We start from the raw sequence: 56,405 nt of genomic DNA on the forward strand, positions 1-56,405 counted from the left end.
TGCAAAGCCCGCTGGGTCCGAGCGAAGCGAGTGGGAGCTGGGCGGGTTCCGGACGTGGAGTCGGCAATCCGGTGAAGTTCCGGATTGTAGGCGAAACAAACGGCAGTCCGTATGACACGGCCTCGGGTTGAATGGCTTACAAAGCCGTTCAACCCGAGGCCGTGTTACTACAGCGTTACTTCAGTTTGGCGAGGGCTGCCTTGGCTGCCTCGATGTTGCGCTTCTCCCAGAAGGTCTCGGCGCGCATGGTGATGGCCTTCTGGAACTGCGCGGCGGCCTCGGCCTTCTTGCCCATGGTGAGCAGGGCGTTGCCGTACTCGAAGCGGTGCACGGCCTCCTCGGGTTCCAGCGCGATGGCCTTCTCGAAGTTCGCGACGACGTTCCCGCGGGTGGCGCCGGTCGCCTGCACGGCGATGGCACCCTTGATGCCGCCGGCGTCCAGGTTGGCGTTCCACAGGCCCAGCGCGACGTACGCGCCGGCGAGTTTCGGGTCGAGCTTGATGGCCGCGTCGAGGTTTTTCTTCATGTCCTGCGCGAGGCCCAGGCTCTGGAAGATGCCGCTGAACTGCGCGAGGCGGCCCTGCGCGCGGGCCAGTTCGAAGTACGCCTCGGCGTTGTTCTTGTCCTTGGCGATGGCCTGCTTGGCGTAGCCCTGCGCCTTCTCGAACAGCGCTTTCTTCTGGTTGTCGGGGACCAGGGCGGCGCCGGCGGTGGTCGCCTCGGCGGCCAGGGACAGGCCTTCGCTGGTGTTCAGGGCGGCGGCGGCGGTGGCGGCGGCCTGCCAGTTGCCCTGGTCGAACTGACTCTGGGCAGCCTGCAGGGACTGGGCGGACGCGCCCCCGAGGGCGCTGACGGTCAGGGCAAGGGCGGCAGTGACAAAGATACGCATAGGGGTCCTCCGGTGGGGTGGTGCACGGTGAATTGAACGCTGTGCCGGAGTATACACACCTGCCGGCGCGGATTGCTGACGAGTTCGTCAGGAACGGCAAGCCTGGACTTTCATGAACCCGGTCCAGTCGGGGGCGGCGGAATGCTAAGCTCGCGGCAGACGTGGACTGGAAGGCGGTGCTCTCGGACCTTCGCGCGCACCTGCCCCCCGGTGGGGGCGGCGTGGTGCGCGGCAGTCTGCGCTGGCTGGAAGCCGAGATGCGCGCCAGCGGAGCCAATCCCTCGAGCGTGCGCAACATCATCTACCGCGACGTGGGCACCCCGGCCGACAAGGCGGCGCTGCGGGCCGTGCTGGCCGGCCTGGCCCGCGAGGTCGGCCGCCCCCTGCCGGACACGTCCCTGCCCGGGGCGCCGGCCGTCCCGGATGAACTGGACCTGCTGGGCCGCAGCAAGAAACGCGCCTATCGGCAGTTCCTGGCGGGCGTGCGGGCCGGGCGGGCGCCGCGCCTGATCGTGTGCGGGCGGACCGGGGCGGGGAAGACCGTGCTGCTGTCGCACGTGGCGCGCGCCCTGGCGGCGCAGGGCGTGCCGGTCCGGCAGCTGTTCCTGTCGGGCGAGGCGGCCGGGACGCTGCAGGCGCCCGCACCGGCCGGATCGTCGTTCGCGGCGCTGGCGCAGGCGCAGCTGGACGGGGCGCGGCAGGTGCTCCCGGCGACCGGGGCGCTGCTGCTGCGCGTCACAGGCGACCTGACCCTGCACGGCGGCCCGCCGCGCCTGCCCGGCGGGGAACCGACCGACCCGGCGACCTGGGCGGTCCGTTCTCTGCTGGAACGGGCGCCGTCCGGCGTGGCGGTCCTGCTGGCCGTCGAGGGGGACGCGCCCTCCGCGGCGCCGTGCGAGGTGATTGAACTGCGGCCCCCCACGGCGGCCGAGGCGCGCGCGTACCTGATGGCCCGCCTGAACGTCCCGCGTGCCGAGGCGGACCGGCTGGTTCAGGAGACGGGCCGGCACCTGGACCGCCTGACGCTGCTCGCCAGTCTCAGTGGCGGGGACGTGCGCCCGGCCGACCTGCTGAGCGACCCGGATTCCCGCCAGCTGACGGAACGCACCGCCGCCCTGAACGCCACCCTGGGCCCCGGTCCGGACCGTGCGCCCTGGCCGGACGCGCTGCTGCTCGCCCTGCTGGGCCGCTCGCCCGCCACGCTGCCGCCGCACGCGCGGGCGCTGCTGCGCGGGAGTCCGGACGCCGGCTGGCGGCCCGCGCCGGTCCTGTGTGCCGCGTGGGCTGCCGTGGCCCGCGCCGCGCAGACGGACGCCCTGCGGACCCTGGCCCGACTGGAGGACCCGGCGTTCGGCGCGTACCGGCTGGGTGCGCTGGCCGCCCTGCAAGACTGGACGGCGCTGGCCGCGCACGTCACGGCGCACCTGGACGACATCCGGCACCTGCCGGGCCTGTGGCCGGTCCTGCGGGCCGCGCCGCCCGGCCCGGACCGCGAGACGCTGGCCCGCGCGGTCGTCACGCACCACGCCGGCCGCGGCGAGTACAACGAACCCCGCGCCCGCGACGCGCTGTTCACCCTGATGGAAAGTCCACGTGACGCCGTGCGCGCCTGGGCCCGCGTGAAACTGGCCGAGAGCAGCCTGGAGGGCGGGAACATGGACGCCGCCCGCACGCAGCTGACCCACCCGGACGTGACGGGCATGGACCTGGTCGGCGCGGACGGAGCGGCCGCGCGGGATCCCTGGACGGTCGCGGCCCAGGCAGACGCGCTGCTGGTCCGCGCCGCCCTGGCCCGCTGGCAGGGGGACCTGACCGAGGCGACGCGCGCCGCCGTGGACCCGCGCGCGCAGCAGGGTGGTCCGCGCGCCCTGCTGTGGCGCGGCCTGATCGCCAAGGACGCCGGCCGCTGGGACGAGGCGCTCGGGGCGCTGCGGGCCGTGCCGGCGTCCAGTCCGCTGCTCTCGGCGCGCGCACGTTACCAGCAGGGGGACCTGCTCCTGCGGCTGGGTCAGCCCGGCGAGGCGCTGGCAGCGCTGCTGGACGCCTCGGCGCGGCTGGACGCGGCCGGCGGCGGCCCCGAGGAGGTCGCGCGGGTCCTGGCGCGCACCGCGACCGCGCAGCGCCGCCTGGGCCGCCCCGCCGAGGCGCTGGAGCGGCTGGACGCGGCGCTGCGTCTCGTGCCGGCCGACGACCGCCGCCACGCGGACGGCGTGCCACGGGCCCGGCTGCTCTCGGAGGGCGTGCCGATCCTGCTGGCCCTGGCCCGCCCGGACGACGCGCTGGCACAGGCCGCGCAGGCGCTGGAACTGTTGTCGCGCAGCGAGGTCCGCCCCGCCGAGACCCGTTACCGCGAGCGGCGCACGCTGTACCGCGTGGCGCTGGCCTACCTGTCGCGCGGCCTGGGCCGACCGTACCTGCAGCCCCTGCTGGGGCCGGCGCCCGGCGCGGACCACCCGGACCTCGCGCAGGCCCGCGCGATCCTGGACGGCCTGCTGGAGCAGGCGCAGCCGCGCGGGGACCGCGAGGAGATGCTGCGCTTCGACATGCTGCTCAGCCGCGCCCTGTGCGAACCGGAGTCCCGGCGGGCGCTGGCGTTCACGGACCGGGCGCTGGGCATGGCCGGGCACGCCTACGAGGAGGCGCAGGCGCGGACCATGCGCGCCGACGTGCTGCTGCGCGCCGGTCCGACCGACGCGGCGCTGGGGGACCTGAACCGCGCGCACGCCCTGCTGCGCCGCCTGGAGGTCAGTCCCGGTGCGGGGCCGCGCGGCGCGGCCCCCGATCCGGGATTGCAGGCGCAGCTGCTGGCCCTGGAGGCCCGCGCGACCATCCGGGAGGGCGCGGCGGCCCTGCGCTGGCTGCGCGGCGCCCTGCACGGCGGTCCCGGTGTGGACGGCGGGGAGCTGGCGCCTTTCCGGGTCAGCGTGTGGCGCGAGGCGGCCCTGGCGCTCGAGCAGTTCCACCCGGATCCGGCGGGCACGCTGCTTGACCTGGGCGTGCCCTTCGATCCGCGGGTGCTGCGGGCCTCGGACGCCCTGCGCCTGCACGGCCTGCACGGCTGAGCGTGCGGGGTGCGGGGCGCGGCGCGGCTGAAAGCCGGTATGCTGTGCGGCGTGAGTACCAGTGAACCGCAGGCCGGGGGCCGCGCTGCTGTCCGCCTGCTACAGGGGTATGTGTGGCATCCGCAGGGCGCCGACATCGAACTTGAGCATTTCCTGCCGCACGAACTGGACCTGACGGGCGGGGACAGTGAGGGCGCGCACGTCCTGTGGGACGGCGTGAACCCTCCGTTCGCGTTCTTCGAGAACGGCGAACCCACCGCCTCGCAGGCCTTCTACCAGTTCACGGTGCTGCGCGTGTACGACGAGCGGCCCAGCAACGAGGCGCTGCACGAGGACGCCACGCTCGCCAGCGGCCTGCTCGACCCGCTGCTGGAGGCCACCCCGGAGGGCTTCGGCTGGCAGCTCTGGGAGGACCTGAGGGACCTGTGAGCATGACCCTGGAGTGGTTTGACCTGCGCGTGGAGGGAGACCCGCACCCCCGCCGCTTCGATTCGGCCGCGTCGGCCCGCACGTACCTGCTGCGCGTGGAGCGGCTGAGCGAGGCGGCGGCCGACGAACTGCTGATCGCGGGCGAGGTGCACCCGCCCCTGTCGCGCCGCTCGCTGGAACTGCGGCCCCTGCACAGCGAATGACCCCGGACGCCGTGGAGACCGCCGGCGCAGCGCCGACCGAGCCGGGGCCGGTCGTGGCGATTCCGGTGTACGCCGGGGTCAGCGAACTGGAACTGGGCGTCATGATGACCGTGTGCCGCCTGTGCGGCGGCGAGGGCGCGGCCCTGACCGTCAACCGCTCGCGGGCGAGTATCGTCACGGCGGGCGGGCTGGTCAGCACGCCGCACGTGCTGTACGCGGCGCTGCCGGAACCGGCGGGCCTGCTGCTGCCCGGCGGTCCCGGCGCGGCGCGGGCCAGCCGTGACCCGCTGCTGCGCGCGTTCCTGGCAGGGCACGCGGCCCTGCCGACCGGCGCTTCGGGCAGCGGGGCGCTGCTGTGCGGCGAGGCCGGCACCCTGACCGGGCGCGTGGTGGGCGGCCCCGCCGACCTGAGTGACACGCTGTGGGGCTTCGGCGTGGCGGGCGTGCAGGCCGGGCAGGTCGTGACCGACGGGCCGCTGATGACCACGCCGTCCGGGCTGCCGGCCCTGCAGGCGGCGCTGCACGTGGCGGCGCACGTGTGGGGCAAGGAGGCCGCCGCGCAGGCCGCCGACCAGATCGGCTACCGGCCGGCCTGATACGGACTGCCGTTTGTTTCGCCGACAATCCGGAACTTCACCGGATTGCCGACTCCACGTCCGGAACCCGCCCAGCTCCCACTCGCTTCGCTCGGACCCAGCGGGCTTTGCAGCCCATTCAACCGGAGTCCGTATGAGTGGGGACCGCCTGCTGGGACAATCCCGGCCCGCGTTCGTGTGTGGGGCGAACCGGGGCCGGGTGATACGCTGAGGGCATGGATCAGGCTGCGTTTGACCGTTACCTTGCGCTGCGGGCCGAGGTCGCCCGCCACAACCGCGCGTACCACGAACTGGACACCCCGGAAATCCCCGACAGCGAGTACGACGCCCTGGCCCGTGAACTGCGCGCCCTCGAAACCGCGAACCCCGACTGGGCCGCCCGCGCTGCCGACACCGACGGCCGCGACCTGAGCCCCGCGCAGGCGGTGGGCGGCGCGCCCGCCGGGACCTTCGTGCCGGTGAATCACCCCACCCCCATGACCAGCCTCGACAACGCCTTCAGTGACGAGGAACTGGACGACTGGCGCGAGAAACTCGCCCGCGCCCTGAACCTCCCGGCCGACCACGACGACTTCACCTTCACGGGCGAACTGAAGATCGACGGCCTGAGCGTCAACCTGTACTACCTGAACGGCGAACTCCAGTGGGCCGCCACGCGCGGCAACGGCGTGACCGGCGAGATCGTGACCGCGCAGGTCGCCACCGTGCCCGGCATTCCCACGCACCTGCCCGGCCTGAGCGGCGAACTGGAGGTGCGCGGCGAGGTGTACATGAGCCGAGCGGACTTCGCGGCCTTCAACGAGCAGGCCGAGGAACTGGGGACGCCGCTGCTGAAGAACCCCCGCAACGGCGCGGCGGGCGCGCTGCGGCAGAAGGACCCGGAAGTGACCCGCACCCGCAACCTCCGCGCGATCTTCTACGCGCTGGGCCGCCGCGACGGCGTGCCCGCCACCACCCAGGGCGAGGTGCTGGCGTGGCTGGCCGCACAGGGCTTCCCGGTCAGCGCATACAGCGAGACCCTGCGCGGCCTGCGCGCCGCCGCCGACTACCACGCCCGCATGACCGCCCGGCGGCAGACCTTCGAGTTCGACGCGGACGGCACGGTCCTGAAACTGGATCCGCTGCGCCTGCAGGAGGAGGCGGGCTTCACCAGCCGCGCGCCGAGGTGGGCGATCGCGTACAAGTTCCCGGTCGAGGAGGTCGAGACGACCCTGGAGGCCATCACCGTGAACGTGGGCCGCACCGGGAAACTCGCGCCGCTCGCGCACCTCGCGCCGCGCCTGATCGAGGGCAGCACCGTCAGCCGCGCCACGCTGCACAACGAGGACTTCATCCGCGACCTCGACCTGCACATCGGGGATACGGTGGTGGTCCGCAAGTCCGGCGGGGTGATCCCGCAGATCATGCGCGTCCTGCACGACAGACGGCCCGAGGGCGCCCAGCCGTTCGCGTTCCCCACCCACTGCCCCGAGTGCGGCCATGAGGTCACCCGCGCCGACGGCGACGCGAACACCTACTGCCCGAATCCCGCCTGCCCCGCCCAGGCCTTCGAGCGCATCCGGTACTTCGTGTCGCGCGGCGCGATGGACGTGCGCGGCATCGGCGAGAAACTCGTCGCGCAACTCATCGAATCCGGACTGGTGCGGGACGTCTCGGACCTGTACACCCTGAACGCCGAACAGCTGGCCGGACTGGAACGTGGCGGCGAGAAGAAAGCGCAGAACATCCTCGCGCAGCTGGACGCCAGCCGCACCAGGCCGCTGTGGCGACTCGTGAACGCGCTCGGCATGAACCACGTGGGCGAACGCAACGCGCAGGCGCTCGCCCGCGCCTTCGGCACGCTGGACGCCCTGCTGGCCGCCACGCCCGAACAGATCGAGAACGTGCCCGGCATGGGCGGCGTGATCGCCCAGAGCGTCACGGCGGCCCTGGCCGATCCCAGCATGCGCGGCGTGCTGGAGCGGCTGCGCGCCCACGGCGTGAACCCCGCCGAGGAGGTCACCCGGCGCGGCGAGCAACTGCAGGGCCTGAACTTCGTGATCACCGGCACCCTGACCCGCCCGCGCGACGCCATCAAGGCGCAGCTGGAGGCCGCCGGGGGCCGCGTGACCGGCAGCGTGACCGGCAAGACCAGCTACCTGATCGCCGGGGAAGAGGCGGGCAGCAAACTCGCCCGCGCGCAGGAACTCGGCGTGAACGTCCTGACCGAAGCCCAGCTGGCCGACCTGCTGCGGGAACGGGGCGTGACGGACCCCGCCAGCTGAACGCACGCCGGAAATGGCCGGAAGGACCGCCGTTGCGTATAAACTGAGAACTATTGGCGCGGCCCGAGCATCAGCGGGGCCCGCGCGTGGAGGCAAGACGAGCATGGCAACCAACCCCGAAGTCGAGATCAGCAAGAGTGTCCTGATGGACATCGCCGCCACCACCCTGGACGGCATTGAAGGAACCGAGATCGCCGCCGCCCCCCTGAAGGTCGGCGAGGTGCTGCGCAACCAGAACCCCGGCCGCAAGGCCCGCGCGCTGCGCGTCACCCGCGAAGGCAACGACGTGACCGTCGACCTGGGCCTGAACATCGAGTTCGGCCGCAGCCTGATCGCCCTGAGCGAACAGGCCCAGCGCGCCGTGCGCGAGAACATCGAACTCATGACCGGCCTGAAGGTCCGCGCCGTGAACGTCAGTGTGCACAACGTCTGCCTGCCCAAAGGCAGCGCCGCATGACCCGCCGCCGCGAGAAGGCCGCCGCGCCCGTCGGCACCCGCCGCGCCGCCCGCGAGTTCGCGTTCCGGGTGCTGTTCGAAGCTGACCGGGGCGACCTGCCCATGCAGAGCGTGTTCACCCGCGCCGAGGGCGCCATGCGCAGTGGCGACGACACCTTCCCTGCCCTCAGCGAGGACGCCCTGACCTTCGCGCAGGAACTCGTGCGCGGCATCAGCGCCGCCCGCCCCGACATCGACGCGACCCTGCGCCGCACCATCCGCGGCTGGAGCTTCGACCAGATGGCCCAGACCGACCTGAACATCCTGCGCCTGGCGACCTTCGAGATGATGCACACCAGCGAGCCGCACCCGCCCGTCATCGAGAGCGCCGTGCGTATCGCCCGCAAGTTCGGCGGGGACGACTCCGGCCGCTTCGTGAACGGCGTGCTCGCCGGCCTGAGCCGCGCCCTGAACAGCCGGGGACAGCCCGCCCCGGCCGCGCAGCCCGAGGCGGAAGCGCCCCTCCCGGACGGAGAGCCCGAGTGACCAGCGGCCGGGCCGAGGCCCGGACCCTGGCCGGCCCGCCCGCCGCCGCCGAACTGCTCGCCCGCGCCGCCGCCCTGGCCGCCACGCTGCCCGTCACGCCCAGCATCGCATTCATCCGGGTGGGCGACGACCCCGCCAGTGAAAGCTACGTGCGCGGCAAGGCGAAGAAAGCCGTGGAACTCGGCCTGCACAGCCACGTGTACGCCCTGCCGGACGACACCACCCAGGCGGACCTGCACGCCCTGATCGGCACCCTGAACGCCGACAACGGCGTACACGGCGTGCTGCTGCAACTGCCCCTCCCGGCCCACCTGAACGCCGACGCGGCCCTGGCCTGCCTCGACCCGCGCAAGGACGTGGACGGCCTGCACCCGGTCAGCGCCGGGCTGCTGTGGCAGGGGCAGCCCGGCCTGCGCCCCTGCACGCCCGCCGGGGTGATGGCCCTGCTGGACCACTACCGCCTTCCGGTGGCCGGGCAGCACGCCGTGATCGTGGGCCGCAGCGCCCTGGTCGGGCGACCCCTGGCGGGCCTGCTGCTGAACGCCGACGCGACCGTCACCGTCGCCCACCGCGCCACCCCGGACCTGGGCACCGTAACCCGCCGCGCCGACCTGCTGATCGTCGCGGCCGGGCACGCGCACCTGATCACGCCGGACATGGTGCGCCCCGGCGCGACCGTTATTGACGTGGGCATCAACCGCGTGCCCACCGAGGGCGGCAAGGCCCGCCTGACCGGTGACGTGCACCCGGACGTGGCGGGCGTGGCCGGGGCGCTGACACCCGTGCCGGGCGGCGTGGGCCCCATGACGGTCGCGCAACTGATGATGAACACCGTCCAGGCCGCCCAGAACCAGACAGCGCAGGTGCAGGCCACGCAGAACCAGACAGGGCAGAACCAGGTGGGGCAGCCGAACGGAGCGAACGGTGAACTCCTTCGCTGACCTGATCGGCAACCGCTGGCTGTGGGTCGCCGTGCTCAGCAGCACGGGCGCGCAGGTCATGAAGGTGCTGCTGATCCTGCTGCTCGAACGCCGCTGGCACCCCGGCGCGTTCATGGAGACCGGCGGCATGCCCAGCAGTCACAGCGCCATGGTTGCCGCCCTGACCACCGGCGTCGGTATCACCGAGGGCCTGGGCAGCCCGCTGTTCGCCGCGAGCGCCGTGTTCGCCCTGATCGTCATGTACGACGCGACCGGCGTGCGTCACAGCAGCGGCCAGCAGGCCCGCCTGCTGAACGAACTGGTCGATGAACTGCGCGCCGTGGTCCGCGAGGGGTTCGCGCCCAGCCCCCTGCGCGTCCTGATGGGCCACACCTACCTCGAGGTGCTGATCGGCACCCTGATCGGCGTGGCGGCCGGCTTCATCGCCTTCGGCAGCCAGCCGGCCTGAACGGGGAACAGGAAGGGGACGGGCCTGCGCAGGGGAGGACCCGTCCCTGCCGTTTTCTGGGGTTATACGGATTCCGTTTGTTTCGCCGACAATCCGGAACTTCACCGGATGGCCAGCTCCACGTCCGGAACCCGCCCAGCTCCTCCCCGCTTCGCTCGGATTGAACGGCTTTGTAAGCCATTCAATCGGAGTCCGTGTTACACGGCGTTGCTGCGCAGGGCGCCGTCCAGCAGGGCGTCCAGCCGCTCGCGCGTGAAGGGCCGCTTGCCTTCCAGCAGCGTTCCGCCGCTCCCGGCGTGCAGGTGCCAGTGCTTGCTGCCGCCCATCAGGCGCAGCGACACGCCACCCAGGTCCACGTGGCGCGGGCTGACCGCCGCGATCAGCAGCGGTTGCCCGCCCACGCCCACGCTGACGCTCATGACGGTGGTGGGCAGGTCGTAGGGGCGTTCCATGCGGTAGATGTAGTCCGGGAAGTCCGCAACCTTCTCGAACGACAGGCCGCGCGCCGCCGCGCTGTCCTCCAGCCAGCCCAGAAGCGTGACCCACTGCGTGTACAGCGCCGAATCATCTGCATGTGACATGTGACACGAGCATACCCCACGCCGCCAGACTCCGTCAGCCCACCGAACCGGCCTGTCCGTCGAGTCCGTCAGCCGAGCAGCAGGCGGCCCCCGCTGGCATCCAGCGTGACGTGCCCGCCGCGCAGCGCCTCGCCGGTCACGGCGTCGCGCCACTCGCCGTCCGGCAGGGACAGCGTGACCGCGTGCGCCTCGGCCCGGCGACTGACGATCACCGCGGCCCGCTCGGCGCGGCCGTCGGCGTGCGTGTACTCACGCAGGAACGCCACGGCGTCCTCCTCGGCGTGCAGGAAGCGCAGGTTACCCCGCTGCAACGCCAGGGTCCGGCGACGCACCGCGATCAGGTCCTTCATGCGGGCGCGCAGGGCCGTGTCCCACCGGGACTCGTCCCAGGGCATGGATTCGCGGCACCAGGGCATCGCGCCGTCACGGGACTGCGTCACGCCGACCTCACTGCCGTAGTACGTGCAGGGCACGCCCGCGTACCCCATCAGCAGCGTCACGCCCGCCAGGAACCGTGTGCGGTCGTTCCCCAGGCGGTACAGCGCCCGCGGAATGTCATGCGATTCGAGCACGTTGAACATGCTCAGCGCCACCTGGGCGGGCAGCGCATGGTACGCGTCCCACAGGATCTCCACGAGTTCCTCGCCGCCCAGCGCGCTCGGCTCGAAGGCCATGTTCGCGCGGGCCAGCCACTGCATGACCGGCAGGCCGAACCCGTGGTAGTTCATGCTGCCGTCCTCGCCCTGACCGTCCAGCGCGTGCTCCGGGTCGTAGAAGCGCTCCCCGAACACGTACGCGTCCGGGCGTTCCTCGCGCGCCGCGCGTTTCAGGGTGCGGTGTAGCGGCAGGTTGTCCTCGTCGGTGCCGCCCGTGCCGATCATGTGCGCCACGTCCAGCCGCCAGCCGGCCGCGCCGCGCCGCAGCCAGTGCCGAACGACGCTCTCCTCGCCGCTGAAGAACTCCTGCACGGCGAACTCGTTGCGGTAGTCGATCTTCGGCAGGGTGGGCACGTCGAAGAAGGCGTGGTACGGCAGTTTGCCGGGTTCGTCCCGCCAGGTGAACATGCCGCGTTCCGGGGCGTCCTCGGTCTCCTGCGCCGCGCGGAACAGGGCGTTCTCGTTCCCAACGTGGTTGAACACGCCGTCCAGCACGATCTTCACGCCGGCCCGGTCGGCCGCCTGCACCAGTTCGTCCCAGGCCCCGTCGCCGCCCAGGTGCGGGTCCACGTGCCGGTAATCGGTGATGTCGTAGCGGTGGTTGCTGGGCGACACGAAGATCGGCGTGAGCCACAGCCCGCTCACCCCCAGGTCCGTCAGGTACGGCAGGGCCTGCGTGATGCCGTTCAGGTCCCCGCCGTAATGCCCGTGAATGTCGCCCCAGCTGTCGATGGGCGTGTTCCACTCGACCTGCTCGACCACGCGGTCCCCGTATACGTACTCGCCGGTCTGGACGTCATTGCCGGGATCCCCGTTGCGGAAGCGGTCCGGGAAGATCTGGTAGAACACGCTCTGCCAAGCCCACTCGGGCGCGGCGTGCCCGGTCAGGTACGTGAACCACGACCGGAACCCGCGCCGCGAACGGTTCAGGCCCAGTCCGGTCAGGTGCAGGTGATCGTTCGTGAAGTTCAGCTGCCACGCGTACCGCACGCGGCCCTCATGGACCGGCAGGTCCGCCTCGAACCAGCGTCCCGGCGCGTCGCCCAGCGGCGTGACCTCGCGCGCCGGGACGGACTCGATCTCACCGACCCGCACGAACTTCAGGTGAACCTCCGTGACGCTCAGGGTCGTGCGGACACGCACCCGCACGGAACTGCCCATCGGCGCGCCGAGCGTCTCGGTGTAGGCGGGCGTGTGGTCGTGCTGGGTGGACAGAAGCGGAAAGACGGACATGAAAACCTCCGGAAGCGGAACCAGTCGAGAGAGAAGGGGGAATGCGGGGCTGCCCGCACGGGAGGGCAGCAGAAAGGACACCGGGCACGGTCTCAGCGCACCTCTGCGGTCAGCAGTGCGGCCAAGGTCGTGCCCGGCGGGCAAGCGTTGCCTTTGAACTTTGCGCCACAGTCTGAAGCCCGCCGCCCCCCGCGGTCAAGTGGCACCAGGGGCGGGGCACCGACAGCGGCCGTAACGCTCCTTCCTGACCATCCCGCATGACGCCGCGTACACTGGGCGGCATGAAGCGTCGCCAGACCGTCAGCGTCAACGTGGGAGGGGTCATGGTGGGCAGCGCCCACCCGGTCGTCGTGCAATCCATGACGAACACCGACACCGCCAACGCCGAAGCCACCGCCATCCAGATCGCGCAGCTCGTCCGGGCAGGCAGCGAGATCGTGCGCGTCACCGTCAACACCCGCGAGGCCGCCGCCGCCATCCCCGACATCGTCGCCCGCCTGAAAGAGGTCGGGATCGAGGTGCCCATCGTCGGGGACTTCCACTACAACGGCCACATCCTCCTGCGCGAATTCCCCGAAACGGCCCGATTGCTCGCCAAGTACCGCATCAACCCCGGCAACGTCGGCGCCGGACAGCACCACGACGCGAACTTCGCCACCATGATCGAGGTCGCCAGGGAGTTCGACAAACCCGTCCGGATCGGCGTGAACTGGGGCAGCCTCGACCAGCAGGTCCTCGCGCGCCTGATGGACGAGAACACCGCCAACGGCTCACCCAGGACCGGCACGGACGTCATGATCGACGCGATGGTCGTCTCCGCCCTGGAAAGCGCCGCCTACGCCGAGGAACTCGGCCTCGCGCACGACAAGATCCTCATCAGCGTGAAGGTCAGCTCCGCCCCGGAACTCTGGCAGGTGTACCGCCAGCTCGCCCCGCTGTGCGACTACCCCCTGCACCTCGGCCTGACCGAGGCGGGCATGGGCATGAAAGGCATCGTCGCCAGCAGCGCCGCCCTCGCCCCCCTGCTGATCGACGGCATCGGGGACACCATCCGCGTCAGCCTCACCCCGGAACCCGGCGCGAGCCGCAAACTGGAAGTCGAGGTCGCCCAGCAGATCCTCCAGAGCCTCGGCATCCGCCAGTTCCTCCCGCAGGTCACCTCCTGCCCCGGCTGCGGCCGCACCACCAGCACCTTCTTCCAGGAACTCGCCCAGAAGATTCAGGACTACATCCGCGACACCATGCCCGACTGGAAAGCCAAATACCCCGGCGTGGAGGACATGCAGGTCGCCGTCATGGGCTGCATCGTGAACGGCCCCGGCGAGAGCAAACACGCCAACATCGGCATCTCCCTGCCCGGCACCGGCGAGGACCCCCGCGCGCCCGTCTACCAGGACGGCAAACTCCTGACCACCCTGCGCGGCCCCCGCATCGCCGAGGACTTCCAGGAACTCATGGAAAAATACGTCGAGCAGCGCTACGGGCGCAGCGAGGCCCCCGCATGAGCGCCTGGGGCGTCGGCCCCTTCCAGAACGAGGCCGCCGCTGCGTACGCCGCCGAGATCGTGCAGGACGGCGCGTACGCCCTGGCGGAAGCCTTCGACGTGGCGGTGGACCCCGACAACGACTACCTCGAAGCCGAGGAAGGCCACCGCGCCGTCGCCGCCGCCGAGACGCTCGCCGCCGTCCTGACCGGCGACACCAGCGCCCTGACCGACGCCGCCCTGCGCGCCTGGGTGCAGAACGCGGACGCCGCCGAACTGACCCACCTGCGCCCGCACGCCATGGAAGCCCTGGAACGCGTCCTCGGCCCCGGCAGCGAACTCCCGGACCTCTGGGAGGACAGCGAGGACGCCGACGCGTGGCGCGAGGACATTCAGCGCCTCCGCGCCGCCCTGAGCTGAACGTGGAACCGGACGTGCTGCCCTGGCTGCGGGACGACCTGACCCGCGCGGACGCGCACGCGCCAGCGCGCCTGACCGCAGACCTGCACCGCTGCGGCCGCGAACTCGGGAGGACGCTGATCGGTGGACTCCACATTGACCCGCTGACGGGCGTGCAGGGTCATACGGACTCCGATTGAATGGGCTGCAAAGCCCATTCAATCGGAGTCCGTATCAGAGGACGGCCGGGCAGGTGAGTGCGATTGAGGTCAGAAGCGCAGTTCCAGGCCGACGCCCGCGCCGATCTGCCCGGCGCTGCTGGCCCGCACGAACGCGCGCCATCCGGCGGGGCCGAACACGGGGCCGCGCAGGCCGGTCTCGCCGTACAGCGCGAACCTGTTCTCGCCCCCCTGCGCGGTGGGGACGGTGAGTTGCCCGCCGACGGTGGCGAAGGCGTCCACCTTCGTCAGGGGGAGGTTCAGGTCGCGCAGGGTCACGCCGGCGGCGTAGCGGTTGGAGGTGGTGTCGGTCGCCTGCCAGGGGCGTTCGGCGCTGCCTTCCACGCCGACCGTGCCGATGAACGGGATGGGCAGCAGGGCGGTGCCGGCGTGCAGGCCGTACCCGCCTGTGGTGGCGTCCACGCCGGCCCACACGGCGGCGGCGCTGGCGGGGACGGTCAGGGTGGTGATGCTCAGGGCAGTCAGGGCGGTCAGGGGGCGGCGCATGCGTTCAGGCTACCGGACGCCGCATGAGGATGCCCGCAGGGTTGCCTGTGGCGGTCAGGCGTTCAGGCGCACGTCGGCCACGCTGGCCAGCATCCGGAACGTCTGGAACAGGTGGAAGGCGTTGCTGCTCTCCCAGCCGACCGTCACGGCGTCGATGCGGGTGATGCCGGGCACGCGCTCGCAGGCGTCCGCGCGGGCCTGATGATCGAAGCTCAGCTGCGCGGCCGCCGGGAAGCGCGTGCCGTACGGCCTGGGCGGCGAGTGCAGCGCCTGCTGCACGGCCCGGAACGCGCCGTCGCGGATGCGGCGCTGCGCCTCGCGCGGGTGCAGGTGCGTGGCCGCGAAACTGCTCAGGCCCTCCTTGACCGGGACCGTGACCACACCCTCGCCCAGTTCGGCGGTGATTTCTGCCATGGCCACGTCGTCGCCGCAGGCGAACAGCACGGGCACGCCGTAATGCCCGGCCAGCAGGGCGTTCAGGCCGTACTCGCCGGTGCTCGCGCCGTTCACGCGCACGTCCCGGATGAAGCCGTTCCAGGTGTGCGCCAGCGGCCCGCGCACGCTTCCGGCCCGCGCGTGGTAGCCCACGAACAGCAGGCCCAGCACCCCGGCCTCCTGCACGCCCTGCACCATGCTCAGCGGCTTGTCGTTCCCGCTGGTAAAGCGCACGCCGTCCGGGAGCAGTTCCGGGATCAGGTTCCGCATGGTGTCGTGGCTGTCGTTCACGAGCACGTCGGTCGCCCCGGCGTCCAGTGCGCCCTGCGCGGCGGCGGCGGCTTCCAGTGTCATGCGTTCGCGCGCCCGCTCGTATTCGCTGCCGCTCACCAGCCCACCGAACTCGGGTGGGCTGACCTGCACCCAGCTGGAAACGCCGGTCACGCCCTCCATGTCCACGCTGATCACGACGCTGCGCGCTCCTGTGCCGCTGTGCTGGTCACTCATGCGGTTCAGGGTACCGTGACGCGCGGTAGGGAAGGGCGCACCGGGCCGTGTTAGCCTCATGCGTTATGAGCCGCGTTTCCCTGAAATCCGCCCGAGAGATCGAAGCCATGCGCCGCGCCGGGGCGCTCGTCGCGGAGACGTTCCGTGTGCTGGAGCCGCACGTGAAACCCGGCGTCACCCTGAAAGAACTCGACACCCTGGCCGAGGAACACATCCGCCGCGCCGGAGCCACGCCCGCCTACCTGGGGTACGGCCCGAAGAACAACCCCTTCCCCGGCACCATCTGCGCCAGCGTGAACGAGGTCATCTGCCACGGCATCCCCGACGGCCGCGAACTGAAGGAAGGCGACGTGGTCGGCGTGGACATCGGCGTGCTGATGAACGGCGTGTACGGCGACGCCTGCTACACCTACACGGTCGGGCAGGTCAGCGCCGACGTGCAGGGCCTCGTGGACACCACCCGCGAGTGCCTGAAAGCGGGTCTGGACGTCATCCGCCCGAACGCCCGTACCGGCGACATCGGGCACGCCATCCAGACCCTCGCCGAGGCGCGCGGGTACAGCGTGGTCCGCGAGTACACCGGGCACGGCATCGGCAAGCGCCTGCACGAGGAACCCACCATCTACCACTGGGGCGCACGCTACACCGGCCTGAAACTCCAGCCCGGCATGGTGTTCACGGTGGAACCCATGATCAACCTGGGCCGCCCCGAAACGCGCCTGCAGGCCGACGGCTGGACCGTCACCACCGCCGACGGGCAACCCAGCGCGCAGTTCGAGCACACCCTGGTCGTCACGGCCAAGGGCTTCGAGATCCTGACCGTCTGATACGGACTCCGGTTGAATGGCTTACAAAGCCGTTCAATCCGAGCGGACTCGTAGAGCTGCGCAGCAGAGCGAGCAGGAGAGAAACGGCTTCCGGACGTGGAGTTGACAGATCGGTGGTGTTCCGATCTGTGAACGAAACGGACGGAAGCCGTATGAGACGGACTCCGTCCGTTTCGCCCTCCACCCGGAACACCACCGGGCTCCTAACGCCACGCCCGGCCGTCCCATCTGCTCCGATTTGCATCCCCTCGGACGGAACGGTTTGCGAACACCATTCAGTCGGAGTCCGTGTGGCACACCGGACGGTCCCGCCGGGTGACGTTCCCGGTGGGGTACTGTGACGGGCACCATGCCTCCAGTCCACGCTTCCTCTGTTCGTCCCGCACCCCCGAGGTTCCCGCGTGGCGGCGTCCGCGCGTCCGGCCCCGAACAGATCGAAGACGAGGCGACCCTGCGTGGCGTGCTGTTCGAGGGGGACTGGCCTGCCCTGGCCGCGCTGCACAGCGTGACCTTCGCCGGGTGCGTGTTCCGGCGCGTGAACCTGACCGGCAGCGTCTGGGAGCGCGTGCGCCTGCTGGACGTGCGCTTCGAGGACTGCGACCTCAGCGGCGCGCGCTGGACGGACGTGAGCCTGGAGCGTGCCGAGGTCACGGGCTCGCGCCTGCTGGGCCTCCAGGCGGCTGGCGTGCGGCTGCGACACGTGCGCCTGACCCGCGTCCACGCCCCCCTGAGTGTCTGGCAGCGGGCCGACGCTGGCCACCTGCACCTGAACGGCTGCGACCTCAGCGAGGCCAGTTTCATGGAAGCGAAGTTGCCCGGCGCGGTCCTGCGGGACTGCCGCCTGCACCGCACGGACCTGCGCGGCGCCCAGCTGGACGGCGCGGATCTGCGCGGCAGCGCCCTGGGTGGCCTGCGTGCCGGGGCCGCCGACCTTCAGGGCGTCACCGTGGAGGCCGCGCAGGTACTCGACCTCGCTCACCTGCTGGGTGTGCAGGTCGAGGAACTGCCCGGCGAGGCGTAGGCCACCGGGCGCTCTCGGCTGCCCCTCAGCTTTCCAGCGCCAGCCAAGTGTTCGGCCCGACGATTCCGTCCGCCGTCAGGGCTTTGCCCGTCTGGAAGGACTTCACCGCACTCTCGGTGGCGGGTCCGAACGCGCCGTCCACCGTGACCGCGTACCCGCGCGCCGCGAGCTGTCCCTGCGCGGCCTTCACCGCCGGGCCGCTGTCACCGCGCCGGACCGTGCGGATCAGGCGTTCCCAGGTGGCCGAGCCGATCAGACCGTCGGGCGTGAGGCCCACGCCCCCCTGGAAGGCGCTGACCGCGCTGGCGGTGCCGCTGCCGTAACTGCCGTCGTCGCTGACTGTCTGCCCGGCGGCGAGCAGGAGCCGCTGCGCGCTGCGCACCCTCTCGCCCGTCATGCCGGTCCGTGTGGTGGGCCAGATGCGCAGCTGCACGCCCAGCCGCGCGGCCACGTCCGAGCGCAGCTGTGGCAGCTTCGCGTACAGCACGTCGCCGGGGCAGTCCGTGGCGTTGAAGTCCCGGTGCCCGTACAGTTCCGTGGCGGGAATCCCGTACTGCTGGCACAGCCACGCGCACAGGCTGACCAGAGCGCCGTACTGCCCGGCGGGCGGCGAGACGGTCATGTACGTGCCCTCGTTCTCGATGCCGACCGCCACGTCGTTCTGCCCGTCGCAGTGCGCGCCCTGGACGTGCCCAGTCCCGCCCTGCGCGGCCTCCAGGCTGCGGTGCCGGCCTTCCAGGACGTACCCGCCCCGGCTGACCGTGAACTGCTGGCCCGTGTCGATCCACCCGCGTGAGAAGTGACTCTGCTGGATCGTGCGGGCCAGACTGAACGCCTGCGCCTGCGACAGGTCCGAGGTGTTCGCGCTGGCCGTGTGGTGCACCAGGATGCGGGTGGGCCGCGCCGCGAGCATCACGATGGGAGAGCTGGCGGGCTGCGCCAGCCACGCCGCGCAGGTCGAGATGCCCGGTGCGGCCACCGCCAGCGCATTCAGCTGCTCGGGCACGCGCGTCAGGGGAACGCCGCAACCCGCCAGGGCGGCACTGGCGCTCGCCAGCAGACCCAGGCGCAGCACGTCGCGTCGGTTGAAGCTGTTCATGGGGTTCTCCTGGGGGCAGCGGTGGGAAGCCGTGACCGCGACCAGCGGCCAGAAGGTGACGACCTGACGGGAACGCCGGGTCCGGACCTCGCCGGGCGGGTCGATGACTTCCGGCCCGTCCCTGGTTGCGCAGTGGACCTCGCGGCGCGCGAGCGGGACGGGCAGATCAGCGGCACCGGACCCGCCGGGTGCACCAGGGTCGGATCGGTGGGTCCGGTGTGTCCCGCTGGGGCTGAACCTGCCCGCGCGCGTGGGCGGAGGGCCGTCACGGTCAGTTCCACGCGCAGTGCACGTGGTTGCTGTGCCCGCCGGTCGGATCGTGGTACGCGTCGAAGGTCTGCCCCGGGTCGCTGCCGGCCGCGATGCAGGCGTTGCGCGCCGCCGTGTGCGAGCTGTTCGGGCTGCCGAGACTCACGCCGTTCCAGGTGCCGATGTCGAACGCCAGCCCCGCGTAGTGGTCCGAGTACGTGGAGTGCACGCCGCCCGCAATCGAGGTCACGTAGAAGCTGTTGCTGCGCGACAGGTCAGACATGCCCTGCAGCATGCTCTTTTTCAGGTACACGGTCAGGCCGCAGTTGGCGTTGCTGGCGCAGCCGCGCGTGGCGGCCCGCCCGGCGGCGGTGTCCTGCATGTTCTGCCGGGGACTGCCGCCGGTGGTGCTGCTGCCCGTGCCCAGCGTGACGCGGCTGGTGTTCAGCAGACCCTGCGCGAGGCTGGCCGTCGTGCTCGACCCGCCGGTGCTGGCCCCGGTCACCAGGGCGTGCCAGGTGTTCAGGCCCACCACGCCGTCGGCGCTCAGGCCGCGCTTGCCCTGGAAGTCCCGCACGGCCGTGTTCGTGCCGGACCCGAACGCGCCGTCCACGGTCACGGCCGTGTACCCGTACCCGCTGCGCAGCTGGTCCTGCACGGCCCGCACGGCGTTGCTGCTGTCCCCCTGGCGCACGGTGACGATCAGTTTCTCCCAGGTGTTGCCACCCACGATGCCGTCCACCGTCAGGCCGTTTGAACCCTGGAAGGCCCGCACGGCGCTGTCCGTCCCGGCGCCGAACGCCCCGTCCACGCTCAGGGTGTACCCGCGGTGGCGCAGCAGGTACTGCAGCGTGACCACGTCGCGGCCACTGTCGCCCTGACGCAGCGCCTGCCAGGTCAGCACGGACTGCACGCCCAGCGCGGGGGCGGAGGAGAGGGCCGTCGGCGGCGCTGGAGGCGCGGCGCAACTGGACAGCAGCAGGGTCAGCAGCAGCGGAACACGAACGCTCATGGAAGAACCTCCGGGGACACGTCCGGGGTAACCCCGGGGAGCCAGGGAGGGGTCGCCCGCAGGGTCTGAATTGACGCGTGGTCCCGAGCGTACCGCACCCCCATCCTTCCCGGCGGGCGCGGTGGTGCGCACCAGTCGGCGGGACCGGCCTCACGTCCGGCCGTCCCAGCTGCTCCGATTCGCTCTGCGGCGCGGCCCGGCGAGTCCGCCCGGGTTGGGTGGTCGGCCAAAGCCGCTCAACCCGGGCCGGTCCTAGCGGGAATTCTGCAGGGCCGCGCCCGTGGCGAAGCGGTCGCGCAGGTAGTGGCTCTGGGTCAGCAGCCGGTCGGCGGCCGCGTGGTCCTGCCGCAGCGCGTCGTCCACGCCGCGGTTCAGGTGCTCGAGCTGCTCGCGCAGCAGCCCTTCCGGATCGCGGCCCCCGGCCCGCAGCTGCTCACGCGCGGCGGACGTCAGGCTCAGGTAGGCGCGGAGGGTGTCCGGCAGGTACTCGCGGCGGATCTGACCCAGCAGCGCCCGCAACTGGGGGTCCTGCGCGGTGGAGGCGTCCTGCAGGCGGCACAGCAGGGCCAGCGCGTACAGCCGGTGCGGTTCCGGCAGGCGGAGGGCCAGTGCGGGCGCGTCCTCGGGCGGGCCGCCCGCCTGCCCTGCGGGTGGGAGCGGCTGGGCGCGCAGTAACTCCAGTCTGTGCCGGTGAATCATGGCGCGGCGCGCCAGCGGAAAACCGAACACCGCACCGAAAAAGAACAGGGGAACCAGAACGTCTTCCACGGGGAAACCTCGACTTGGGACAGGGCGTGGCGGCAGCGGAACACCATCAGCGTACGCCCGGCCCGGCGTGGCCCGCGTCACCCTTAAGGCGGAGTGGGGGTGGTGGCGTCCCACGGGCCGGTAAACTTCCTGGCATGAGTCAGATTCAGAGGTCCCGTCCATAACCGGCGTCGCGTTCAGGGGCAAGCGGGCGCGTGAACTGTCGGCCGACGCGGCCGTGAGCGTGCGCGGCGTGCGCAAGAGCTTCCGCTTGGCGGGCGGCGCGGAGACGCGCGTGCTGGACGACATCGACCTGGATATCCGCCGCGGCGAGTTCTTCAGCCTGCTGGGCCCCAGCGGGTGCGGGAAGACGACGCTGCTGCGCATCCTGGCGGGCTTCGAGAGTCCGGACGCGGGCGCGGTCCTGATCGGCGGGCAGGACATGACGGGCGTGCCGCCGCACCGGCGGGACGTGAACACGGTGTTCCAGAGCTACGCGCTGTTCCCGCACCTGACCGTGCAGGACAACGTGGCGTTCGGGTTGAAGATGAAGGGCGTGCCCGCCGCGCAGATCCGGGAGCGGGTCATGACGGCCCTGGAGCGGGTGCGCATCGCGGACTTCGCCGCGCGCCGCCCCGATCAGCTGTCCGGCGGGCAGCGGCAGCGGGTCGCGCTGGCCCGCGCCATCGTGAACGAACCGCAGGTACTGCTGCTGGACGAACCGCTCTCCGCGCTGGACCTGAAGCTCCGCAAGGAACTGCAGGTGGAACTCGCCAACCTTCAGGAGAGCCTGGGCATGACCTTCGTGTTCGTCACGCACGACCAGGAGGAGGCGCTGGTCATGAGTGACCGCATCGCCGTGATGAACCGGGGCCGCGTGGAACAGCTGGGCCGCGCCGAGGAACTGTACGAGCGGCCAAGGACGGCGTTCGTGGCGAACTTCCTGGGCAGCAGCAACCTCATTCCCGGCACCGTCCTGAGCGTGGACGGCCCCGAGGCGACCGTGCAGACCGAGCACGGCCCGCTGCGCACCACGCACGGCGCGGGCCTGCGCCCCGGCCAGAGCGTCACGCTGTCCGTCCGCCCCGAGAAACTGAGGATGGAACGCGATGACGAGACCGAAGGCAACGAGATCCGCGCCCGCGTGGACGACATCGTGTACACCGGCGCGGAGAACCAGTACCTCCTCCAGGCGGGCGGGCAGCAGCTCGTCGCGTTCCAGCTGAACGCCGACATCGGCGCGGACGAGGACTTCGACTACGACGAACAGGTCGCCCTGTACCTGCCGCCCGACAACCTCGTCGTGCTGGAAGAAGCGTGACGGGGGTTGAAAGTCGACAGTCGATGGTCGATGGAACACCCCTCTATCAACCATCAACCATCAACCATCACCGCACCGAAGGTGCACTGTGCTGACGGTCCGGCGTTTCTTCGCCACGCTGGGGCCGGGCGTGCTGTGGCTGGCCGCGTTCCTGATCGTGCCTGCGCTGGTGATGCTGGGGTACTCGTTCCTGACGCGCACGGATCTGGCGCAGGTGGGCACCCCGTGGACGCTGGAGAGCTGGGGGCGGGTGTTCGGCTACGACGCGCTGTTCCAGGAGTGGACCGGGGACAACGTGCGGGTGCTGTGGCGCAGCGTGTGGGTCGCCACCCTGAGTACGGCGCTGTGCGTGCTGATGGGCTACCCGCTGGCCTTCTACATCGCCCGGCAGGACGCGCGGCGCAAGAACCTGCTGCTGCTGCTGCTGATCATCCCGTTCTGGACGAACTTCCTGATCCGCGTGTACGCCTGGATCCTGATCCTGCGCCCGTTCGATCTGGTGCCCAGCCTGACCGCCACGCTGCTGGGCATGGTGTACGCGTTCGTGCCGTTCTTCGTGCTGCCCGTGTACTCCAGCGTCGAGAAGATCGACTGGCGCCTGCTGGAGGCCGCCGAGGACCTCGGCGCGACGCCCGCGCGGGCGTTCATGACGGCCGTGTTCCCGCAGACCCTGCCGGGCCTGGTGGCCGGCATCCTCCTGACGTTCATTCCCGCGCTGGGCACCTTCGTCGTCAGCGACATCCTGGGCGGCGCGAAAACGGCCCTGGTGGGGAACCTCATCCAGAACCAGTTCGGGCAGGCGGGCGACTGGCCCTACGGCAGCGCCCTGAGCTTCCTGCTGATGGGCGCCGTCCTCCTGGGCCTGTGGGCCTACGCCCGGGTGGCCGGCCAGAAGGGCCTGGAGGAACTCGTATGAGGCTGCGCCAGTTGAAAGTCGAGGGTAGATGGTCGATGGATCACCTATCAACCATCAGCCTTCGACCATCGACGGCCCGGAGGGCCCCGTGATCCGGCGGACGCATCCGGCCCTGAGCGCGTGGGCGTGGCTGGTGTACGCGTTCCTGTACCTGCCGATCATGGTGCTGGTGGTGTTCTCGTTCAACGATTCGCGCTTCGGGGCGACCTGGGCAGGCTTCACCACCAAGTGGTACGGGGTGCTGTTCGCCCGCGCGGACGTGCGCGAGGCGCTGGCGCACACGCTGGAGATCGCCCTGCTCAGCACGCTGGTCAGCACGGTGCTGGGCACGCTGGTGGGCCTGGGTCTGTGGCGGTACACGCTGCGGTTCCGCACGGCCCTGACCGGGCTGCTGGTCCTGCCCATCGTCGTGCCGGACGTGGTGATGGGCGTCAGTCTGCTGATGTTCTACTCGTTCGTCCGGCAGGGCCTGGAACGCCTGGGCTGGACGTTCGACAACGGCTTCTGGACGGTGCTGCTGGCGCACGTGACCTTCCAGATCAGTTACGTGGCGCTCACCGTCCGCTCGCGGCTGGCCGGGTACGGCCCGGAACTGGAGGAGGCCGCGCGGGACCTGGGCGCCACCGGCCTGCAGTCGTTCACTCAGGTGGTCCTGCCGCTGGCCCTGCCGGGCGTACTGGCGGGCGCGCTGCTGGCATTCACGCTGTCCCTGGACGACTTCGTGGTCACGTACTTCGCGAGCGGCTCCGGCTTCAGTACCCTGCCGGTCCTGATCTACACGAACGTCAAGCGCGGCGTGACGCCCGACATCAACGCCCTGAGTGCGCTGCTGGTGCTGGTCACGGTGGTCGCCATCGTCGCCGCGAACGCCCTGCTGCGCCCCCGGAGGGACACGTGAAGCGGGCCGCGCTGCTGGCCGGTGCGGGGCTGCTCCTCCTGACCGGCTGTTACCGCGTGCAGAAACCGGCGGTCTCCGCGCCCGACGCACCCATCACGCGCGGCGATGGAAAGACCCTGCGGGTGTTCATCTGGTCGGAGTACATCGACCCGGATCTGGTGAAGGCCTTCGAGAAGCAGAACGGCGTGCGGGTCGTGCTGGACACCTTCGAGAGCAACGAGGCGATGCTCGCCAAGCTGCAGGGGGGCGGGGCGCAGTACGACCTCGCGGTCCCCAGCAACTACGTCGTGCAGACCATGGTCCGCGCCGGACTGCTGCGACCCCTCGACAGGGCGCGGCTGAAGAACCTGAAGAACATCGCCCCCGGCTTCCTGAACGCCGACTACGACCCGGGCAACGTGTACTCCGTGCCGTACCAGTACGCCGCGACCGGACTGGCCTACAACCGGCAGCGGTACGTGCCGCAGGACACCTGGGCCGAGATCTTCGGCCCGGACGACCGCCGCTCGTTCGTGCTGCTCGACGATCCGCGCGAGGTGATCGGCGCGGCCCTGAAGTACCTGGGGTTCAGCGCGAACACCACCCGCGTCGAGGAACTGCGCGCCGCGCGGGACCTGCTGCGCCGCGCGGTCGCCAAGAAGGGATTCCAGGGCTTCGACGGCGGCCCCGGCACCCGCAACAAGCTGCTGGCCAGGACGGTGGATCTGGGGCAGATCTACGTCGGTGACCTCCTGATCGCCACCGAGGAAGACGAGAACGTGCAGGTCCTCCTGCCCCGCCAGGGCACCACCATCAGCATGGACACCCTGGTCGTCCTGAAACGCAGCCCCAACCCCGCACTGGCCCACCGCTTCATCGACTTCATCCTGGACGCAGAGAACGGCGCGCAGCTCAGCAACTACACCTACTACGCCACCCCGAACGCCGCCGCCCGCCCGTACCTGGACGACTTCCTGAAGGACATCCCGGCCCTGAACCCGCCCGCCGCGTGGCTCACGGACGGCCGCCTGGACTTCATCGGCGAACTGCCCTCGGGCCGCCCGCAGCGGCTGTACGACCGCATCTGGACGGAACTCAAGAGCCGCTGAGCCGCAGTCCGGAAACCCACAAGCAAGGCGCTCCCGCTGAACATGGGGGCGCCTTGCTCTTGGTCTGTGATACGGATTCCGTTTGTTTCGCCGACAACCCGGAACATCGCCGGGGTGCCTACTCCATGCCCGGAACCCGTTTCGCTCCTTGTCTGCGGGGCAGCTCTGCGAGTCAATCCGAGTCCGGATCAGTCCGGCTGGTTCACGGGGTGCAGGGCGTCCAGCCAGCCCCACTCGCGCAGGTACGCGCGGAACTCGCCGATCAGCTCGCGGGCCTCGTCGCGTTCGGATTCGTGCAGGGCGCGCAGCCACGCCTCGCCGGTCGCGCGGGTAAAGGCCCGCAGCGGCGCGGGGCGGCCCAGGAAGCTGTCCAGGGCCTCCAGCAGTTCCTCGGTGCGGGCGCGCGTCCAGGGGCGCTGACGGGTCACCTCGTTCAGGAACTCGTTTGCGGCGTGCTCCAGCAGCGGCGTGCGGCCCACGATCCACGGGGCTTTCAGTGGCGGCAGGCTCATGGCGCTCACGCTTTCCATCCGGGGAAGCCCTCGATGGCGACCAGCGTGGGGCGCGGCACGCGGCTGCCGGGTTTCGCCGCGAAGTTCGAGCGCAGCTTGTCCAGGCTCTCGCTGTCCTCGCCGGGGTGCTGGATGGACAGGAACAGCGTCCTGCCGTCGGGGCTCCAGACGGGGCCGGTCATCTCGGCGTCCACCGGGCCGATCGCGAAGCGCTGCGCCTTCCCGGCATTCGGGCCTTCGGTCGCGAAGAAGAACATGGCGTTGTTCCCGTGGAATTCCTTGATGGGGTTGGTGCTCAGGTCGCTGTTGTCCGTGACCATCCACAGGTTCCCGTACGGGTCGAACACCAGGTTGTCGGGGCTGGCGAACCCGCTCTGCGGGCCGCCCACCGCGAACACCTCCCACAGGAACGTCGTGGCGGTCCAGTCGTCCTTCGCCTCACGGAACTTGATGATCTGCCCGAAGTAGTTGCCGTGCTTGGAGTTGTTCGTCAGGGAGACGTACACCTCGCCGGTGCGGGGGTGAATCTCGATGTCCTCCGGGCGGTCCACGGGCGTCCCGCCGACCGCCAGGGCGCTGGCGCGGGCGTCGGCCAGCACGTCCGCCTGACTGGCGAACAGCGTCTTGCCGTCCGCGCCCTTGGCGTCCCTGAGTTTCGGGTTGCGGTCGTAGTCCAGCAGCACCCAGCTGCCGTTCCCGAAGTTCGCCACGTACAGGTCCCCGTCCTCCAGCAGGCGCAGGTTCGCGGCGCGGTCGGCCGGGTTGTACCGGCCGCGCGACACGAACTTGTACACGCAGGCGTCCTGCATGTCGTCGCCCATGTACCCGACCACGCGGCCGTCCGGCGCGACCGTGAGCGCCACGTTCTCGTGCCGGAAGCGGCCCATGGCGGTGCGTTTCCTGGGCGTCCACTTGGGATCGAAGGGGTCGATCTCGGTCACCCAGCCCTGGTGCATGGCCTCGTATCCGCTGCCCGCCCAGGCCTTGGTGTACCCGTCGACGTTCTCCTCGCAGGTCAGCAGCGTGCCCCACGGCGTCTGCCCGCCCGAGCAGTTGCCGACGGTGCCCTTGACCATCGTGGCGCCCTTCACGGGGGCCGTGCCGCGCACCGGGCCGGTCAGTTCGATGTCGGTCAGCGCGTCGATGCGACGGTTGCGGGCGTCCGGTACGACCTTCCACTCGCCCCCCTCCCGGCGGACCCGCACCACGCTCACGCCCACGGCCTCCATCTCGGCCCGCACCTGCGCGGGCGTGCGCTCCTTGGTGTCGCCGCCCACGAACAGCGCGTTGACGTACTCGTGGTTGATGGTCAGCAGGGCGTCGGTGCTGCTCTGGCCACCCTCGAGCATGTCGATCGGGAAGTACCCCACGTAATCGTGGTTGAAGCCGATCTCGCGCCCGTCGTTCGTGAACTTCTCACCCCACGGGGCCAGCACCTGGTAGCGGTATCCGGCGGGCAGTGTCAGGGCGTCGGCGCCCGTCACGGGCACCGGCCGGAACGGCGCGTTCGTCTGCGGTTTGGCCTGGCGGGCGTCCACGGTGGTGGGGCCGCCGTTGTTGGCGGCCGCCTCGGCGATGTTCAGCGGCAGGCTGACGGCGGCGGCCGTCGCGGCGGCGCTGCCGAGGGCCGCGCGGCGGGTCAGGCGGGTGTCGAGCAGACGGTGCCAGAAGCTGGCTTCAACCTTGTCCTGTGAGGTCATGATGGCCAGTCTGGGTGCGCCGGGTCAGCGGACCTTCAGCGTCCGGTCAGCCGAATGTCATGCGGAGTCCAGTCGAATCCGGGTCAGGCAATCGTCGGCGGACGGTCCGTATCAGGTCTGCCTTTTCATACGGACTCCGATTGTTTCGTTAACAGATCGGACCACCACCGGTCTGTCAACTCCACGTCCGGAACCCGCCCAGCTCCTCCCCTGCGGAGCAGCTCTCCGAGTCGCTTCGCTCGGATTGAACAGCTTTGTAAGCCATTCAATCGGAGTCCGTATCAGTCACCCCAGCACCTGCTCCGCGTACCGGTCGGGTGGGAAGGGCGGGTCGAACACCTGCCCGATCACTCCGTCCCGGACGATCAGCGTGATGCGGACTGCCGTTGGTTCCGTTCACAGATCGGAACTGCGCCGCTCTGTCAACGCCACGCCCGGAGGGGCGCCGCTCTGCGAGTCTGCTCGGGTTGAACGAGGTTGCAGCCCGTTCAACCGGAGTCCGCAGGACGCGCCGCCGCAGCGTCTGCTGTTCACCGACGTCGAAGGTCGGGAGGCGCAGCGCGCCGCTCAGGCGCACGCCGGTGTCGCTCAGCAGCGGGTAGGGGAGATGCCACCGCCCGGCCGCTTCCCGCCGGTAGGCGCTGGGTGTACGGGCATGTGAACACCCCGCCGCACGTCCGTCTGGACGCAGGGCGGGGTGGGTGCCGTTCTGCGGGTTACTCGTCGGTGCTGAGGACCGCCAGGAACGCTTCCTGCGGCACCTCGACCGTCCCGAACTGCTTCATGCGGGCGCGGCCTTTCTTCTGCTTGTTCAGCAGTTTCTTCTTGCGGCTGATGTCGCCGCCGTAGCACTTGGCGAGCACGTCCTTGCGGAAGGCCTTCACGGTGGCGCGCGCGATGATCTTCGCGCCGATCACGGCCTGCACGGGCACCGGGAACATCTGGCGGGGGATGACTTCCGCCATCTTGTCCACGATCTTGCGGCCCAGGCTGTACGTCTTGGTTTCGTGCACGATCACGGCGAGCGCGTCGATGACCTCGTTGTTCACCATGATGTCGACCTTGCGCAGGTCGCCCTCGCGGTACCCGAGCTGTTCGTAGTCCATGCTGGCGTACCCGCGGCTGATGCTCTTGAGGCGGTCGTGGAAGTCGTACAGGATCTCCGCGAACGGCACCTCGTACAGCAGTTCCACGCGCTTGCCGACGTAGTTCATGGTGATCATGGACCCACGGCGTTCCTGTAGCAGCTGCATGACCGGCCCGACGTGCTCCTCGGGCAGCATGATGCTGAGCTTGATGTACGGTTCCTCGACGAGTTCGATGCGGTCGCGGGTGGGGAACTCGGCCGGGTTCTGCGTCTCGAACACGCTGCCGTTCGTGAGGGTCACGCGGTACACCACGGCGGGCGCGGTGGCGATCAGGTCCAGGTCGTACTCGCGTTCCAGGCGCTCCTGGATGATCTCAGCGTGCAGCAGACCCAGGAAGCCGCAGCGGAAGCCGAATCCCAGCGCCTCGCTGGTCTCGGGTTCGAAGGAGAACGCCGCGTCGTTCAGTTTCAGTTTCTCCAGCGCGTCCCGCAGCTTGCGGTAGTCCTCGGTGTCGGTCGGGTACAGACCCGAGAACACCACGGGCTGCGCGGGTTTGAAGCCGGGGAACGCCTCGGGTGTCTGCCGTTCGCGGCCCGTCAGGGTGTCCCCGACCTGGGCGTCCTGGATGTCCTTGATGCCGGCGGCGACCCAGCCGACCGAACCGGCCGGGAGGGAATCCCCGACGACCAGTCCGGGGCTGAAGGTGCCGACCTTGTCCACCTCGAAGTTCTTGCCGGCGTTCATCAGGCGGATCTGATCCTTGGGGGTCAGGGTGCCTTCCAGCACGCGCACGAACAGGATCACGCCCTGGTACGCGTCGAAGAACGAGTCGAAGATCAGGGCCTTCAGCGGGGCCTCGGGGTCGCCGCTGGGCGCGGGGATGCGGTCCACGATGGCGTCCAGGATCTCGGTGATGCCGATTCCCGACTTGCCGGACGCGAACACGGCGTCCTCGGCGGGAATGCCGATGACCTCCTCGAGTTCCTGCGCCGCGCCTTCCGGGTCGGCGGCCGGTAGGTCGATCTTGTTGATGACCGGCACGATCTCCAGGTTGTTGTCGATGGCGAGGTACGCGTTCACGATGGTCTGCGCCTCAACGCCCTGTGAGGCGTCCACGAGCAGCAGCACGCCCTCGCACGCTGCCAGGGACCGGGAGACCTCGTAGTTGAAGTCCACGTGGCCGGGCGTGTCGATCAGGTTGAAGGTGTACGTCTCGCCGCCGGTGCCGTCCTCCTGCGTGGGACGGGTGTACTCGAGGCGGACGGGCGTGGATTTGATGGTGATGCCGCGCTCGCGTTCAAGTTCGAGCGTATCGAGGGTCTGGTCGCGCTTGTCGCGCTCGGTCATCGCGCCCAGACGCTCCATGATGCGGTCCGCGAGGGTCGATTTCCCGTGGTCCACATGGGCGATGATGGAGAAGTTCCTGACGTTCACACAGAACAGTCTAGTGCATTTCGGGCCAGCAGACGGTCCCCGAAATCCCGCGCCATGAAACGGAAAACCGCACCCCGGCACGCACCTGCGGCAACCTTCCGCCGGGCCGTTCCGTATGGTGGCAGTGACCATGCCCGGACCGCTGCGCCCACTGCCCACCCGCCCCCCGGTGCCCGCCTGGAAGGTGCTGCTGCCCGTCCTGCTGACCGGGGGGGTGGGCTGGGGCGCGTGGCACGCCGCGTCCCGGCCGGTCAACCCGCCCGCGCAGCCCGGCGCGCCGCGCATCAGCGCCGCGCAGGACTGGGAGACCCTGCGCGGCTTCGGGCCGCGCCAGACCGGCAGCGAGGGCCTGTCCCGCAGCCTGGACTGGGCGCAGGCGCAGTTCGAGGCGCTCGGGTACCGCGTGACCCGGCAGGCCCTCCCGGACCGCGTGCCCATGCCGGTGCAGCGGGAGGCGTCCGTGCAGGTCAGCGGCCCCGGCGGCCCGCAGACCCTGAACGGCGAGGCCCTGCTGGGCGTGCAGACGGCCGGGCAGACCGGCACGCTGGTGCGCCTGCCGCCCGGCGTGACCGACGCGCAACTGGAGGGCCTGCTGGGCAGACTGGCCGTCACGACCTGCCCGGACGGCCCGTGGCGGGACCTGGCCGACCGCGCGCTGAACGCCGGACTGCTGGGACTGGTCATCGTGAACGACTGCCCGCAGCCGCCCGCGTACAGCCCGCTGGCGAACGTGGCGCTGCCGGTCCTGAGCGTCACGCCCGGGGTGGGCCGCGCCCTGCTGACCCAGCTCGGGCGTGAGGTCACGTTCACCACCACCGTCCGCACGCAGGACGCGCCCGCCTGGAACCTGATCGCGGCCCGCGTGGACGCCGCGCCGGAGGTGCTGTTCGGCGCACACCTGGACAGCGTGCCCGGCAGTCCCGGCGCGAACGACAACGCCAGCGGCGTGCTGGCCGTGCTGCACGCCGCCCGGCAGGCGACCGGTACGCCACTGGCGGGCCGCGCGTGGTTCGTGCTGTTCGGCGCCGAGGAACAGGGCCTGCTGGGCAGCCGCGCCTTCGTGCGCGCCCACTCTTACCCGCTGCGGGACACGCGGGCCATGCTGAACTTCGACATGGTCGGCGTGAATGCCGAATCCCTGGGCATCGACGCGCACCCGGAGCTGCTCTCACTGGCCCGCCGCGCCCGCCCGGACCTGCGTGTCTTCCGGGACGCGCCGGCCACCACCCGCGAGACCTTCGGGCGGTCCTCGCCCGTCACGGGCCGCAGCGACACCCTGCCGTTCAAGTTGATCGGCGTGCGCACCGCCTTCCTGCACCGGGGCGAGGACCGCCACTACCACCGCGCCAGCGACACCACCCTGACCCCCGCCCTGGCCGAGGACGCCGCCACGCTGGGCGTGCAGATCGCCCGGGCGGCGCTGGCCGCCCCCTGGACGCCCCGGGAACCGTGCGGCATCACGGGCCGCAACTGCCGCTGACCGACCGTTCATTCACGCACCACGCGCCGCCCGCAAAACTGTTAGATTCTTCGCAGTGAACGCCTCGCTGCCCGCACTCCTGGCCGGCCTGATCCTCGCGGCGGGCCTGTCGTGCGCGTCCCGGCCCACGCCGGACAGCGCCCAGGGAGGCGGATCGGTCATCTTCCCGCCGGCCGCCGGGACTGCCGTGTTCAGCGGCCCGGCCGGAACGGACGTCGCGCAGGCCGCCGTGACGGCCAGCGGCCACTACGGCCTGACCCTGCCGCCCGGCCCACCCCTCCCGGCCGCCGCACCCACCCTCCTGGACCTGCTCGGCCCGGCCCTGCCGGAGGGCATGGCCGCCACCTGCCAGGGCACCCTGACCACCGACCCGCCCACCGCCCGCCTGCTCGTCCTGAGCGGCGGGCGGTACCTGATCGGCTCGCAGGTCACGGGGACGCTGCGGCCCGCCCCGCAGGCCATCGGCACGCAGCAGGTGCAGGTGACCACCCGGCAGTTCGTGTACAGCGACCGCGCCGCCACCCTCGGCAGCGCCCATCCCTGCAGCTTCACGCGCGGGGGCCTGACCGTGCCCGGCGTCCTGCGCGTGCGGCCGACGCTGCGGCGCGGCTGGACCGTCCTGGAAACCCGCCTGGAACTCGGCCCGGACCGGCTGAACGCGGACGTGACCGACGCCGCGACCGGCGCGACCGTCGACTGGCTGTACCGTCCCCGCTCCGACTGAGACGGACTCCGATTGAATGGACTGCACAGTCCATTCAATCCGAGCGGATGCGAGAAGGAGCCGGGCGGGTTCCGGACGTGGAGCTGGCAAGCCGGTGGGGTTCCGGGTTGTCAGCGAAACAAACGGAATCCGTATGAGACGGACTCCGATGGAACGGTTGACCAGTACCGTCCACTCCGGGCGGAGGCGACTCGCAGCGCGGCCCCGCAGGGGAGGAGCGTTTTTCTTCTCCTCGCTTCGCCCGGATTGAATGGGCTGCAAAGCCCATTCAATCCGAGTCCGGATGAGGTCCCTCCGAAGGATTCGGCCGACGCAGGCGGAACCTGTCCTGGTAGGTGCGGGTAAGCTGGCCGGTATGCCCGGCTCGCTCGCCTTCTTCACGGACGTCGCACTGCGGGTCGCGGAGGGCGGCGTGACCGAACGCCACGCCGACCACACCGTCATCCGTTCGCCCGGCAATCCCACGTTCTGGTGGGGGAATTTCCTGCTGATGCCCGCCGCGCCGCAGCCCGGCGACCTGCCCCGCTGGGAGGCGCTGTTCCGCCAGGCCTTCCCGCACGCCGCTCACCGCGCGTTCGGTGTGGATACCCCGGATGGCAGCGTGGACAGCGGCGAGTGGCAGGCGGCCGGGTACGAGGTGCAGCGCGACACGGTCCTGACCGCCGCGCAGACCGTCCCGCCGCGCCGCACGCCGACCCTGGACTTGCGCCCCCTGCACTCGGACGCCGACTGGGAGGCTGCCGCGCACCTGCGACTGGCCGTGAACGCCGCCGACCCCAACCCGCACGGCGAGGCCGCGTACCGGGAATTCGTAACGCGCAAACTGGCGGCCGCCCGCGCCGCCCAGGAACGCGGGCGGGGCGCGGTGCTCGCCGCCTTCGACGCGCACGGCGCGGCCCTGAGTGCCCTGGGCATCTTCGACGCTGGCGACGGTGTCGCCCGGTACCAGGCGGTCGAGACGCACCCGGCACACCGCTCGCGTGGACTGGCCGGCGCGCTGGTTCACGCGGCCGGGCAGTGGGCGCACGCGCGGCTCGGCACGCGCACGCTGGTCATCGTGGCCGACCCCGACTACCACGCGCAGGCGCTGTACGAACGCCTGGGCTTCCGTCCTGCCGAGACGCAGCTGTCCCTGCACAAACGCCCGCCCGGCCCGTAAGGGCGGTCAGTCGGGGGCGCCGAACAGGGACGCCGGTTCGCTCAGCAGGGCGCGGATGGGCGCGAAGCTGCGGCGGTGTGCGCCCGTCACGCCGCGTTCGTGCAGCGCGGCGCGGTGGGCGGGGGCGCCGTAGCCCTTGTGGCCGGCGAAGCCGTAACCGGGGTGTTGCGCGTCGAGTTCCAGCATCACGCGGTCCCGTTCGGTCTTGGCGAGCAGGCTGGCCGCCGCGACCGAGTAACTCAGGGCGTCCGCACGGGGCGGGGCGCTCAGGGGCAGCGACACCCGCAGCTTCAGGTAGTCCGTGACGAGCGCCTGCGGGGCCGGGTCCAGCCGCGCCAGGGCGCGGTGCGCGGCGGCGTGCGTGGCGCCCAGGATGTTCAGGCGGTCGATCTCGTCCGGCCAGGCGTGCTCGACCGCCCAGGCGAGCGCGACCTCCCGCACCAGCTGCGCGTACTGCTCACGTTGCGCGGCGCTCAGCTGCTTGCTGTCCCGGAACGGGTATTCGGCGGCGGAACCGGGCAGGATCACGGCCGCCACGGTGACCGGCCCGGCCCACGCGCCCCGTCCGGCCTCGTCCACGCCCGCCACGCGGAAGTGTCCGCGCCGCCAGTGTTCTCGCTCGAAGGACCAGTCGGGGGTGACGCTCGGGGAGGCACTCATGCCCGGAACGCTAGCGCACCGGCCCGCTCCCGCGCACCGGCCCCCGTGAACAGTCGGGCCGCGCGGAATGTGCGACTCTGGAGGGCGTGACGAGCAGGCCCAAGCAGAAGATCAGATTCAACCGACCCACCGGGGCCGCCCCCTCTCCCGCGACGGGCGGCCGTCCGGCCGCCCCGGCCGCGCCGTACGCGGACGTGCGGCCCGCCCGGCTGCCCGAGAAACTCGACCGACTGACCGTCCTGACCAAACCCGGCGTGCGCGGCTTCCCCGACGTGGACGCCGCGCAGGCGCTGCTGGCGCAGACCATGCGTCGCGACCGGGTGCGCGGCGACGTGCTGGACCTGAGCGCCATGGGCGGCCTGATCGGCGCGCTCGACAGCGTGAAGCTGCGCGCCGTGGAAGGCAGCGCCGCTGCCCTGAAGGTCCTGCAGGCCGCCGGACTGGACGCCCACGCCGCCATTCCCGGCGACCCCCTGACCGAACGCTGGCCCGACCGCGCCCGGACCGTGTGCGTCGTGCTGGCCGGGGACCGCGGCAACGCCTACGCCGAGGCGCAGGTCGCCTGGGCGCACGCCTGCACGCCGCCCGGCGGGACGCTGTACATCGCCGGGGACCGCGACAAGGGCTTCGACCGGTACGTGCGCGCCGCCGGGAAGGCCTTCGGGTCCGGCGAGACCATCGCCCGTGACGGCGGGATGCGCGTGGCGAAACTCGTGCGCCGCCCCGGCCCCACGCCCCCGCAACCCGAACCCGAGACCTTCGAGGCCTTCGGCGTGAGCGTCGTCGGCCTGCCCGGCGTGTTCAGCGCCGGGAAGCCCGACAAGGCGACTACCCTGATGCTCGGCGCGCTGGACGCCCTGGACCTGACGGGTCTGGACGTACTGGACCTGGGCTGCGGGACCGGCATCATCGGCGCTTGGGCCGCGCGGCGCGGCGCGAACGTCACGCTGGTCGACGGCGACCTGCAGAGTGTGCGCAGCGCGCAGGCGACCCTGGCCGCGTCCGGCCTGAGCGGCGAGGCGATCCACTCGGACGTGGACGCCGAACTGGGCGAACGGACCTTCGACGTGATCCTCACCAACCCGCCCTTCCACGTGGGGCGGGGCGTGGTGCTGGACGTGGCCCGCGAGTTCATCGCGGCCGCCGCCCGCCGCCTGCGTCCCGGCGGCACGCTGCACCTCGTCGCCAACGACCCCCTGCCGTACGAGGCGGACCTGGGCCTGATCGGCCCGGTCCGCGAGACGCTGCGCGAGGCAGGATTCAAGGTCCTGTCGGTCACGCGCCCCTGACCCGGCGGCCGGCACCCGGACCGCCGGGAACCTTCGGGCCGCGCACCCCGTATTCCGCTTGATGGCCCGGAACTGCGTTCACCTCACCCGCACGTGCCGCCGACCCCCTTTGCCCCGCGTCCTGCCGCGCCCGGCACGCGGTTTTGCGCGTTTGCTAGACTGACGCGTTCCGGTGACCGGCCCCGGCCGACTCCGCAGGGCTTCCGTCCCCACCCCTTCAGCTGTTCCGTCTGTTCCGAGTTCCACGCCACCACGTCACACCCGAGCCCCAGGAGGCCGCATGGCAGATTCCCCCACCGTCCGCACCCGCAAGAAAGTCGAGGCGCCCACCGACGCCGCTGCCCCCGCCCCCAAACCGGCGGTCCGGGCGCGCGCCCGGGTGGCCGCTCCCCGTGAGGACGGCAGCGACACCGCCAAGCCCGCCGCGCCGGCCCCCAAGGCCACCCCGAAACCCACCGTGAAGCCCGCCGCCCAGCCGGTGGCCGCTTCCGAGCCGGAGCCCGCCGCGCCCGCCAAGGCCCCCGCCAAGGCCGCGCCGAAAGCCGCGAAGGCCGCCGACAAGCCCGCCAAGGCCCCCGCCAAGGCCGTGAAGACCGAGGACGCCCCGGCCGAGGCCGCGCCCAAGAAACCCGCGCGCAAGGCGGCGGAACCCAAGGCGGCCAAACCCAAGAAGACCGCCGACGCTCCGGCCGCCCCGGCCCGCACGCCCGGCAAGGTCACGTCCCGCGCCGCGAAACCCGCGCCGAAAGCGGCCGCGCCCGCCAAGGGCGGCGTCGCCGAGAAACCCTACTACGCGCACGCCAGCATTCAGGAACTCCTGAAGGCGGGCCGCGCGGCCGGCGTGCTCGCCAGCGAGGACATCGCCACCGCCCTGGCCGCCGCGCTCGAAGCGGCGGGCCTGGATCCCGAGAGCCCCGACGCCTTCGAGGACATGCAGCTGTACCTGGCGTCCATCAACATCGAGGTGCAGGACCTCGAGGAGGACGACGACGAGGAGGACGCCGAGGCGGAGGACGGCCCGGTCGCGGCTGCCGCGCAGGACGACGACGAGGAGAAATACTTCGACGACATGCCGCGCGCCGTGTCGAACGACCCGGTCCGCCAGTACCTGCACGAGATCGGCCGCGTGCCCCTGCTGACCCTCGAAGAGGAGATCGCGCTCGCCCGCCGCATCGAGGAGGGCGAGGAAGCCCGCAAGATCCTCGACGAGGACCTCGAACTCGACGACCGGGGCCGCCGCCGCCTGATGCGTCAGATGGAGGACGGCGCCGCCGCCCGCCAGGGCCTGATCGAGGCCAACCTGCGCCTCGTGGTGTCCATCGCCAAGAAGTACACCGGGCGCGGCCTGGGCTTCCTGGACCTGATCCAGGAAGGCAACCAGGGCCTGATCCGCGCGGTCGAGAAGTTCGAGTACCGCCGACGCTACAAGTTCAGCACGTACGCCACGTGGTGGATCCGTCAGGCCATCAACCGCGCCATTGCCGACCAGGCGCGCACCATCCGCATTCCCGTGCACATGGTCGAGACGATCAACAAACTGACCCGCACCGCCCGGCAGCTGCAGCAGGAACTGTCGCGCGAGGCGACGTACGAGGAGATCGCCGAGGCGATGGGACCCGGCTGGGACGCCAACAAGGTCGAGGAGGTGCAGAAGGTCAGCCAGGAACCCGTGTCGCTGGAAACCCCGATCGGTGACGAGAAGGACTCCTTCTACGGCGACTTCATCCCGGACGAGAACCTCGACAGCCCGGTCGAGAACGCCGCCAAGACCCTCCTGAGCGAGGAACTGGAAAAGGCGCTGAGCAAACTGACCGAGCGCGAGGCGATGGTCCTGAAGTTCCGCAAGGGCCTCGTGGACGGCCGCGAGCACACCCTGGAGGAGGTCGGCCAGCGCTTCAGCGTCACCCGTGAACGCATCCGCCAGATCGAGAACAAGGCGCTGCGCAAACTGAAGTACCACGAGAGCCGCACCCGCAAGCTCCGCGACTTCCTGGACTGAAGCCCGGCCTGCACTGAAGCCCGGCCATCCCGACCGCTCCACCCGGATCGCCCCGTGCCTGCCCAGGCCGGGGCGGTTCTGCTGTGCATTTTCTGCTGTGCGGTCGGGACGCTTGCGGCAGGTGCGGGAACCGGCGCGCGGGTGCGCGCGTATCCTCGGTCAGTCATGATCCTTCTTTCTGTGCCGGGCCGGTGGCCCGCCCGTCGCCGGTCCGGCCACGCATGTTGAACGCCGCGTCCGTGGGCGCCCCCGCCCCGCCCCGCACGGCCTTCGGGCTGGCCCTGCTGCCGCTATGTCTGGCGGGACTGCTGCCACTCTGGACAGTGGCGGCCCTGTGCGGGCTGTTCGCGCTGGGTGTCCGCTGGCCCGCGTGGGCACAGGCGCGCGTGCTGGGCACGCAACTGCTGATCGGGCTGGGGATGCTTTCCGGCCTGCCCGGCGGTCTGGGCGACGGGGCGGCGCTGGTGCGGCTGGCCGCGCTGTACCTGCTGGCCAGCCTGGGCGGGTTCGCCCTGAGCTTCGCCGCGCACGCCCTGGAGGACGGTCGCCGCCGCGCCCTGCTCGTGCCGCTGACCCTGGGGCTGCTGGCCCCGCAGGTGGGCGTGCCCCTGGCCCTGCTGGGCGGCGCGCTGGCCCGCCCCGGTCCGGACGCCCGCCGCGCCCCGCTGACCCCGCCGGAGCACACGCGCCGCTGGTGGGGCGCCCTGGCGCTGGCTGCCCTGCCCCTGCTGCTGCTGGCCCTGCTGCTGCCCACGCCCGCCGCCGGGCCGGGCAGCCGGGACGTGGCCGGCCCCGCGCCCGTCAGCGGCGCGGCCCCCGACGCGTCCACTCCAGGCCCCGGCCCGTCCTCCGGCATCGGGACGGCCGGAGCGGCGCTGCACCCCTTCCAGCCGCCCGTGACCCTGAACCTGGGCCAGGCGGGCCTGCCGGTGGAACTCATGCTGCTGGGCGGCCTGCTGCTGGCCGGCGCGGCGCTGGGTGTGCCGGCCCTGCGCCGCGCCCGTGGGCAGCCTCCGCATCCGGCCGAGTGGCTGATCGTGGCGGGCCTGCTGCTCACAGGACTGCTGTGGGTGGTGGCGGCCGTCCTGCTGTACCTGGGCGACTCGGGCGCCCCGGCGGCGCTCGGGCCGGCCGCCGGGGAAGCGCCGGGCGGCGCAGGTGGCCCGGGCGGGGCGGGCGGCCCGGACGGGGGGCGCGTGATCGACCTGTCCTGGCTGCTGCCCACGCTCGTCTGGGCGACGCTGGCGCTGGTGCTCGCGCTGGCCGGGGCGCTGCTGTGGCTACGCCGTCAGGGCGCCCCGGACCCGGCCCTGCCCGCCGACCTGCCGCAGGCACCCGCCGATGCGCCCGCCACCCGCGCCGCTCCCACCCACCGGGTCCGCGAGGCGTACCGCGCCGCGCAGACCGCCCTGGGCACTGCCGGCTGGCCCCGAGCGGCCGCCGAGACGCCCGCCGCGTACGCCGCCCGCCTGGGCGCACTGCACCCCCCGCTGGCCGCGCCACTCGCCACCCTGACCACCGCCTACGAACCCGTCCGCTACGGTGGCCGCCTGACCGACGAGGACGCCGCGCAGGCCGAACAGGCCGCCGACCTCCTGACCCGCACGCTGCCCACCCTGCCCCCCGCCCCCACCGAGGACACCCCATGACCCAGACCCTGACCCCCACCCCTTCCGCCCCCGCCCCCACACCGGACTTCGCCCGCGCCGTCCTGGAGAACGTCGCCCGCGTGCTGGTCGGCAAGGAGGACGTGACCCGCCTCGCGCTGGCCGGCATCCTGGCCGGCGGGCACGTCCTGCTGGAGGACGCGCCGGGCACCGGCAAGACCATGCTGGCCCGCGCCCTAGCCGTCAGCCTGGGCCTGGACTTCCAGCGGGTGCAGTTCACGCCGGACCTGCTGCCGGGCGACGTGACGGGCGTCAGCGTGTTCCGCCCGCAGAGCGGCACCTTCGAGTTCGTGCCCGGCCCGGTCTTCACCGGGGTGCTGCTGGCCGACGAGATCAACCGCGCCACGCCCCGCACGCAGTCCGCGCTCCTTGAGGCGATGGGGGAGGGGCAGGTCACGGAATCCGGCGTGACCCGCCCGCTGCCCGCGCCGTTCGTGGTGATCGCCACGCAGAACCCCATCGAGAACGAGGGCACCTACCGCCTGCCGGAAGCGCAGCTGGACCGCTTCCTGCTGCGCCTGTCGGTCGGGTACCCCACCCACGAGGAGGAGGTGCGGATGCTCGCCCGCCTCCAGACCCAGCATCCCATCGCCACGCTGGGGGCCGTCACCACGCCCGCCGCGCTGCTGCACGCCCAGGCGCAGGTGCGCGCCGTGTTCGTCGCGCCCGAGGTGCAGGCCTACCTCGCGCGCCTGAGTGCCCGCACCCGCACGCACCCCAGCGTCACCCTGGGGGCCGGGCCGCGCGCCAGCCTCGCGCTGCAGGGCGTCGCGCAGGCGCTCGCGTGGCTGGCCGGGCGGCCGTTCGTCACGCCGGACGACGTGCAGGCCGCCGCGCCCGGCGTACTCGCCCACCGCCTGAGCCTGCGGATCGAGGCGCGGCTCCAGGGCGTGCCCGACCGTGAGATCGTCCGCGAGATCCTGATGGCCGAACCCGTCCCCGCCGAACTCAGCCCCAATTCCGCCCGGTGACGACCCTGACCGTTTCCCTGACCGCCGCGCTGCCCTGGCTGCTGTTGATCGGCGCGGTCCTGGCCGCCCTGTGGTGGGGCTCGCGCCGCCCGCCCGGCGTCACCGTGGAACGCCTCGTGCCCGCCACGGGCTTTGAGGGCACCCGCGTTCCCCTGACCGTGCGCGTCAAGCTGCGCAGCCGCCGCCCCCTGCGCGTCCTGCTGGACGACCCCACGCCGCGCGGCGTGGTGCCCGACGTGACGCCCGAACTCAGCGTGCGCCTGCTCGGACACGCGCCGCACGACCTGACCACCACCCTCACCCTCAACCGGCGCGGCGCGCACGACTGGCCCGGCGGGACGCTGCGCTGGGCCGATCCGCTCGGTCTGTTCTGGCACTCCGCGCCGCTGCCCGGCCCGCCCACCACGCTGGACGTCTTTCCCGGCACGCACGGCCTGATCCTGCCGGACCTGCTGCGCCCCCTGCTCTCGGAAGGCACCCTGACCCGCCGCGTCGGCCTGGACGACCCGCTGAGCCTGCGCGGCGTGCGCGATTACGTGCCCGGCGACCCGCCCGGCCGGGTCCACTGGCGCCTGAGTGCCCGCACCGGCACCCTGACCGTCCGCGAACCCGAACGCACCGCCGCCAGCAGCCTGACCGTGTTCGTGGACACCAGCAGTGGCGGCGAGGTCTTCGTGGACAGCGCCGCCCGCCTCGCCGCCAGCCTCGTCCGGGAGGCCGCCGGCCTGGGCCTGCCCGTCGCGGCCGCCACCCGCGCCACCCTGAGCCCCAGCGGCCGCGACCCGCTGTCCATGCAGGCCGCCCTGCGGCTCCTGGCCCGCCTCGCCCCGGACAGCGCCCCGCCGCGCCTGCCGCCCACCCGCAGCGGCGGGAACCTGATCCTGCTGACCGCCAGCCCCGGCCCGGACCTGCTGACCCAGGCCCTGCACGCCCGCGCGACCGCCGCCCGCGTCAGCATCGTCGCGCTGCCCGAGGGCTACTACCTGGAACCCGGCGAGAGCCCCCGCCGCCAGTGGACCGGCCTGCCCGACGCGGTCCGCGACCTCGAACGCCGCGCCGCCGCGCTGGCCGGGGCCGGCATTCAGGTCGTGGTGCTTCGCGGCAACCAGAGCGTCCTGACCCTGGCCCACGGTCACGCGCCGGGTGGAGGCAGCATGCAGACGATATGAAGAAGCCTTTCAGGCGGGCGTGGGCCGCGCGCGGTAGCGTAAGCCATGACCGACGACAAACGCCACGACGCCACCCACACCCACCCGGACGGCAGCGAGATCCGCAACGTCGACCTTCAGTTCATGGGCCACGCCGATGAGCAGAAGGAACTCGCAGCGGCGGTGGACGCCGAGAGCAAGGCGCCGGGCGAGTACGTCGAACGCGGCATGGACAAGCAGGACGTCGCCTCCGCGCAGAGCATGGACGCCAGCGATCCCCCCAGCACCAACATGGGCGAGCAGGACTGATCCGGACTCCGATTGAATGGGCTGCTAAGCCCGTTCAATACGAGCGGATGCGACTCGGAGAGCTGCGCCGCAGAGCAGGAGAAAAACTGGTTCCGGACGTGGAGCTGGCAATCCGGTGAACTTCCGGATTGTCGGCGAAACAAACGGAATCCGTATGAAGGAAGTGGAGTTGGGCCCGGAAGGACCGCCGTCAGCCCCCACCCTGTCTGGGCCCGCCGCCTCCGGTCTGACCGGCGTTCCCTTTCCGGCTGCGTTCCCGTGAGCTGGGTGGGCCTGGCCGTTCAGTGAGAGCTGTCAGCCGCCAGTTCCAGGATGCGGGCCGCGACCCTCGGGAGTGCGCCGGCCGGACCGATACGGGTCATTCCATCAAGTGCCGCGCGGGCCAGCGCCTCCGGGCGGGTCACCCGCTCCACGGCCCGGGCGACGGCCTGCACTTCCGCCGGAACGACGGTCAGGGCGCGGCCAAGCAGGCGGCCCTGCCGCCGCGCGAAGCCCTCCGTGAATTGCGGTCCGCGCGTCGGGAACGCCACGACCGGAACGCCCAGACCCGCGAGTTGCTCGTTCGCGGTCCCGGCCGTGCCGATGGCCACCTGGGCGGCGTGCGCGACTGCCCCGAACGCGCCGCGCAGCACCTGCACCCGCACCGTTCCGTCCGTGACCTCACCCTGTCCGTCCAGGTGTTGCTGGAAGGTCCAGCCGCCGGGCAGCGTCAGGTCGTCCCAGCCGTGCGACCACGCGACCAGCGCCTGCCAGCCTGGCAGGTGCGCGGCGGCCCGCAGCATCAGCGGCAGGCTCTCCCGGTGATCCTCACGGGAGCCGGGCAGGAGCGCCAGCACCGGCCGGCCGTCCAGCGGCAGCGGCCCCTCGGGTGCTGGCAGGACGTCCATGGCGAAACTCCCGGCGAACGTGGCCGGAACACCCCGCCGGGCGTAGTGGCGGGCGGTGGCGGCGTCCCGCACGAACACCGCGTCTGCCCGGCGGGCCAGGGCCAGCTCGTACTCCATGGGGCGGTTGGCGCCCAGCGCGTTCAGTTCCGCCAGGGTGCCGCGCAGGCTCAGGCCGTCCAGGTACTGCGCGCTCAGCAGTGGCTGCACGTGTACCAGCCGCGCCCTGCCCCGCTGCGCTGCGAGCGTCCCGACCATCAGGGCGTAGGCGTCCCCCACCACCACGACCACCTGCGCGTCCCGCGCGCCGCGCGCCGCGTCCCGCCACTGGCCCAGCGACCCGCGGATCAGACCGGCCTTCAGGTCCGCCGCAAGGTTGCTGACGCTCCCCAACGGGAACCCGCCGCTGGGCAACGGCAGGGTCCGCCCGATCCTGCGCACGCCGGCCCGCGCGTAGGGGGCGCCGCTGCCCACCAGTGGCGCGCAGGTCAGCCGGACCTGCCCGCGCAGGCGGGCGGCGATGGCCGCGCCGATCAGGTCCTCGGCGGTTCCGTTGGAAATGAACAGCGCGCCGGGCTGCGGGGCGGGGAAAACGGGGAGGTCGGTGGTCACGCAGGCCAGAATAGCCGCGCCGCGCCGTGTGGTACGAATGGGGGGATGACCGCCTTCCTGTTCTCTTCCGCCGCCCGCCTGAGCGCATGAGTGAGTTCGACGAACTTCAGGCCGTGATCCGCCGGCACGCCGCGGGCCGTCAGGCCGAACAGCGCGCCTGCGAGGCGTTCCTGAACGCCCTGTACCACGCCCTGCGAACTGCCAGCGGGCCGGGGCTGCCGCTGAACAACGTCACGCTGGAATTCACGGCCGACCCGGACCTGCGGCTGCGCCCCGCCCCGGCCGGCAGCGTGCACGCCGCGTGGCTGCGCCTGGGCCTGTGCGAGGTCCTCGTGCGCGTGCGGCGGCTCGACGGGGCCTTCGTGGGCGAGTACGGCGCGGGCGGAACCTTCCGTCTGGACAGCACCACCGAGGACGATCTGCTGGTCCTCGCCCGTACCCTGCTGCGCGACGTGACCGCCGCGTATGGGGGCGACGCGGCGCCTCCGTCACACCTGAACTGATAAGGACTCCGATTGAATGGCTTACAAAGCCATTCAATCCGACCGGAGCGACTCGTAGAGCTGCCCCGCAGAGCAGGAGAGAAACGGATTCCGGACGTGGGGTTGACAGATCGGTGGTGTTCCGATCTGTTAACGAAACAAACGGAATCCGTATGATACGGACGGCCGTCTGTTTCGTTGACACCCCGCCGACGCACCGGGGGACCCACGCCAAGGCCGGCACCGGTCCCGCTCCTTCCCTGCGGGGCCGCGCTGCTCGGCGCCTCCGCCCGGACAGCACGGTGCTGGGCGACCGTTCCATCCGGGTCCGTACGCTGCGGCCCCGCCGACCCCGGGGCGTGCGGGGCGTGCGGGGCCGGCTGGAACGGCGCTTACTGGTCGATGTTGCGCAGGAAGGCGGGAATGTCGTAGTCCTTGGGGTCGTAGCTGCTGCCGCGCACGGGTTTGACGATCGTGTCGATCACGCTGGCGCGCATGCCGCCGGCCACGGTGACGGGCACCTCGTTGAAGCCGGTGGCAATGACCGTGACGCGCACCTCGTCGCCGGCGGCCTCGTCGGGCGTGATGCCGAACAGGATGTCGGGTTCGTCGAAGCCGGTGGCCTCGCGGATCTTCTCGACGATCTCGTTCGCGTCGGTCATGGAGAGGTCGTAACTGCCGGTGACGTTCACGAGGATGCGCCGCGCGCCCTCGATGCCGCGTTCAAGCAGCGGCGAGTGGATGGCACTCATCGCGGCTTCCTCGGCCACCTTCTCGCCGCGGCCGGCGCCGATGCCCATCAGGACGGTGCCGCTGCCGGCGAGCAGGTTACGGACGTCCGCGAAGTCGAGGTTGATCATGCCCTCGACGTTGATCACGTCGCTGATGCCCTTCACGCCGTAGTACAGGACGCGGTCGGCGATCAGGAAGGCCTCGCGGAACGAGACCTTCTTGTCGACGGCGGTCAGCAGCTTCTCGTTGTTCACGACGATCATGCCGTCCACGCGGGCGGCGAGTTTGCTGATGCCTTCCTCGGCCACGCGCAGGCGTTTGGGTCCCTCGAACTTGAAGGGCCGGGTGACGATGGCGACCGTCAGGATGCCCATCTCGCGGGCGATCTCCGCGACGACCGGCGCGCTGCCGGTGCCGGTGCCGCCGCCCATGCCGGCCGTGATGAACAGCATGTCGGTGCCCTCGAGGTACTCCTTGATGCGTTCGCGGTCCTCCAGGGCGGCCTTCTCGCCGACCTCGGGGTCCGCTCCGGCGCCCAGGCCGCGGGTCAGGCGGTCCCCGAGTTGAATGCGGATCTCGGCGTGACTTTTGGCCAGCACCTGAGCGTCCGTATTCCCGGCGATGAACTCGACACCTTCGAGTCCGGATTCAATCATGCGGTTGACGGCGTTGTTGCCCGCCCCGCCCAAGCCAATCACGCGAATTCTGGCCGCTTGCATCATGCTCTCCTTACGACACGGTCCATCACCCCGCGGGCGGGGCCGACCGTTCTACTGCGGTGTAGTTTAGCGCACGATATCAGGGACGCGCTCAGGCACGTGCCGGGACCGTGCGCGGTGGGTGCGGTAACCGGGCGGGGGAGGGCAGAAGCGTTCCGCTTCCCGTTCCCTCCCCCGCCCGGCGCGTCTGTTACATCCAGTCCTTGAACCACCCGCGGATCCGCTCGGCCAGATTCTGCGTCGGTTTCGCCTCGGGTTTCGGGGCGGGCGGGGCGACCGGGGTGGGGGCCGGCAGGTCCGCCGGACCGGGGACCGACTGGGGGGCCGGGGGCACGCTGCCGCGCGGCTCCTCGCCGCGGTGCGTGTAGATGGACGCCGGGACCTTGCCGTCCTCGCCGATGCCGTACAGCACCAGGCCCACGCCGGCCGCAAAGCCGGGCGCGGCGACGATGTCGGTCAGGCCGCCGATGCCGCGCGGCCGGCCCACCCGCACCGGCAGGCGGAAGCGGTCGCGGGCAAGTTCCGGCGTGCCGCGCAGCAGGGCTGCGCCGCCGGTCAGGATCACGCCCTGCGCGACGAGTTCCACCGGGCCGAGCGTCTGGTCGATCTCGTCGCGGATCATGCCGAAGATCTCGGACATGCGCGGCTTGATGATGCGGGACAGTTCGAAGGCGGTGATGGCGTGGGTGCTGCCGGACGACGTGGTGATCTCCAGCGTCAGGTCCTGGTCCGCGAGTTCCGGCAGGGCCGCGCCGTAGCGGCGCTTGACGTTCTCGGCCTCCTCCATAGGGATCTTAAGGATCTGCGCGAGGTCGGCCGTGACGTGCTCGCCACCGATGGGAATGCAGGCGGAGTGGGCGAGGTTGCCGCGTTTGAAGACGGCCACGTCGGTGGTGCCGCCGCCCATGTCCACCACGATCACCGTCTGGCTCTGCTCGGCGGCCTCCAGGGTGGCGAGGCCGCTGGCGAGGGCGTGCAGCGCGAAGCCCTCGACGTGCAGTCCGGCCTCCTGAACGCAGCGGCGCAGGTTCAGCAGCGGACCGGCGGTCCCGGCGACGATGTGCACGTCGACTTCCAGGCGGACGCCGTGCATGCCGACCGGGTTCTTGATGCCCTCCTGGCCGTCCACGACGTACTCCTGCGGGAGGGTGTGAATGATCTCGAGGTTCGGGTCGAGCGGCACGGCGCGGGCGTTCTCGATGGCGCGGTCCACGTCGGTCTGCCCGATCTCCTGGTTGCGGCGGATGGCGGCGAGGCCGTGGCTGGTGATGGCCTTGGCGTGGTTGCCGGCCACGCTGACGAACACGCTCTCGACTTTCACGCCGCTCACGCGCTCGGCGGTCTGGATGGACTGACGGATGGCCTGAGTGGCCCGCTCGAGGTTCACGACGCTGCCGCGTTTCATGCCCTCGCTGTTCACGGTGCCCTCGCCGATGATGTCGACGGTGCCGCCCTCGGCGACCTCGCCGATCACGGTCGTGATTTTCGTGGTGCCGATGTCCAGGCCCACAATGATGGTGTTGTCTTTCATTCCTGGACGCTCACCCCCCAGGGGTAGATGGAAATGTCGCTATTCGGATACATGCTGATGCTCCCAGCATACTTCAGTAAGGCCTGCAGGTCGCCACTCCAGACCGACCCGGAAGGCAATTTCACGCTCAGGCCGGTCGGCGTGAACACGACCGACTGCACATTGTAGCGGGACAGCGCGCCCAGCACGCGCAACACCTCCGGCAGCCGGTCCGGACCCCACCCGCTCACCAGCGGCAGGGACGCGCCCGTCGCCGCGCCGGGCAGCACCGTCCCGTCCGCCGCCACCGCCACCACCGACCCGTCGGGCCGCGCCAGGCGCACGCGCGGCACCCGCTCGGTCACCTCGACCCGCACGGTGTCCGGGAACACCCGCACCACGCGGGCCGACGCCACCCACGGACTGTCCAGCAGCCCACGCGCCCGCCACGCACCGTAGTACAGCCACCCGAATCCCTCACGCAGCCCCGCGAGCTCCTGCACCCGCGCCGCCGAAAGCCGCGCGTTGCCCTCAATCTGCACCGTCCGGACCGGCAGCGCGAACCACGCGCCCACCCCGGCCCCGGCAACCAGCGCCGCCGCCAGCAGCGGCCGCCAGCCCCGCCACGCCCGGACCCGCCCCCGCCGCGCCGGACCCTCCGGCGTGACCTGATCGCCCGGGTCCGCGACGGCTGCGGCCGGAGACTGCACGGTCAGCGGGTCGCTCCGGACCGCGCCGTCCACGCTGTCCGGCTCCGAGCGGGGCGCGGCGGGACGGCGACGGGGAAGTCGCAGACTCCGGCGGGTGCGCGGCGCGTCCCCGGCCGGCGGCGCGTCCTGACCCGGCGGATCGAAGGTCAGGTTGACCGGCGGGGTCTGCGGCGGAGCGTCCGGCGTGACCCGCCGGTTGCGGCGGCCCGCACCTCCTGAACCGTCCGTCACAGCGCCGGGCCGTCCTGGGGAGCGGCGGACCGGTCCGGCTCGGGCAGCTGCTCGGGCCACAGTTCGTACTCCAGTTCCATCGGCACCGGCACCCGCTCGCGGATCACGTTCAGCAGCGCGTGCACGTCGGCGGCCGTCGCGCCGCCCAGGTTCACGATGAAGTTCGCGTGCTCCGGCGCGATCAGCGCGTTCCCGACGCGCGTGCCCTTCAGGCCCGCCTCGTCGATCAGCCGCCCGGCGCTCACGCCGCCCGGATTCTTGAACGCGCAGCCCGGCGTCTTCATCTTCGGCTGGCCCTTGCGGGCCGTGTCCGCGAAGTCCATCTTCTCCAGCACCGCTTCCGGCGTGCTGCGCCGCAGCCGCAGCCGCACGCGCGACACCACGTGGTTGCGCGGAATGCCGCTGTTCCGGTAGCCCCACTGGAGGTCGGCGGGCGTGACCTGCCGCGTCTCCTGCGGCGTCACGATCTCGATGGTGTGCAGGCCGTCGAACATCTCGCCGTAGCGCGTGCCGGCGTTCATCCATACCGCGCCGCCCACCTGCGCGGGAATCCCGACCGTGCCCTCCAGGCCGCTCAGGCCCAGCTTCTGAAGCTGCCGGATCAGGCCGGGCAGCGGTACGCCGCCCCCCACCCAGCCGGTCACGATCTCGTCAGTGGTACTCAGGTGCGGGTCCGGTTCCAGGTCCCGCTCGGCCAGCGGGCCGCTCAGGCGGATCACGCGTTCCGGCACGCCCTCATCGGCAATCACGAGGTTGCTGCCGCCGCCCAGAATCCGGTACGGCTGTTCCATCGCCTCGGCCAGTTGCGCGTGGTCCGACACGAACCACACCTCAGATTCGCCGCCCACGCCCAGCGTCGTGAAGCGTGCCAGCGGCAGCCGCTCCACCCGCGCACCCGTGCGGCTGAGCTGCGCGGCGCTCACGCCGTTCCCCCGGCCAGTTCCCGCGAGAGTTTCCAGACGTCCCCGGCGCCCATCGTCACGATGATGTCGCCCGGCGTGGCCGAGGCCCGCAGGACCCGCAGGATCTCCGCGCGGTCCGGGAGGTACGTGACGCCCGCGTGCCCGTTTTCCGTCATGCGCTCCGAGATCAGGGTCGCGTGAATGCCCTCGATGGGTGCCTCGCTGGCCGCCGCGATGTCCATCAGCAGCACCTCGTCGGCGTCCATCAGCGCGTCCGCCAGCCGGGGCCAGGACTGCTGCGTGCGCAGGAAGCGGTGCGGCTGGAACACGATCCGCACGCGCCGCCCGGTCTGCCGGGCCGCCTGCACGGCCGCTGCGACCTTCGTGGCGTTGTGCGCGTAATCGTCCACGATCAGCGCGCCGTTCAGTTCCCCGATCCGCTGCCAGCGCCGCCCCGGCCCCCGGAACGCTCCCAGTGCCAGGGCCGCCCGCGCGAACTCCCCGCCGTGCAGGTGCGTGACCGCCAGCGCCGCCAGGGCGTTCAGCACGTTGTGCGTGCCGGGCAGGCCCACGCGCGCCTCGCCCAGCTCCTCGCCCCGGAACGACACCGTGAACGACGTGCCGTCCTCGTCCGGGCGCAGGTTCACGGCGCGGTAATCGGCGCCCTCGGCCTGCCCGTAACTCAGGCGTTCGGGGGCGCCCGTCACCAGTTCCTCCAGGCCCGGCCAGTCGGCGCACAGCAGCACCCGTCCGGATTGCGCCACGAAGCGCGCGAAGCCCGCGTGCTGCTCCTCGACCGTCTCCCAGTACGTGGCCTGATTGCCGCCCACGTGGTCGTCCTCGGCGTTCGTGAACACGGCCGTCCCGCAGCCCAGTTCCGCGAAGGCCCGGTCGGACTCGTCCACCTCGGCCACGAACGGCCCGGCACCCACGCGGGCGTTGCTGCCGAACTCCGGCACGATCCCGCCCACGAACGCGGACGGGTCCAGCCCCGCGCCCTGCATCGCCACGGCGATCATGCTGGTGGTGGTGGTCTTGCCGTGCGTGCCGATCACGCCCACGCTGGGGCCGGCGCGCAGCAGTTCACCGAGCAGCGCCATGCGCGGGCGGACCTCCACCCCCGCCGCCCGCGCCGCGGCCAGTTCCGGATGCGATTTGGGAACCGCTTCCGAAGCGACCAGCACGTCCACCGCACCGAAAGGAGCGTCCTGAACGTGCGCGGCGGCGTGCCCGGTCGCCACGGGAATCCCCTCGGCCTGAAGCTGCGCGGTCAGGTCGGTCACGGACTCGTCGCAGCCGCTCACGCGGTGCCCGGCCGCCGCCAGCAGCCGCGCGAAGGCGCTCATGCCGATCCCGCCCACCCCCATCAGGTGATAGTGCAGGGGACCGGACTGATGAATGGACCTCGTGCCGCTCGACACGGCCGAAGAAACGGATTGGGACGCCCCGGACTCGCCGGGCGTGATGGGTGGGGGGGAAAAGTCAGTCATGTCTGTGGAGGCCCACTAACGCAGGTGCCGCTCGATCAGGTCCGCGAAACGCCCCGCCGCGCCCACCTGGGAACGCCCGAGCGCCGCCTCCCGCATCGAGGCGCGCGGACCCGCTGCCGCACACTCTAACACCACCTGCCCCAGCCTTCCGGACACGTCCTTCTGCTCCACCACGCGTCCCGCGCCCGCCTGCTGCACCGCTACCGCGTTGTGATACTGGTGGTTCTCCGCCGACTCGGGCAGCGGCACCATGATCAGCGGCACGCCGTGAAAGGCCGCCTCCGCCAGGGTGCTCGTCCCGGCCCGCGTGATCGCCAGGTCCGCCACCGACCACGCCGCGACCGCGTCCACGAAGCCCACCGCCTCGTACCACTCGAGGTCCTTCACGCTGCGCGCCACGTCCGCCAGCCAGCGCGGCCCGGTCGAGTGCAGCACCTGCACGCCCCCTTCCGCCCGCACACCCGTGAAATCCAGGTTCACGCTCAGGCCACCCGCGCCCACCTGCGGGGCCAGCAGTCCCTCCCCGCCGAACAGGTGACGCAGCGTGTCCGGCACGGCGTTGTTCAGGAACAGTGACCCCTGCGACCCGCCCATCACGAAGATCGTCAGCGGGCCGTCCTGCAAGCCCAGCCGCTCCAGCGCCTCGGCACGCGGCATCCGCGTCTCACGGACCGGCATGCCCACCAGCGACGCCCGCCTCGGGTCCAGGCCGATCACCCGCTCGTATGCCGTGCCGACCGCCCGCGCGCCCCGCACCGCCAGCCGCTGCGTCAGGCCCAGCCGCGCATTCTGCTCGTGCAGCACCGTCGGCAGGCCCAGGCTCTGCGCGGCCAGCACGCCCGGCAGGCTCGCGAAGCCCCCGTACCCGACGACCGCGCCGGGCCGGGTGCGCGCCAGGAACGACCGTGCCTGCGCCACGCCCTGCCCGGCCCGCAGCAACTCGCGCGGGTCCGGGCGTCCCTGCCCGCTGCGCGCCAGTTTCCCGGCGTCCACCCCGTGAAACGCGAGGCCCTGCTCGGCCGCCACGCGCTCCTCCATGCCGCCCCGCTGCCCCAGCAGCAGCGTCTCGTGCCCCCGCGCCATCAACTCACGCGCCGTCGCCACCGCCGGGTAGATATGCCCACCCGTGCCCCCTGTCGCCATCACAACCAGACTCATTGCGGGCGAGTGTAGCCCGTGAGGGACATGGAATGCAGGCAGTGGGATGTGGGAAGGGCAACAGCATGGGGCGGGAGCCGCCGCCCCCGCCCGGAATACGTTCCGGCCACCCGCCCACTCAGTCGAACAGGTCGCCCAGGCTCTTGCCGACGCCGCCGCTGTCGCCGCCCCCGCCGTGCTCGAATTCCTCGTAGGGCTGCACGACCACGAACCCGTCGCCCTGGAAGACCATCTGGTACGTCTCGCCGCCGCCCCGGCCGATCATGGAGCGCAGGCTGGCGTCCATCCGCAGCTGCGGTTGCAGGTTCCCACTCCAGGCGATGGTGGCGTTCGGGTCCGTGAAGACCGGTTCGTTCGGCGTGACCCGCAGCGTCAGCGGCTTGCCGTGGCTCAGGATCGCGACCAGCCCGTGTCCCTGCACCTTCACGCTGAACAGCCCCCCGGCCGCCATGCCCGCAATGCGGCGCTGCATGGTGATGTCGTACTGCACGCTGTCCTCGAAGGCCAGCAGGTCGTTGCCGTTCACGTTCAGGCTGTCGCCCGCCAGCCGCAGGATCTGCACCTCCTTGCCCTGGTCGGCCAGGTACGCCACGCCGCGCCCCTCGATCTTCGCCAGGGGGCTCATCTCCTGCGACACGGCGCGTTTCAGGGCCTTCATCAGGCCGCCTTCCAGGGTGCCCTCGCGTTTGAAGGTCAGGTTGCCCTTGTAGGCGACCATGGCGCCCAGCTTGCTCCAGATGCGGCCGTTCACCTTCACTTCCAGCATCTTGCTGCTTTCCAGCTCGAACACGTCGCCGGGATTGTCCCGCTCGGCGGTCTGCGCCAGGAAGTCGCGGAGGCTGTACGTGCCGTCACTGCCGGGATGCATGTTGGTCATACCGTCACAGTACGGCGCGGCGCGCGTGCGGGTTCCCGGATGGCCTCAGCCGGACTCCGATTGAATGGCTTACAGAGCCGTTCAATCCGAGCGGACTCGCAGAGCTGCGCCGCAGAGCGAGCAGGAGCTGGGCGGGTTCCGATCTGGTAACGAAACAAACGGCAGTCCGTATCAGGTCAGCAGCGTGCCGATGCGGCGCAGCACCTCGTGGATGGTGTTCAGGTCGGTCGCGTAACTCAGGCGCACCTGTCCCGGCGCGCCGAAATCCGTGCCCGGCACGACCGCCACCCGCGCGTCGTCCAGAATGCGGCGCGCGGCCTCCAGTTCGTCGGTGTGGATGCGGTCCGTGTTCGCCATCACGTAGAACGCGCCCTGCGGGGTGGGCGTGGGCAGCCCCAGGGCATTCAGGCCGGCGACGATCACGTCGCGCCGCTCGCGGTACGCCCCGCGCGCCATGTCGATGAAACGCGCCGTCGCCTCGTGCCCCTCCAGGGCGGCCAGCGCCGCGTACTGCGAGACGCTGCTGGCGTTGCTGGTGCTCTGGGACTGCAGGGCGTTCATGGCGGCGATCACGCCCCTGGGCCCGCCCGCGTACCCGATGCGCCACCCGGTCATGGCGTACGCCTTGCTGGCCCCGTTGATCGTCAGCGTGTGCTCCGGCGCGTACAGGCCAATGCTGACCTGCCGGGCGTCGTACACCAGATGCTCGTACATCTCGTCCGTCACGATGATCAGCCCGTGCCGCTGCGCCACGCCCGCCACCGCCTGCAGCACCTCCGGCGTGAACACCGCGCCCGTGGGGTTCCCGGGGCTGTTCAGCACGATCATGCGGGTCCGGGGCGTCACGCGCGCCTCCAGCGCCTGCGGGTCCAGCTGGAAGCCCGATTCCGGCGTGGTCGGCACCGCCACCGGCACCGCGCCCGCCAGCGCCACCATCTCCGGGTAACTCACCCAGTACGGCGCGGGGATCAGCACCTCGTCACCCGGATTCAGCAGGGCCATGAATGCATTGAACAGCGCCTGCTTGCCGCCGCTCGTGACCGTCACGCAGTCCGGCGCGTAGCTCAGGCCGTTCTCGCGCGCAAATTTTGCGCTGATCGCCTCGCGCAGTTCCGGGATGCCGCTGACCGCCGTGTACTTCGTCTTGCCGCTCTCGATGGCGGCCATGGCCGCTGCCTTCACGTGGTCCGGCGTGTCGAAATCCGGTTCGCCCACGCTCATGCTGATCACGTCCACGCCCTGACGCCGCAGTTCCAGTGCGCGGCTCGTCACGGCGACCGTCGAGGACGGCTTCAGGCTCAGGGCACGGTCGGACAGCTGGAAAGGGCCACTCATGCCCCGCAGGGTACAGGCGGCCCGCACGGACAGGCGCGAGAGGTTTATACGGACTCCGATTGAATGGGCTGCAAAGCCCGTTCAATCCGAGCGGATGCGAGTGGGAGAGAAACGGGTTCCGGACGTGGAGCTGGCAATCCGGTGAAGTTCCGGATTGTTGGCGAAACAAACGGAATCCGTATTAGAAGCTGCCGGTGCGGACCAGCAGGGTCACCAGGGTGACCTTCCGTGAAGATGTCTGCAGGAGTCGCGTGCTCTGGTCACTCCAGCAGTGTTCCCGGACGGCCAGCGCCGCACATGAGGCGGCGGGAGCCACGCTGCCGTGACTCCCGCCGCGCCCGGGTGGGCGATTCAGTGCAGCAGGCCGATGGAGCGGGCGCGGCTGACGGCCTCGGTGCGGTCCCCGGCGTCCAGCTTGGCGTACAGGCGTGCCAGGTGGTCCTTGACGGTGTCCGGGCTGACGCCCAGGTTCTTGGCGATCTCCTTGTTGCTGTAGCCCTGCGCCAGCAGAGGCAGCACCTCGGATTCGCGGGGCGTCAGGCGGGGCACGTCCACGTGCGGCAGGCGGTCCACGTCGGGGTTCGCCACGATGTCCCGCAGTTGCCGCGCCAGGCTTTCCGGGTCGGTTTCCTTGCTGACGTACCCGCGCGCCCCGGCGGCCCGGGCGGCCTGCACGATGGCGGGCTCGGCGAAGGTGGTGATCAGCACGCTGACCAGCCGGGGGTTGCTCTGGCGCAGGCGTTCGCAGACCTCGATGCCGGTCATGCCGGGCATCTTGACGTCCAGCAGCGCGGCGTCGGGTTGCAGGGCGCGGCAGGCTTCCAGTGCGGCCAGTCCGTCGCTGGCCTCGGCCACCACGTCGAAGCCCTGGTGAATGAGTGCGTATTTCAGGCCCATGCGGAACAGGGGGTGGTCGTCGGCGATCACGAGTCTCATGGTGTTACCTCCGGGAGTTCGAGGGTGAAGCGGGTCAGGACGGGAGTGGGTGCAGGGGACGCAGGCGCCGGGAGTGGAGGGCCGGGTGGAGCGCGGTCGTAGTGGAGGGTGCCGCCGTGCGCCTCGGCGATGCGCCGCACGATGAACAGGCCCAGTCCGGCGGTCCCGGCGGTGTACTGCTGTCCGGCGATGGTGGTGGGCTGGGCGTTGAAGGGCTGGGCGAGCGTGTCGAGCGGGGCGGGCAGGCCGGGGCCGTCGTCGGTGACCTCGATGCCGCGCGCGGTGACGTTCAGCTGGACGTGGGTGTGGGCGTAACGCAGGGCGTTGACGGTCAGGTTGGTGACGGCGCGGTCCAGGACGGTCGGGTCCACGCTGGCGTGTCCGTACCCCTCGACGCTCAGGGTGGTCCGGGTGGCCTGCGGTGCCAGGCGCGTGGCGACGCCGTCGAGCAGGGCGCGCAGGTTGGTGGGAACGAGTTGCACGGTCACGTCTTCCTGCTCGAAGCGGTGTGCGTCGGCCATCTGCTGAACCAGGGCGAGCAGCCGGGTGGTTTCCGCCTGGATCTGGTCGCCCACGGCGCGGCGTTCCTCCTCGGGGAGCGGCAGGGTGGTCAGGGCGCGGGTGAGATGCCCGGTGGCGATCAGGGGCGTTTTCAGGTCGTGGACGAGCGTGGCCATGAAGGCGTTGCGGCGGCCCTGTTCGGTGCCGAGGCGTGCCAGCAGGCCGCTGAAGGCGCCGCGCAGCGCCAGGATCTCGTTGGGGTCGTCCGGGTGCGGCTGCGTGAAGTCGCCGCGTTCGACCTCGCTCTGCAGGCGGCTGACGGAGCGCAGCAGGGTGCCGCTCAGGACGTAGCCGACCAGGGCGCACAGGGTGCCCACGACCAGCATCCAGGCAAGCAGGGTGCCGGGGGGGACGCTGGGCCGGGCGGTGATGGTGAGGACCACGTTCGGCAGGAAGGCGAGCATGAAGATCACCAGCGTGAACTGCGCGCGCAGCGTGCTGCGTCCCAGTGCCCCGCGCCGGGCGGCGGGGGTGTGGGAGGCGGGCGCGGCGTGGCTCATGGATCTCAGGGTACGCAGCCCCCTCTGACAGAAAACTCACGGCCGGGGGCGGGCTGTCGGGACTGTCAACCCCCCACCCCCGCCGGCTGCCCCCGGGCCGATTCTTCATGCAGAAACGTGGGAACACAGAATTCACGACCGGGGTTTATCGTGAATACTTTCACTTGATTGCCGGATAGAATGGGGGAGCAGGTCACCCCACTCCCCCCCGCGGATCAGGCCTGGGGCTGCTGCAGCTGCGGGCCGCCCTGCGGCACGTAGCCTTCCAGGGTGGCGTAGTCATCCTGGAAGTGCATCAGCACGCCGCCGAACAGCGTGTCGAAGGTCTCCTGGGGCATCTCGGCCAGGGTGGGGTAGAAGCCCACGTACTCCAGCCATACGTTGCCGTCCGCGTCGATGGAACGCGCGAAGGCACGCTCACGGTTACGGTCGTTCAGCATGTTCACGACCTCGTTGCGGCGGTCGTTGTACTGCTTCTGGGTCACGCAGGTGACTTCCAGGCGGCTGGTGTTGTTCGGGCCGTCGTTCACGCTGACCAGCACGGCCGCGTCGCCCATCTCGAAACGCCAGCCCATGCGGATGAACCGCTGACCGTTGTTCTCTTCCATGTCCAGCTGAACTTCCTTCTCCTTGAGGTACTTCGCAAGGGTATCCAGGGTCAGCAGGGCCGTTTCCATCGTCATTGAAACCATCCTCCTCGGTGGGTGAAGCACATCAGTGAAATCTGTCTGTGGTTGAAACCCGGCCGATTCTAACATCCCCGGGGCCCGGCCCGCGCGCTTCAGGGTCGGCTCAGGACGCTCAGGGTGACGGGCGCCACGCCCTCACTCAGAATGCCGAGGGCCGCCGCCGCCTCGTTCGACAGGTCGATCACCCGCGACGCCAGACCGAACGGCCCCCGGTCATTGATCAGCACGTCCACGCTGCGGCCCGTGCGGGCGTGCGTGACCCGCACCCACGTCCCGAACGGCAGGGTCAGGTGCGCGGCCGTCATCGCCGTTCGCGTGTCCCGCCGGCCCCCGTAGTACACCGCCTGCCCCTGCTGGAACACCTCGCCCGGCCCGACCGCGCCCGTCCCGGTGGCCCGGATGGTCGCCACCGGTCTCGCCTGCGCCGCCACGCGGCCGTCCGGCACGCTCAGCACCTCGCCCGGCCGGATCACCGCCCCCTGCCGGCCGTTCAGGTCCAGCAGCGCCTCCACGCTCACGCCGTGCGCCCGCGCGATCTCCCAGAGGGTGTCGCCCGCCTGCACGCGGTAAGAGCCGGCCTGCGCGGACCACGACCCGGCTCCCAGCAACGCGGCGCACACGATCAGCGCCGCCCGGCCCACCGCCCTCACAGGACCTCCCGCTCGCTGGAACTCAGAACCTCGTGCCCGTCGTCCGTCACCAGCACGAGGTCCTCGATGCGCACGCCACCCACGCCCGGCAGGTACGCGCCGGGCTCGACGGTCACGATCATGCCGGGCCGCAGGATGTCCTCGCTGGCCCCGCGCAGGCTGGGACCCTCATGCACCATCAGGCCCACGCCGTGCCCCAGCGAGTGTGCGAACGCCTCGCCCAGCCCGTGCCCGGTCAGGATGCCGCGCGCCAGGGCGTCGAGTTCCGCGCCGCTCA

The 56,405-nt window shown here is 71.3% G+C and carries 54 protein-coding genes (1 of these 54 cut by a window edge); 28 read left to right on the top strand and 26 right to left on the bottom strand.

What is annotated here, in order from left to right; translation table 11 throughout:
* Positions 1-175: 175 nt before the first annotated feature.
* Positions 176-889: a hypothetical protein gene (locus ABDZ66_RS15135; protein ID WP_343760654.1), complete on the bottom strand. Its 714-nt coding sequence runs from the start codon at positions 887-889 to the stop codon at positions 176-178.
* A 161-nt stretch (positions 890-1,050) separates the two neighbouring features.
* Here ABDZ66_RS15135 and ABDZ66_RS15140 point away from each other — a divergent pair, with 161 nt between their 5' ends.
* The 9 genes from ABDZ66_RS15140 to ABDZ66_RS15180 all read left to right on the top strand — a co-directional run bounded on the left by ABDZ66_RS15140 (position 1,051) and on the right by ABDZ66_RS15180 (position 9,813).
* Positions 1,051-3,951, top strand: coding sequence for a hypothetical protein (locus ABDZ66_RS15140; protein ID WP_343760656.1), 2,901 nt, complete (start codon positions 1,051-1,053; stop codon positions 3,949-3,951).
* Between the two features lie 39 nt (positions 3,952-3,990).
* Positions 3,991-4,380: a DUF3208 domain-containing protein gene (locus tag ABDZ66_RS15145; RefSeq protein WP_425544446.1), complete on the top strand. Its 390-nt coding sequence runs from the start codon at positions 3,991-3,993 to the stop codon at positions 4,378-4,380.
* Positions 4,381-4,382: 2 nt separating this feature from the next.
* Positions 4,383-4,583 (top strand): hypothetical protein, encoded by a 201-nt coding sequence (locus ABDZ66_RS15150; RefSeq protein ID WP_343761059.1) that lies wholly within the window; start codon positions 4,383-4,385, stop codon positions 4,581-4,583.
* Complete coding sequence (locus ABDZ66_RS15155) at positions 4,580-5,179, top strand: type 1 glutamine amidotransferase family protein (RefSeq protein WP_343760660.1); 600 nt, start codon at positions 4,580-4,582, stop codon at positions 5,177-5,179. The genes ABDZ66_RS15150 and ABDZ66_RS15155 overlap by 4 nt, the downstream gene beginning before the upstream one ends.
* Before the next feature lie 215 nt (positions 5,180-5,394).
* Positions 5,395-7,443, top strand: coding sequence for an NAD-dependent DNA ligase LigA (gene ligA / locus ABDZ66_RS15160; protein WP_343760662.1), 2,049 nt, complete (start codon positions 5,395-5,397; stop codon positions 7,441-7,443).
* A 103-nt stretch (positions 7,444-7,546) separates the two neighbouring features.
* A complete protein-coding gene (locus tag ABDZ66_RS15165) occupies positions 7,547-7,900 on the top strand; it encodes an Asp23/Gls24 family envelope stress response protein (protein ID WP_343760664.1) in 354 nt (117 codons plus the stop codon).
* Positions 7,897-8,424, top strand: coding sequence for a transcription antitermination factor NusB (nusB, locus tag ABDZ66_RS15170; protein ID WP_343760666.1), 528 nt, complete (start codon positions 7,897-7,899; stop codon positions 8,422-8,424). The genes ABDZ66_RS15165 and nusB overlap by 4 nt, the downstream gene beginning before the upstream one ends.
* Positions 8,421-9,365, top strand: a complete 945-nt coding sequence (locus ABDZ66_RS15175) for a bifunctional 5,10-methylenetetrahydrofolate dehydrogenase/5,10-methenyltetrahydrofolate cyclohydrolase (protein ID WP_343760668.1) — start codon at positions 8,421-8,423, stop codon at positions 9,363-9,365. The genes nusB and ABDZ66_RS15175 overlap by 4 nt, the downstream gene beginning before the upstream one ends.
* Entirely contained in the window at positions 9,349-9,813 is a 465-nt protein-coding gene (locus ABDZ66_RS15180) for a divergent PAP2 family protein (RefSeq protein ID WP_343760670.1), read from the top strand. Before ABDZ66_RS15175 ends, ABDZ66_RS15180 begins: the two co-directional genes overlap by 17 nt.
* 197 nt (positions 9,814-10,010) lie before the next feature.
* On the opposite strand, the gene ABDZ66_RS15185 is transcribed toward ABDZ66_RS15180, so the two are convergent.
* Both ABDZ66_RS15185 and ABDZ66_RS15190 read right to left on the bottom strand, forming a co-directional pair.
* Complete coding sequence (locus ABDZ66_RS15185) at positions 10,011-10,394, bottom strand: NADH-quinone oxidoreductase subunit 15 (protein WP_343760672.1); 384 nt, start codon at positions 10,392-10,394, stop codon at positions 10,011-10,013.
* Positions 10,395-10,462: 68 nt separating this feature from the next.
* Entirely contained in the window at positions 10,463-12,283 is a 1,821-nt protein-coding gene (locus ABDZ66_RS15190; RefSeq protein ID WP_343760674.1) for an alpha-amylase family glycosyl hydrolase, read from the bottom strand.
* 281 nt (positions 12,284-12,564) lie between these two features.
* Between ABDZ66_RS15190 and ispG the strand changes: the two genes are divergently transcribed.
* From ispG to ABDZ66_RS15205, 3 genes are read left to right on the top strand one after another with little or no spacing between them, the layout of a single operon-like run.
* Complete coding sequence (gene ispG, locus ABDZ66_RS15195) at positions 12,565-13,788, top strand: flavodoxin-dependent (E)-4-hydroxy-3-methylbut-2-enyl-diphosphate synthase (RefSeq protein ID WP_343760676.1); 1,224 nt, start codon at positions 12,565-12,567, stop codon at positions 13,786-13,788.
* The gene (locus ABDZ66_RS15200; RefSeq protein ID WP_343760681.1) at positions 13,785-14,186 is read left to right on the top strand and encodes a DUF4259 domain-containing protein; all 402 of its coding nucleotides are present in this window, start codon (positions 13,785-13,787) and stop codon (positions 14,184-14,186) included. The genes ispG and ABDZ66_RS15200 overlap by 4 nt, the downstream gene beginning before the upstream one ends.
* A 2-nt stretch (positions 14,187-14,188) precedes the next feature.
* Positions 14,189-14,365, top strand: a complete 177-nt coding sequence (locus tag ABDZ66_RS15205) for a hypothetical protein (RefSeq protein WP_343760685.1) — start codon at positions 14,189-14,191, stop codon at positions 14,363-14,365.
* Positions 14,366-14,434: 69 nt separating this feature from the next.
* Here the strand turns inward: ABDZ66_RS15205 and ABDZ66_RS15210 are convergent, their stop codons facing one another.
* Together ABDZ66_RS15210 and ABDZ66_RS15215 are read right to left on the bottom strand one after the other, a co-directional pair.
* A complete protein-coding gene (locus ABDZ66_RS15210; protein WP_343760688.1) occupies positions 14,435-14,890 on the bottom strand; it encodes a hypothetical protein in 456 nt (151 codons plus the stop codon).
* Positions 14,891-14,944: 54 nt separating this feature from the next.
* The gene (locus ABDZ66_RS15215) at positions 14,945-15,832 is read right to left on the bottom strand and encodes a M55 family metallopeptidase (protein WP_343760692.1); all 888 of its coding nucleotides are present in this window, start codon (positions 15,830-15,832) and stop codon (positions 14,945-14,947) included.
* Between the two features lie 65 nt (positions 15,833-15,897).
* Between ABDZ66_RS15215 and map the strand changes: the two genes are divergently transcribed.
* A complete protein-coding gene (map, locus tag ABDZ66_RS15220; protein ID WP_343760696.1) occupies positions 15,898-16,659 on the top strand; it encodes a type I methionyl aminopeptidase in 762 nt (253 codons plus the stop codon).
* A gap of 349 nt (positions 16,660-17,008) precedes the next feature.
* Positions 17,009-17,680 carry a pentapeptide repeat-containing protein gene (locus tag ABDZ66_RS15225; RefSeq protein WP_343760698.1) on the top strand — a complete coding sequence of 224 codons (672 nt, stop codon included), beginning with the start codon at positions 17,009-17,011 and terminating at the stop codon, positions 17,678-17,680.
* 25 nt (positions 17,681-17,705) lie between these two features.
* Here the strand turns inward: ABDZ66_RS15225 and ABDZ66_RS15230 are convergent, their stop codons facing one another.
* From ABDZ66_RS15230 to ABDZ66_RS15240, 3 genes are all read right to left on the bottom strand, one after another.
* Positions 17,706-18,779, bottom strand: a complete 1,074-nt coding sequence (locus tag ABDZ66_RS15230; RefSeq protein ID WP_343760700.1) for a peptidoglycan recognition protein family protein — start codon at positions 18,777-18,779, stop codon at positions 17,706-17,708.
* Positions 18,780-19,050: 271 nt separating this feature from the next.
* Positions 19,051-20,040: a peptidoglycan-binding domain-containing protein gene (locus ABDZ66_RS15235; protein ID WP_343760702.1), complete on the bottom strand. Its 990-nt coding sequence runs from the start codon at positions 20,038-20,040 to the stop codon at positions 19,051-19,053.
* A 252-nt stretch (positions 20,041-20,292) separates the two neighbouring features.
* Complete coding sequence (locus tag ABDZ66_RS15240; protein WP_343760704.1) at positions 20,293-20,808, bottom strand: hypothetical protein; 516 nt, start codon at positions 20,806-20,808, stop codon at positions 20,293-20,295.
* A gap of 217 nt (positions 20,809-21,025) precedes the next feature.
* Between ABDZ66_RS15240 and ABDZ66_RS15245 the strand changes: the two genes are divergently transcribed.
* The 4 genes from ABDZ66_RS15245 (at position 21,026) to ABDZ66_RS15260 (ending at position 25,010) form a co-directional block, all read left to right on the top strand.
* Positions 21,026-22,108, top strand: coding sequence for an ABC transporter ATP-binding protein (locus ABDZ66_RS15245; RefSeq protein ID WP_343760706.1), 1,083 nt, complete (start codon positions 21,026-21,028; stop codon positions 22,106-22,108).
* Positions 22,109-22,196: 88 nt separating this feature from the next.
* A complete protein-coding gene (locus tag ABDZ66_RS15250) occupies positions 22,197-23,024 on the top strand; it encodes an ABC transporter permease (RefSeq protein WP_343760708.1) in 828 nt (275 codons plus the stop codon).
* A gap of 88 nt (positions 23,025-23,112) precedes the next feature.
* The gene (locus ABDZ66_RS15255; RefSeq protein WP_343760710.1) at positions 23,113-23,922 is read left to right on the top strand and encodes an ABC transporter permease; all 810 of its coding nucleotides are present in this window, start codon (positions 23,113-23,115) and stop codon (positions 23,920-23,922) included.
* Positions 23,919-25,010: a polyamine ABC transporter substrate-binding protein gene (locus tag ABDZ66_RS15260; protein ID WP_343760712.1), complete on the top strand. Its 1,092-nt coding sequence runs from the start codon at positions 23,919-23,921 to the stop codon at positions 25,008-25,010. The genes ABDZ66_RS15255 and ABDZ66_RS15260 overlap by 4 nt, the downstream gene beginning before the upstream one ends.
* A gap of 188 nt (positions 25,011-25,198) precedes the next feature.
* On the opposite strand, the gene ABDZ66_RS15265 is transcribed toward ABDZ66_RS15260, so the two are convergent.
* The 3 genes from ABDZ66_RS15265 to lepA all read right to left on the bottom strand — a co-directional run bounded on the left by ABDZ66_RS15265 (position 25,199) and on the right by lepA (position 29,744).
* The gene (locus tag ABDZ66_RS15265; protein WP_343761061.1) at positions 25,199-25,522 is read right to left on the bottom strand and encodes a hypothetical protein; all 324 of its coding nucleotides are present in this window, start codon (positions 25,520-25,522) and stop codon (positions 25,199-25,201) included.
* 5 nt (positions 25,523-25,527) lie between these two features.
* Entirely contained in the window at positions 25,528-27,222 is a 1,695-nt protein-coding gene (locus tag ABDZ66_RS15270) for a PhoX family protein (RefSeq protein WP_343760714.1), read from the bottom strand.
* Between the two features lie 716 nt (positions 27,223-27,938).
* A complete protein-coding gene (lepA, locus tag ABDZ66_RS15275) occupies positions 27,939-29,744 on the bottom strand; it encodes a translation elongation factor 4 (RefSeq protein WP_343760716.1) in 1,806 nt (601 codons plus the stop codon).
* Positions 29,745-29,874: 130 nt separating this feature from the next.
* On the opposite strand from lepA, the gene ABDZ66_RS15280 reads away from it, so the two are divergent.
* From ABDZ66_RS15280 to ABDZ66_RS15290, 3 genes are all read left to right on the top strand, one after another.
* The gene (locus tag ABDZ66_RS15280) at positions 29,875-31,224 is read left to right on the top strand and encodes a M28 family peptidase (RefSeq protein WP_343760718.1); all 1,350 of its coding nucleotides are present in this window, start codon (positions 29,875-29,877) and stop codon (positions 31,222-31,224) included.
* Positions 31,225-31,279: 55 nt separating this feature from the next.
* Positions 31,280-31,948 carry a hypothetical protein gene (locus tag ABDZ66_RS15285; protein WP_343760720.1) on the top strand — a complete coding sequence of 223 codons (669 nt, stop codon included), beginning with the start codon at positions 31,280-31,282 and terminating at the stop codon, positions 31,946-31,948.
* 355 nt (positions 31,949-32,303) lie between these two features.
* Positions 32,304-33,107 (top strand): GNAT family N-acetyltransferase, encoded by an 804-nt coding sequence (locus tag ABDZ66_RS15290; RefSeq protein ID WP_343760722.1) that lies wholly within the window; start codon positions 32,304-32,306, stop codon positions 33,105-33,107.
* Between the two features lie 6 nt (positions 33,108-33,113).
* Here the strand turns inward: ABDZ66_RS15290 and ABDZ66_RS15295 are convergent, their stop codons facing one another.
* Positions 33,114-33,767 carry a ribonuclease HII gene (locus ABDZ66_RS15295; protein ID WP_343760724.1) on the bottom strand — a complete coding sequence of 218 codons (654 nt, stop codon included), beginning with the start codon at positions 33,765-33,767 and terminating at the stop codon, positions 33,114-33,116.
* 86 nt (positions 33,768-33,853) lie between these two features.
* Between ABDZ66_RS15295 and ABDZ66_RS15300 the strand changes: the two genes are divergently transcribed.
* From ABDZ66_RS15300 to ABDZ66_RS15325, 6 genes are all read left to right on the top strand, one after another.
* Positions 33,854-35,056, top strand: a complete 1,203-nt coding sequence (locus ABDZ66_RS15300; protein ID WP_343760725.1) for a class I SAM-dependent methyltransferase — start codon at positions 33,854-33,856, stop codon at positions 35,054-35,056.
* Between the two features lie 586 nt (positions 35,057-35,642).
* Positions 35,643-37,055: an RNA polymerase sigma factor RpoD gene (gene rpoD, locus ABDZ66_RS15305; RefSeq protein ID WP_425544447.1), complete on the top strand. Its 1,413-nt coding sequence runs from the start codon at positions 35,643-35,645 to the stop codon at positions 37,053-37,055.
* A gap of 221 nt (positions 37,056-37,276) precedes the next feature.
* The gene (locus ABDZ66_RS15310; protein ID WP_343760728.1) at positions 37,277-38,704 is read left to right on the top strand and encodes a DUF4129 domain-containing protein; all 1,428 of its coding nucleotides are present in this window, start codon (positions 37,277-37,279) and stop codon (positions 38,702-38,704) included.
* Positions 38,701-39,693, top strand: coding sequence for an AAA family ATPase (locus tag ABDZ66_RS15315; RefSeq protein ID WP_343760730.1), 993 nt, complete (start codon positions 38,701-38,703; stop codon positions 39,691-39,693). Before ABDZ66_RS15310 ends, ABDZ66_RS15315 begins: the two co-directional genes overlap by 4 nt.
* Positions 39,690-40,862, top strand: a complete 1,173-nt coding sequence (locus tag ABDZ66_RS15320) for a DUF58 domain-containing protein (RefSeq protein WP_343760732.1) — start codon at positions 39,690-39,692, stop codon at positions 40,860-40,862. Before ABDZ66_RS15315 ends, ABDZ66_RS15320 begins: the two co-directional genes overlap by 4 nt.
* Before the next feature lie 45 nt (positions 40,863-40,907).
* A complete protein-coding gene (locus tag ABDZ66_RS15325) occupies positions 40,908-41,150 on the top strand; it encodes an M-like protein (RefSeq protein ID WP_343760735.1) in 243 nt (80 codons plus the stop codon).
* Between the two features lie 281 nt (positions 41,151-41,431).
* Here ABDZ66_RS15325 and ABDZ66_RS15330 read toward each other — a convergent pair whose 3' ends face one another.
* Positions 41,432-42,646 carry a lipid-A-disaccharide synthase-related protein gene (locus ABDZ66_RS15330; protein WP_343760738.1) on the bottom strand — a complete coding sequence of 405 codons (1,215 nt, stop codon included), beginning with the start codon at positions 42,644-42,646 and terminating at the stop codon, positions 41,432-41,434.
* An 86-nt stretch (positions 42,647-42,732) separates the two neighbouring features.
* Here ABDZ66_RS15330 and ABDZ66_RS15335 point away from each other — a divergent pair, with 86 nt between their 5' ends.
* On the top strand, positions 42,733-43,149 hold the full coding sequence (locus ABDZ66_RS15335) for a hypothetical protein (RefSeq protein WP_343760740.1): 417 nt from the start codon (positions 42,733-42,735) through the stop codon (positions 43,147-43,149).
* Between the two features lie 371 nt (positions 43,150-43,520).
* On the opposite strand, the gene ftsZ is transcribed toward ABDZ66_RS15335, so the two are convergent.
* The 13 genes from ftsZ to ABDZ66_RS15400 all read right to left on the bottom strand — a co-directional run.
* On the bottom strand, positions 43,521-44,579 hold the full coding sequence (gene ftsZ, locus ABDZ66_RS15340; protein WP_343761063.1) for a cell division protein FtsZ: 1,059 nt from the start codon (positions 44,577-44,579) through the stop codon (positions 43,521-43,523).
* Positions 44,580-44,769: 190 nt separating this feature from the next.
* The gene (gene ftsA, locus ABDZ66_RS15345; RefSeq protein ID WP_343760742.1) at positions 44,770-46,110 is read right to left on the bottom strand and encodes a cell division protein FtsA; all 1,341 of its coding nucleotides are present in this window, start codon (positions 46,108-46,110) and stop codon (positions 44,770-44,772) included.
* Complete coding sequence (locus ABDZ66_RS15350; RefSeq protein ID WP_343760744.1) at positions 46,107-47,030, bottom strand: cell division protein FtsQ/DivIB; 924 nt, start codon at positions 47,028-47,030, stop codon at positions 46,107-46,109. Before ABDZ66_RS15350 ends, ftsA begins: the two co-directional genes overlap by 4 nt.
* Entirely contained in the window at positions 47,027-47,953 is a 927-nt protein-coding gene (locus tag ABDZ66_RS15355; RefSeq protein WP_343760746.1) for a UDP-N-acetylmuramate dehydrogenase, read from the bottom strand. The genes ABDZ66_RS15350 and ABDZ66_RS15355 overlap by 4 nt, the downstream gene beginning before the upstream one ends.
* Positions 47,950-49,299: a UDP-N-acetylmuramate--L-alanine ligase gene (gene murC, locus ABDZ66_RS15360; protein WP_343761066.1), complete on the bottom strand. Its 1,350-nt coding sequence runs from the start codon at positions 49,297-49,299 to the stop codon at positions 47,950-47,952. Before murC ends, ABDZ66_RS15355 begins: the two co-directional genes overlap by 4 nt.
* 138 nt (positions 49,300-49,437) lie before the next feature.
* On the bottom strand, positions 49,438-50,580 hold the full coding sequence (gene murG, locus ABDZ66_RS15365) for an undecaprenyldiphospho-muramoylpentapeptide beta-N-acetylglucosaminyltransferase (RefSeq protein ID WP_343760749.1): 1,143 nt from the start codon (positions 50,578-50,580) through the stop codon (positions 49,438-49,440).
* A gap of 118 nt (positions 50,581-50,698) precedes the next feature.
* Positions 50,699-51,457, bottom strand: coding sequence for an AIM24 family protein (locus ABDZ66_RS15370; RefSeq protein ID WP_343760751.1), 759 nt, complete (start codon positions 51,455-51,457; stop codon positions 50,699-50,701).
* Between the two features lie 171 nt (positions 51,458-51,628).
* Positions 51,629-52,792 carry a pyridoxal phosphate-dependent aminotransferase gene (locus ABDZ66_RS15375; RefSeq protein WP_343760753.1) on the bottom strand — a complete coding sequence of 388 codons (1,164 nt, stop codon included), beginning with the start codon at positions 52,790-52,792 and terminating at the stop codon, positions 51,629-51,631.
* A 351-nt stretch (positions 52,793-53,143) separates the two neighbouring features.
* A complete protein-coding gene (locus tag ABDZ66_RS15380) occupies positions 53,144-53,728 on the bottom strand; it encodes a response regulator transcription factor (protein ID WP_078304194.1) in 585 nt (194 codons plus the stop codon).
* Positions 53,725-54,789: a sensor histidine kinase gene (locus ABDZ66_RS15385; protein ID WP_343760757.1), complete on the bottom strand. Its 1,065-nt coding sequence runs from the start codon at positions 54,787-54,789 to the stop codon at positions 53,725-53,727. Before ABDZ66_RS15385 ends, ABDZ66_RS15380 begins: the two co-directional genes overlap by 4 nt.
* A 215-nt stretch (positions 54,790-55,004) precedes the next feature.
* A complete protein-coding gene (locus tag ABDZ66_RS15390; RefSeq protein ID WP_343760759.1) occupies positions 55,005-55,472 on the bottom strand; it encodes a YbjN domain-containing protein in 468 nt (155 codons plus the stop codon).
* 98 nt (positions 55,473-55,570) lie between these two features.
* Positions 55,571-56,128 (bottom strand): septal ring lytic transglycosylase RlpA family protein, encoded by a 558-nt coding sequence (locus tag ABDZ66_RS15395; protein WP_343760761.1) that lies wholly within the window; start codon positions 56,126-56,128, stop codon positions 55,571-55,573.
* A protein-coding gene (locus ABDZ66_RS15400) for a M24 family metallopeptidase (RefSeq protein WP_343760763.1) crosses the window boundary here: on the bottom strand, positions 56,125-56,405 show its 3' end. It continues 769 nt past the right edge of the window; 281 of the gene's 1,050 nt are visible here — the last part of the coding sequence; its start codon lies beyond the right edge, outside the window; it ends in the stop codon at positions 56,125-56,127. Before ABDZ66_RS15400 ends, ABDZ66_RS15395 begins: the two co-directional genes overlap by 4 nt.

It is taken from the genome of Deinococcus depolymerans, assembly GCF_039522025.1.
GTDB classification, from domain to species: domain Bacteria; phylum Deinococcota; class Deinococci; order Deinococcales; family Deinococcaceae; genus Deinococcus; species Deinococcus depolymerans.

Coding starts and splice junctions, on each gene's coding strand:
- ligA (WP_343760662.1), top strand. CDS start 5,395: ATGGATCAGGCTGCGTTTGACCGTTACCTTGCGCTGCGGGCCGAGGTC.
- ABDZ66_RS15375 (WP_343760753.1), bottom strand. CDS start 52,792: ATGAGTGGCCCTTTCCAGCTGTCCGACCGTGCCCTGAGCCTGAAGCCG.
- map (WP_343760696.1), top strand. CDS start 15,898: ATGAGCCGCGTTTCCCTGAAATCCGCCCGAGAGATCGAAGCCATGCGC.
- ABDZ66_RS15390 (WP_343760759.1), bottom strand. CDS start 55,472: ATGACGATGGAAACGGCCCTGCTGACCCTGGATACCCTTGCGAAGTAC.
- ABDZ66_RS15200 (WP_343760681.1), top strand. CDS start 13,785: ATGAGCGCCTGGGGCGTCGGCCCCTTCCAGAACGAGGCCGCCGCTGCG.
- ABDZ66_RS15290 (WP_343760722.1), top strand. CDS start 32,304: ATGCCCGGCTCGCTCGCCTTCTTCACGGACGTCGCACTGCGGGTCGCG.
- ABDZ66_RS15380 (WP_078304194.1), bottom strand. CDS start 53,728: ATGAGACTCGTGATCGCCGACGACCACCCCCTGTTCCGCATGGGCCTG.
- murG (WP_343760749.1), bottom strand. CDS start 50,580: ATGAGTCTGGTTGTGATGGCGACAGGGGGCACGGGTGGGCATATCTAC.
- ABDZ66_RS15315 (WP_343760730.1), top strand. CDS start 38,701: ATGACCCAGACCCTGACCCCCACCCCTTCCGCCCCCGCCCCCACACCG.
- ABDZ66_RS15165 (WP_343760664.1), top strand. CDS start 7,547: ATGGCAACCAACCCCGAAGTCGAGATCAGCAAGAGTGTCCTGATGGAC.
- ABDZ66_RS15150 (WP_343761059.1), top strand. CDS start 4,383: ATGACCCTGGAGTGGTTTGACCTGCGCGTGGAGGGAGACCCGCACCCC.
- ABDZ66_RS15335 (WP_343760740.1), top strand. CDS start 42,733: ATGAGTGAGTTCGACGAACTTCAGGCCGTGATCCGCCGGCACGCCGCG.
- ABDZ66_RS15155 (WP_343760660.1), top strand. CDS start 4,580: ATGACCCCGGACGCCGTGGAGACCGCCGGCGCAGCGCCGACCGAGCCG.
- ABDZ66_RS15235 (WP_343760702.1), bottom strand. CDS start 20,040: ATGAGCGTTCGTGTTCCGCTGCTGCTGACCCTGCTGCTGTCCAGTTGC.
- ABDZ66_RS15270 (WP_343760714.1), bottom strand. CDS start 27,222: ATGACCTCACAGGACAAGGTTGAAGCCAGCTTCTGGCACCGTCTGCTC.
- ABDZ66_RS15210 (WP_343760688.1), bottom strand. CDS start 14,890: ATGCGCCGCCCCCTGACCGCCCTGACTGCCCTGAGCATCACCACCCTG.
- nusB (WP_343760666.1), top strand. CDS start 7,897: ATGACCCGCCGCCGCGAGAAGGCCGCCGCGCCCGTCGGCACCCGCCGC.
- ispG (WP_343760676.1), top strand. CDS start 12,565: ATGAAGCGTCGCCAGACCGTCAGCGTCAACGTGGGAGGGGTCATGGTG.
- murC (WP_343761066.1), bottom strand. CDS start 49,299: ATGGGGGTGGGCGGGATCGGCATGAGCGCCTTCGCGCGGCTGCTGGCG.
- ABDZ66_RS15370 (WP_343760751.1), bottom strand. CDS start 51,457: ATGACCAACATGCATCCCGGCAGTGACGGCACGTACAGCCTCCGCGAC.
- ABDZ66_RS15190 (WP_343760674.1), bottom strand. CDS start 12,283: ATGTCCGTCTTTCCGCTTCTGTCCACCCAGCACGACCACACGCCCGCC.
- ABDZ66_RS15230 (WP_343760700.1), bottom strand. CDS start 18,779: ATGAACAGCTTCAACCGACGCGACGTGCTGCGCCTGGGTCTGCTGGCG.
- ftsA (WP_343760742.1), bottom strand. CDS start 46,110: ATGAAAGACAACACCATCATTGTGGGCCTGGACATCGGCACCACGAAA.
- ABDZ66_RS15185 (WP_343760672.1), bottom strand. CDS start 10,394: ATGTCACATGCAGATGATTCGGCGCTGTACACGCAGTGGGTCACGCTT.
- ABDZ66_RS15325 (WP_343760735.1), top strand. CDS start 40,908: ATGACCGACGACAAACGCCACGACGCCACCCACACCCACCCGGACGGC.
- ABDZ66_RS15265 (WP_343761061.1), bottom strand. CDS start 25,522: ATGAGCCTGCCGCCACTGAAAGCCCCGTGGATCGTGGGCCGCACGCCG.
- ABDZ66_RS15310 (WP_343760728.1), top strand. CDS start 37,277: ATGTTGAACGCCGCGTCCGTGGGCGCCCCCGCCCCGCCCCGCACGGCC.
- ftsZ (WP_343761063.1), bottom strand. CDS start 44,579: ATGCAAGCGGCCAGAATTCGCGTGATTGGCTTGGGCGGGGCGGGCAAC.
- ABDZ66_RS15385 (WP_343760757.1), bottom strand. CDS start 54,789: ATGAGCCACGCCGCGCCCGCCTCCCACACCCCCGCCGCCCGGCGCGGG.
- ABDZ66_RS15215 (WP_343760692.1), bottom strand. CDS start 15,832: ATGAGTGACCAGCACAGCGGCACAGGAGCGCGCAGCGTCGTGATCAGC.
- ABDZ66_RS15135 (WP_343760654.1), bottom strand. CDS start 889: ATGCGTATCTTTGTCACTGCCGCCCTTGCCCTGACCGTCAGCGCCCTC.
- ABDZ66_RS15295 (WP_343760724.1), bottom strand. CDS start 33,767: ATGAGTGCCTCCCCGAGCGTCACCCCCGACTGGTCCTTCGAGCGAGAA.
- ABDZ66_RS15280 (WP_343760718.1), top strand. CDS start 29,875: ATGCCCGGACCGCTGCGCCCACTGCCCACCCGCCCCCCGGTGCCCGCC.
- ABDZ66_RS15225 (WP_343760698.1), top strand. CDS start 17,009: ATGCCTCCAGTCCACGCTTCCTCTGTTCGTCCCGCACCCCCGAGGTTC.
- ABDZ66_RS15145 (WP_425544446.1), top strand. CDS start 3,991: ATGCTGTGCGGCGTGAGTACCAGTGAACCGCAGGCCGGGGGCCGCGCT.